The following is a 57,195-nucleotide window of genomic DNA, read 5'->3' on the forward strand; positions in this document are numbered from 1 at the left end:
GGTGGGTCCGAATACCGCCGTGCTGCCGTTGCTGAATGGCATGGCGCATATCGACAAGCTCAATGCGGAGTTTGGTGCGGAGCGCGTACTCGGCGGGCTGGCGAAAATCATCGTCGCGCTCGACAAGGAAGGCACGATTCAGCATTTGAACGACTGGTGCTATATCAAGTTCGGCGAACAGTCGGGCGTGATGAGCGACCGCGTGCTGGCCCTGCAGCGAGCATTTCCGCAAGACAGCGTCAAGGCCAGTGCCGTGCCGGACATCATGCATAACCTGTGGGAGAAGTTCGTTCATCTCTCCACGGTTGCTACGGTGACTACGCTGCTACGCGCCAGCGTCGGTGAAATTGCCACGGTGCCCGGCGGTACTGAATTCTTCTATCAGGTGCTGGCGGTTCACGCCGAGGTCGCCGCCCGTGAGGGATATCCGATGACCGACGCATTCCTGGCGGAATACCGGGCGCTGTTCGCCAACAAGGAATCGGCGTATGTCCCGTCGATCTTGCGCGACCTGGAACGCAAGTCGGCCATCGAGGGCGAGCACATTGTCGGCTACATGCTCTCGCGCATCCGGGCGCATGGCCTGGATGAAACCGTCCATCGGATTTGCTGGCTGAACCTGCAAGCCTACGATCTACGGCGGGCGACAGGAAGGCTGATTCCTCAATAAATCATGCCTTGAAAGGCACTTTTGCTCCACTCGGCCGCCTGGGATTAACTGCCCACAATTAACAATCGCCTCCGCCGGGCGGTATGATGCCAGTCATCCGCCCTTGTCTGGCAGCCCAGGCTAGCGCCTCGCACCCGCTCCACGATTGGTTCGGGTGCGTTTCCGTTTCCGGTCAAGCATCTATGAGTACTCGCATTGAAATCGACAAACGCAGCCTGGATCGGCAAGCCGCCGACTGGATTCGCGACGCCATTTTTTCTGGCGACCTCGCGCCCGGTTCCCGGCTGACCGAAATAGCGCTGGCCAAACAGATTGGCCTGTCGCGCTCCACGGTTCGCGCCGGCATGCAGCGCCTGGCCAGTGAAGGTCTTCTGATCCAGCACGCCTATACCGGATGGGAAGTCGTGTCGCTGTCGGCGGAAGACGCCTGGGAGCTTTACACGCTGCGCAGCAACCTGGAAGGCATGGCCTCAAAGCTTGCCGCCGCAAGTATCGACGACGCCGGCCGCAAGAAACTGCGCGAGGCACTGGCGGAGCTGAAATCCGCTATCGCCGATTCAGATCGCAGGCGCATCGCCGAGGCCGACCTGACTTTTCACAAGACGGTTGTCGCGCTGTCGGGCCATCGCCGGCTGATCGTCCAGTACGGATTGATCAGCGACCCGGTGATGCTCTACATCCTCATGACGACAAAACTGATGGAGTATTCCGAGGCGATATATGCCGAGCACGAGCATATGGCGTCGGCAATCCTGCAGGGGGACACGGCGGAAGCCGAAAAACTGGCCCATGACTATGCGCAGATGCATGGCGAACGCCTGGTGAACGTATTGCAGGCGCAAGGCGAGTTTCAGGAAATATGAAGCGGAACGGCGCCGATGCTTCCAGAGCATCGGCGCCGTCATTCATCAGGCGCTAGTTACCTCAGTCGCCTCAGTCGTAATACGCGGGAAGCACCTTGAGCTGTTCGGTCTGATGCTTGTCATGGTTGATGAACAGCTTCGCCTTGTAGGTGGCCATCAGTTTCCTGACTTTTTCCATCGACGCGAGCGAATCCGCTTTGCTGGTATTCAGCGACGGCACGATGCTGTGCTCGAAGTTACCTTCCAGATGCACCACGTCGCCGGACAGAATCACAAAGCCTGTGTTCTTCAGGTGAACCATCAGCGACTGGCTACCCGGCGTGTGGCCCGGCGTGGCCACCAGCGTCACGCTGCCGTCGCCGAAAACGTCGGTATCGCCCTCCACCAGCTTCAGGTCCTTCGGCTTTCCCATCAGCTTGCGCGCCAGCGCCATCAACTGGTTGACGTTTTCATTCGTCCCGTTGGGCGAATGGATCCAGTCATATTCGGCCTTCTGCATGAGAATCGTCGAGTTCGGGAACAGGCTCACATTGCCGATATGGTCGCCATGCGTGTGCGAAATGGCCACGCGGCCAACATCATCCGGCTTGAGTCCGAGTTCCGCGAGCTGGGCCGTCAGCGTCTTGTCCAGGTGATAGACGATCAGTTTCGGCAGCGTCGACCAGCCCTTGGGATCGTTGTACGCCGATTCGGGCACGCCGGTATCCCAGAGCAGCCAATCCTTGCCATGCTTGACCAGCCAGCAGGTCGACGAGAATTCGACGCTTTTGCCAACGTTCCGGCCCGGCGTCCAGACCGACTCGTCATTGGCCAGGGATCGGCCGCAGTCCACGCGGTACAGCCTGTCGGCCACGCCGGCCCGGGTTGCGTCCGGTAGTGCGGACGCCGCGTGCGCAACCGGGGCGCCTTCCAGCATGAACAGCAACGACATCACCGCGGATGCCACCGCCACTTTTGTTTGCCTCAGCATTACCAATTCTCCTGGTGAAGATAATCGAGTGGGTGATCAGGGCGCACGCAGCACCAGCGGCTTGTTCTTCTCGACAATATAGTGAGCAATTGCCTTGAACCGCGTGGTGCCGGTATTGCAGACGTTATGCATTTCTTCCTGCCCGAACTGCAGTGGATGTCCCGCCACAAGAATCTGGTCAGGCTTGTGGTCGAACTTCGCCACCGCCGCGCCTTCGAGCACATAGGCACTTTCAATCCCTGGATGCGCATGCCGGGTCGTGCACTGACCGGGTTCGAGTTCAGCAATCACGCTGACCGTCTCGTACCCTGGCGGAAAATCGATGGTCTGCAGCGCCGTTCGTTTCTGGGCAAACGCGTTGCTACCTGCGCCCAGCAGAACGGCCGCGGCCGCGACAACGGCCAGGGATCGGCTTGGATATTTCATGGTGTCTTCTCCAGATAAATAGTTGTTATTGCGGTACTTCAGGGGGATTAACTGCCCCGTGCGCGTTGAACGCGAAAATTCACGAGCGCACAGGCCAGCAGGAAAACGGCGGTAATGACAAAGACCGGGCGCAGCCCGATGTAGGTGGCCACGGAACTGCCCAGAAACGGGCCGACGACCTGGCCCGAGAATTGCGCCGATTGCAGGTAGCCGAGCGTCTTGCCGGAACGGTTTTCCGGCACCGACTGCCGCACCAGCTTGGCGATGGACGGTAGGAGCCCCGCGATGGTCATGCCCATCACGCCACGCAGCACCGCCAGTTGCCACCATTCGGTGACAAACGCCTGCGGCACCATCACCAGCGCGGTAGCCACCAGGCATCCGACAATGACGTTCCAGCTACCAATCCGGTCCGCCAGCGCGCCCAGGCGCGGCGCCGTCAGCATGCTGCCGAAGGCCGAGGCCGCCATCACCACGCCGGCCATGCGGGCCTGGCTGGCGGTCGGCACACCGAGTTGGCCGATGTAGACCGTGATGATCGGCTCGATGGACATGTTGGCCACCAGCACCATCATTGCGGTGAACAGCAGTGCGACGATGACCGGCCACGGCGCCCCGCCCGCGCCTTCGGCGCTTGCGTGTACAGGCACCTTCGTATCGACGTCGCGCTGGAAATCCTCGCGAATCAACGTAACGGTGGCGATCGCGGCGGCTGCAATCAGCGCACCGCCGACGAAAAACGTGCCCCGGATGCCGAACAGGTCGGGCAGAAATCCACCCACCAGCGGGCCAACCAGGTTCCCGGAGAGCGCCCCGGTGGACAACAGACCCAGCGCCCAACCGGCTTTCTCGCGCGGCGCCTGCGTGCCGACCAGCACGATGGACGCCGACGCATAGCCGCCGATCAAGCCGGCAACCAGCCGCAATGCCACCAACTGGTTCACATCCTGCGCGAGGCCGATCAACGACATCACCACCGCCATGCCGATGGCGGCGCGGATCAGCATGGGCCTGCGGCCATAGCGGTCGGCAAGGCGCCCCCACAGCGGCGCGGTAACCGCCGTGCCGAAGAACGTCGCGCCAAAGGCGGCGGCAGACCACTGGACAATCGCCTGCTGCGACGTCACCCCAAGCTGCTCGACGTAGAGCGGCAGGAACGGCAGCAGCATGCTCAGGCTCACGGCCGTCGTGAAGGAGCCCACCACACACACCATCAGGTTCTTGCGCCAATAGCTGACGTTGCGCTGCGCATATCCCGGGATCACAGCGGTTCCGGCGTCCGCCGCCGTAAGCGGCGCACCGCCTGCAGATACCGGGTTGTTCATCGTTCTCATGGCCATGCGCCCATCGCTATTGCAGATGACTGAAGGCTATGTGCAATAGCGAATCCCGAGAACTGAAATATCGAGATATGACCTATCTTGGATTTAGATAGGTAAGCGCGTTCTTCGCCGAGGGGCTACAGTTGCGCATGAGCATTGCATGGCAGATGGAGGCTCGGTTCACATGGAACTGGCAGATTTGAAGACTTTCGAGGCGGTGGCGCGGCTGGGCAGCATGAACCGCGCCGCCACCGAACTGCACACGGTGCAGTCGAACATCACCGCGCGCATCCGGGGGCTGGAAGAGGAATTGGGGACGCAGCTATTCGAGCGTCATGCGCGAGGCGTGCGTCCTACCCCTGCGGGCCAGCGCATCCTGCCCTTCGTGGCCCGCATCGGCAAGCTGATGGCCGAGGCGCGCGCGGCGGCCCAGGACGATGGGGTGCCCAGCGGCGCACTGACGTTAGGTGCACTGGAGACGGCCACGGCATTGCGGCTGTCTCCGCTGCTGACGGGGTTCGCGCGTGCCTATCCCGATGTGCGGATGGCCGTGACGGCCGGCAGCACGGCCAGCCTGGTGCGTGATGTGGTGGCGTCGCGCTTCGACGGCGCTTTCGTGGCCGGCCCGGTCTCGCATCCCGACCTGAATCAGGAGCGGATATTCACGGAGCAACTGGTGCTGGCCACCAGCCCCGGGATTCGCTCGCTCAACGAGCTGGCCCACGTCTCCGATCTGCGCATCGTGGTGTTCCAGTCCGGCTGCTCGTACCGCCAGCGGCTGGAATCGTTTCTCGCCACGAAGGGCATCGTGGTGGCCAAGCCGCTCGAATTCGGCTCGCTCGATGCCATCGTCAGTTGCGTATCGGCCGGCGTCGGCATCACGCTGCTTCCGCGCGGCGTGCTGGCACCGTTTGCCGAAGCCGGGCGTATCGCCATCCATGCGATGCCGCGCAGCCAGGCCCAGGTCGACACCCTGTTCATCCACCGCAAGGACGCCTACCTGTCCAGCGCGATGCGGGCGTTTCTGGCCATGGCCCGCGCCAGCGGCAAGAACACCGGCCCACGCGCGGACCCCGGCATCTAACAACGCACCGGGGCCGCCGGCGCCCTACTTGCCCGTGAACTTCGCGGGCCGGCGTTCGAGGAAATGCGCAACGCCTTCGGTGAAATCCTCGCTCTGGATGCTCTCGAACATTTCGGCGTTGGCTTGCTGGGTGGCTTCGGCCAACGACTGGAACGGCTGCTCCCAGAGCTGACGCTTGATCACGCCAATGGAACGCGGCGAGACGTTTTCGGCCAGATCCTCGGCATAGGCCAGCGTCTGGGCCATCAGGTCGTCGGCGGCGTACACGCGATCCACCAGCCCCGTGCGCAGCGCCTCGTCCGCCAGCACCTTGCGCGCCGAGTACAGCAGATCCGCAGCATGGCCCGGCCCCACCACGCGCGGCAGCATCCACGAGATGCCATGCTCGGCAATCAGGCCGCGCCGCGCAAAGGCCGTGCTGAAGGCGGCCCGTTCGCTGGCAAAGCGCATATCGCTGTACAGCGCGAACACCAGCCCCAGGCCCGCCGCCGCGCCGTTGATGGCCGCGATCACCGGCTTGCGCATCGCCGGAAAGTATCCGTAGCGGGTCTGGTAGTCGGCGCGCCGGTTCATGTCGTACGGCCGCATCCACTGGGCCGCGCGGATATCGCCGGGCGGCAGTATTTCCAGCTCGTTGATGTCCATGCCGGCACAGAAGCCTTTGCCGGCGCCGGTCAACACCACCACGCGAACGGTGTCGTCGCGGTCCACCGCGTCCATGGCGTCGCGCAACTCGGCCTCCATGACCTTGGTCAGCGCGTTGAGCTTGTCCGGCCGGTTCATGGTCACGATGGCGACGTGCGCGTTCTGGCCCGAGCGGGTCACTGAAATCTGCTGGTACATATTGGAAATCCTGATATCGAATTGGCCGAAGTCGGACTTAGCGGGGAAGCTGGACGGCGCGCGGTTCCAGAAACTCTTCCAGCCCGTGGATACCGCCCTCGCGGCCAACGCCCGACATGCCGAAGCCACCGAACGGCGCCGCCGCGTTGAACCGGGCGCCATTGACATCGACCTGCCCGGCGCGCAACGCATTGGCCACGGCTTCGCCAGCCGCGTCATCGGCGGCCCACACCGCTGCGGCCAGACCGTAGCGCGTGCCGTTAGCCAGTGCGATGGCCTCTTCGACCGTGTCGTAGCAGAGCGCCGCCAGCACCGGCCCGAAGATTTCCTCTTGCGCCAGCCGGCTGTCCGGCGCCACGTTCCCGTAAATCGTGGGCGCGACAAAATGGCCGCGGGCCGGCACCAGCGCGTCGGGGCCGCCGGCAATCCGGTCAAAGCCCGCCTGCTCGGCATCAGCGATATGCGCCAGTACGCGCTCGCGCTGCAGCGCCGACAGCAACGGCCCGATTCGCGTGGCCGCGTCGGCCGGGTCGCCCATGACCATGCCTGCGGCGGCCTCCGCCAGCAAGGCGCGACAAGCCGGATAGTCTTGGCGCGGCACGATCAGCCGCGTGATGGCGCTGCAAGTCTGCCCCGAGTTGAGAAAGCACGACGCCACCGTGGCCTTGATGGCACGGGCGAGATCGGCACCGGGCAGCACCACCGCCGCAGACTTGCCGCCCAGTTCCATCGACACACGCTTCATGTCGCCCGCCGCCTGCGCCGCCACCTTGCGGCCGACCGCCGTCGATCCGGTAAACGACACCATCTGCACGTCAGGATGCGTGGCCAGCGCCTGGCCCACCTCGGCATCGCCTTGCACGATGTTCAGCACGCCGGGCGGCAAGCCGGCCTGCTCGCAGGCGGCCATCAGGCAGGCCGATGCGGCGGGCGCCAGTTCCGACGGCTTCAGCACCACGGTGCAGCCGGCAAGCAATGCCGGCGCCAGCTTGCCCGTGATCTGATGCAGCGGATAGTTCCACGGTGTGATGGCCGCGACCACGCCCACCGGCACCAGCGTGATGCGCGAATTGCCGGCCTCGCTGACGAACGGGAAGGTCTCGGCCAGCGCCGCCGTGGCGCGCCAGGCGGCCACCGGCGCATCCACCTGAATGCGTTGCGACAGCTTCAGCGGCATGCCGACTTCACGCGAGATGTCGCGCGCCAGGTCTTGCCCCATGCCTTCCAGCGCGTCGGCCATGGCACGCAGCAGCGCCGCCCGGGCGTCCACGCCAATCCGTTGCCAGCCCGGCAGCGCCAGCCGTGCGACCGCAACGGCGTCTTCAACGTCTGCCGCGTTGCCCAGATGGACATCGCCGCGCGGCGCCTCGGTGGCGGCATCAAGAATCCGCACGGTGCGGCCGTCGGACACCCGTCGTCGCGTGCCGTTGATAAGGTGCTCGTTCCACTGGATCATTGCGACTCCCTTGCATTCCGTTTGCTGAGAAATTCGGCCATCACGCGTTGTGGCTCGCCGTCGGCATAGCATTCGAGCTGCGCCCGGATGCCGGCCACGCAGGCATCGTCGAACCCGGGCTGGGTCATGGCCCGCAGCCGCTGCTTCGACAGCCTGACCGACGTGGGTGGCAGGACGGCCAGCGACCGGGCACGCGCCAGCGCCGCGTCCATCAGTTCCAGCTCGCCATGCAAGGCGGTCACCAGGCCGATCTCGTAGGCCCGCTGTCCCGACACCAGTTCGCCCGACAGCGACATCTGCACGTTGTGGGTATGCCCGACATGCAGCGTCATCAGGTACGACCCGACGATGCTGGCCAGGCCGGCCTTGACCTCGGGCTGGCCCCAGCGGCTGTCCGCCGTGGTCAGGCGCCAGTCGGCGCACAGCGCGAGCTGGAATCCCGCGCCAGCCGCCACGCCGCGCACGGCGGCCACGCAGGGCTTGTCCAGGTCACGCACGGCCTGGTACATGGCGCGCTGGCGGTTCAGCCACGGCACGATCTGCTGCCACGTCACCGCTGCCGCTTCGTCCAGGTCCTGCCCGGCACAGAAGGCGCGCTCGCCGGCGCCGGCCAGCACCACGGCGCGCACGGCGGGATCGGCGTTGAGCCTGGCCAGCGCGTCGATCAATGCGCCGCGCTGCGCGTCGTTGACGGCGTTCATCCGCTCGGGACGATTCAGCGTGACGAGGGCGACGCCGCCATCGCGTTCCACGAGTACGGGTTCCATGTCAGGCTCCTTGCAGTTCCACTACGGCGTCCACGGCCAGCACGCCGTCGCCGGCCGCCATCACCATCAGCGGGTTGATATCAACCGATGTCACCGCATCGCGATGACGTAGCGCCCAGTTGCCGAGCGCCACGGCCGACGCCGCCAGCGCGTCCAGATCAAGCGCCGGGATGTCGCGATAGCCGTCGAACAGCGGCGCCAGCCGCAGCCGCGCGCAGGCCGCTTTCACGTCGGCCACGTCGAACGGCGCCAGCAGCGTCACCACGTCCTTGCGCAACTCCAGCAGCGTGCCGCCCTCGCCGATCATCACCAGCGGGCCAAACACTGGGTCGACCGACACGCCCAGCGCGAACTCATGGCGCCCCTTGACCATCGCCGCCACGATCACGCGCGGATTGGCGACACCCAGGCTGCGTAGCGTGTCCAGGCAAGCCTCCGCTGCCTGAGCCACGCTGGCAGCGTCGGTCAGCCGCAGATGCACCAACCCGTGCTCGCTCTTGTGCGGCACCTCCGCCGCGCAGCCCTTGACCACCACGGCGCCCCCGCCCAGCGCGGCAAACGCGGCCACGGCTTCTTCGGCATTGGCGCAGAAGCGGTACGGCACCACGGGCACGCCGGCCTCGGCCAGCAGCGACAGGCTGCGGGCCTCGTCCTGCAGGCCGGTGCCGTTCAGAGATTCGGGCGATAGCGGATGAGGTTCCGGAAAGCCCGCCGACGCGAGCAGCCGTGCATGGCCCGCGTACTGAGCCAAAGCCGCCACTGCATCGGCCTCGGTCACGAACGTCGGCACGCCATGGCGCACGAACACGTCGCGCACGCTCTGCTGGGGCGCGCTGGCCACCAGCGGCTTGCCGAGCCGGCTGCTGAACGCGGCGGCATCACTGGCCAGCGCTTCGACGTCGTAGCCGGGGCCGGCCACCGGAATGCCGACCATGATCATGTCGGCCTGCGGATCGGCGCCCAGCGTGTCCAGCACGCGCGGGAACATGTCGCCCTTGCCCAGCAGCGCGGCGGTCATGTCGAGCGGATTGTTGGCGGTGCCGAACTCGGGAAGGATCGTGCCCAGACGGTCCAGCGTGGACGGCTGCAACACCGTCAGCGGCAACGCATGGCGTTCGGCCAGATCGGCGGCCATGACCCCGACGGCGCCGCTGTGGCTCATCACCACGGTGCGGCCCTGCCCCGGCGCGCGGCCCTGCAGGTACAGCGGCACGGCGCGTACCAGTTCGCCGATATCGCCGGCACGCCAGATGCCGTGGCGGGCCAGGAAGGCGTCGATGGCCGCATCGTTGCCGACCAGCGCACCGGTGTGCGACGCCGCCGCGCGGGCGCCATGCTGGCTGCTACCGGCCTTGATGGCGACGATGCTGGCGCCGCGCTCACGGGCCACGGCGGCGGCCCGTGCCAGCGCGGCCGGGTCGGTGATCGATTCCAGGTACACCAGGATGAGCCGGATGTCCGGATCGGCGGCCACGGCGGCCGTCATGGCGCAGGCATCCAGGTCAGCGTCATTGCCGGTGGCCACCAGGTAGCGCACGCCCAGCCCGGCCTGGCGCAGCAGCGCATACGGCATCACGCTGGCCGCGCCGCTCTGGCTGATGATCGCGATCGGGCCATCCTGAGGCGCCACTTCCATGAACATCGTCGAGAAGTTCAGCACCGCGCCGCTGGCAAAGCTGGCCGTGCCCTGCGCGTTCGGACCCACCAGGCGCATGCCGCCGGCATTTGCCGCATCCACCAGTTGCTGCTGGCGCTGCCGGCCGGCCTCGCCGGTTTCGGCAAACCCGGACGCCATGATCACTGCCGCCTTCACGCCGGCCTGGGCGCACTGCCGCACCTGTTCCAGCGTGGCGTCGCCCGATACCGCGATGACCACGGCATCCGGCGTCGTGCCGATGTCCTGCAGCGTCGGATAGGCGCGATAGCCCTGAATCGTCGTGCGCCCGGGGTTCACAGGAAACACCTGGCCCGTGTAGCCGAAGTGGCGCATGTAGTGGATGGGCCGGCCGCCGACCTTGTTGGGGTTGTCCGACGCGCCAATCACGGCCACCGAGGCCGGCGCGAACAGGGCGTTGAAGATCTCAGTCAAGGGTAGCTCCCGAAGCCTTCACCACGGGCGCCCACTTGGTGGCGTCGTGCTGGATGCGTTTGGCGAAATCGGCGGGCGTGCCGGGCATCGAGCTGGCGCCCAGCGCGGCCAGTTGCTTCTTGACGTCGGCCTGGGCGAGCGTCTTCTGCAGCTCGGCGTTGAGCCGCTGCACCACGTCGGGCGGGGTGCCCTTGGGGGCCGACAGGCCGAACCAGATCGTGACATCAAAGCCGGGCAGCCCGGAGTCCGCAATGGTGGGCACCTTCGGCAACGCTTCGGACCGCGTGGGGCCGGTAACGCCCAGCGCCTTCACCTTGCCCGTGCCGATGTACTGCACCTGGCTCGACACCGTGTCGAACATCATCGAGATACGGCCGCCCAGCAGATCGGTGAACGCCGCCGCCGAGCCCTTGTACGGCACGTGCACGATGTCGATCCCGGCCATCGACTTGAACAGTTCGCCCGACAGGTGGTTCGAGCTGCCGTTGCCGGCCGAGCCGAACGTCAGCGTGCCGGGCTTCTGTTTGGCCAGGTCGACCAGTTCCTTGACATTGCCGACCGGCAGGCTGTTCGGCACCACCAGCACGTTGGTGGTCGACGCCACCGCACCCACGGCATCGAACCCCTTGAGCGGATCGACCTTCATCGATCGATAGAGCGACGGATTGATCGCCATGGTGCCCGTGGTGGAGAAGAACAGCGTGTAGCCGTCGGGCGCTGCGGTGGCCGCCGCCTCGGTGGCGATGGTGCCACCCGCCCCGCCGCGGTTGTCCACGATCACGGGTTGCCCAAGCTGCTGCGACAGGTGCTGGCCGATCAGGCGCGCCATGGCGTCGGTGGGGCCGCCAGCCGGAAATGGCACGATCAGGCGGATCGGCTTGGCCGGATAGCCGGCGGTGGCGCTAGCAACACCGCATAGCGCCAGGGGCGCCGCGGCCATCATCAGGATGGACAGGGACTGGCGCAGGCCGCGCCCTATCGTCGAAAAGCTTCGCATGTTGTCTCCATATCGTTTGGCAACCCTTCTCTGCCTGGAAGGATGTTCGAAGTGTATGGAGACTTCAGTTATTGCAAAAGAGTATATTCTTAGATACCTGATATCTAATTTATGGATATCGTCCTTGTCTTCCTGCTCACATCGCCAAAAGTGAACATCAAACAACTCGAGACGGTGGCCCTGGTGGCCGAACTCGGCTCGCTGTCGCGGGCGGCGCGCGCCATGGGCACGGCGCAGTCGCTGGTCAGCCGTGCCATCGCCCAGATCGAGTCGGATTGGGGTGATCGGCTGTTCGAGCGCACGGGGCGCGGCGTGGTGCTGTCGGAATTCGGCAAGCGGATCTTTCCGGAGATTGAATTACTGCTGGCCCAGTCGTCACGTCTGCATGACGAAGTGCGCAATGCGGCCGGTGTGCCGGCGGGCCTGGTCAGGATCGGCGTACTGCCGTCCATGACGCGCCGCCTGATTCCCGCCCTGTTCGCCGATCTGCGCGATACCGCGCCAGGCGTGCGGCTGCGGGTGGTGGAGGGTTTCAGCGGCCAGCTCGACGAACAACTAGATTCCGGCCACCTGGACCTGGCGGTGATCAACCGTTATGGGCCAAGCCCGCGCCAGAATGAGGATGTGCTGGCTACCGTGGCGAACTACCTGGTGAGCACGCCAGACCACCCCCTGACGGCTGAGCCCACCGTCGATTTCGCCCGTCTGGGCGGGATCCCGCTGGTCTTGCCCCCGGCACCCAATGGACTGCGCCAGATCCTGGACCAGCACGCACGGCAACAGGGCGTGGCACTAGATGTGGCACTGGAGGTCGAATCACTGAACGCCATGAAGGAAGTGGCCCTGGCGGGACACGCATTGACGATCCTGCCGCAACTGGCCGTGGACGACGAGGTGGGCGCTGGACGCCTGACGGCCGCCGAAATCGTCAAACCGCAGTTGCCGAGGTCGATCAGCCTCGGGCTCACGCAGCATCACCCGCTCTCGCGCGCGGCAAGGGTGGTACTGTCACGGCTGCACGACCTTGTTCCCCATGTGACGAGCCGTGATTGGACCGGCAAGGCCGGGTAAACATATGCCGCGCCAACCTCAACCCACGCAGGGTCAGACCATATTGCGTCGCACCACTACATCGCGTATCATGCGCGGTCCCCCATTTTGCGCACACCGGATTCTGCGGAAGGTATTCCGGTCTCGAAAGTCCGTGCGCCATTCCACGATTTCGTTCGCACCCCGCAGGCTTGACCAGAAGTCATGGCCGCGACAATCGTTGGCCTACGGGCCAGGAGCATGTATTGACTAATCCGGTTCGCGATGAAGCAACATCCCGCATGACCTCCGTTACTTTGAAGTCCAGCCGCCGCAAGCCAGCAAGCAAATCCTCCACGGCCTCGGCACCGTTGGATAACGCGTCGTCGGCACGCCAGGACGAGGAACGCCAGCGGCAAATGCGCGCGCTGATCGCGCTCGGCCGCGAGCGCGGCTACCTGACGCACGCAGACCTTAACGATCACCTGCCCGACAATGTGACGCAGACGGCGGCGATGGAAACCATCGTCAGCACGTTCAGCGACATGGGCGTGTCCGTGTACGAGCAGGCACCCGATGCCGAGACGCTGCTGCTGAGCGACAACGCTCCCGCCGCCTCGTCAGACGACCAGGCCGACGAGGAAGCGGAAGCTGCCCTGTCGACCGTCGATTCGGAATTCGGACGCACGACCGACCCGGTCCGGCTCTATATGCGCGAAATGGGCGCAAACGAGCTGCTGACCCGCGCCGGCGAAATCGAAATCGCCAAGCGCATCGAAGGCGGCCTGCAGGACATGATCCAGGCCATCGCCGCCTGCCCGTCGGTTGTGTCGGTGATTCTGGCCGACGTGGACCGCATCGTTGCCGGCGACCTGCGTATCGATGAACTGGTCGATGGCATCAGCGACGACTCGGAGGAAGCCGAAATGGCGTCCGATTCCGACGACACGCCGGTGGAAGCCGACGCGTCCGATGACTCGGACGACGAGTCGGACGACGACGAGGACGATGGCGACATCGGCGATTCCGACAAGGCCAACGCTGCCCGCCTGGAACAACTGACCACCGACAGCCTCGCGATCTTCGCGCGCGTGCGTGCGCTGTTCGACCAGCTGCCCGATGGCCCGGTGACCGGCAAGACCCGTTCGGCCGCCATTGCGCAGCTGCGCGTGGAAATCCAGCGAGAACTCGCGCCCATCCGCTTCACGGCCAAGATGATCGACCGCCTGTGCGCCAGCGTGCGCGAACAGGTGGAAGACGTGCGTGTGGTGGAACGTGCCATCCTGGAGATCGCCGTCGAACGCTGCTCCATGCCGCGCGAGGCGTTTATCGAGTCGTTCCCGGGTCATGAAACCGACCTCGAATGGACCGAGCGCACGGCGGCGACGTCGCGCCAGTTTGGTCCGGCGCTGCTGCGTCACCTGCCGGCCATCCAGGCCAGCCAGCAAAAGCTGATCGACATCGAGGCAAAGGTCGCCCTGCCGCTGCAGCAGCTCAAGCAGATCAACCGCCAGATGAGCGCGGCCGAGCTGAAGATGCGCCAGGCCAAGCGCGAAATGATCGAGGCCAACCTGCGCCTGGTCATCTCCATCGCCAAGAAGTACGTCAACCGTGGCATGCAGTTCCTGGACCTCATCCAGGAAGGCAACATCGGCCTGATGAAGGCGGTGGACAAGTTCGAGTACCGTCGCGGCTGGAAATTCTCGACCTATGCCACGTGGTGGGTCCGCCAGGCCGTCACGCGCGCGCTGGCCGACCAGGCCCGCACGATCCGCGTGCCGGTGCACATGATCGAGACGATCAACAAGCTGAACCGCATCTCGCGCGAAATCCTGCAGCAGACGGGTCAGGAAGCCCATCCTGCCGTGCTGGCGGAGCGCATGGAGATGTCCGAGGACAAGGTGCGTGGCATCCTCAAGATCGCGCGTCAGCCGGTCTCGCTGGAAACCCCGGTGGGTGATGATGCCGATGCGACGCTCGGCGACATGATCGAAGATGTGTCCGCAAGCTCGCCGGCCGAGGCCGCGATTCATGCGAATCTGCGTGTCATGCTGGACGAGGCACTCGACGGGCTGGCGCCGCGTGAAGCCAAGGTACTGCGGATGCGTTTCGGGATCGACACGACCTCCGAGCACACCCTGGAAGAAGTCGGCAAGCAGTTCGATGTGACCCGCGAGCGGATTCGTCAGATCGAAAGCAAGGCGATGCGCAAGCTGCGGCACCCCAGCCGGGCTGACAAGCTGAAGCTGTTCCTGGAACGCTAAAGCAATAGCGCGAATGCAAAAGCGGCGCACTCCTCACGGGGTGCGCCGCTTTTTTTGGGTAAAACTTACAGCGGCTTGATCGTGCCGGCTTGCTTACCCTTCGGGCCTTGCTTCACTTCGAAGCTGACCTTCTGGCCTTCTTGCAGCGACTTGAAGCCGTTGCCTTGCACTTCCGAGAAGTGCGCGAACAGGTCCTCGCCGCCGTCATCCGGCGTGATGAACCCAAAGCCCTTTGCATCGTTGAACCACTTGACGGTACCTGTTGCCATGTTCTGAATATTCCAAAAAAGTAGATAAAGCCGCTGGCCTGCGCCGAGCGTGCGAACTGGTTGTATCACAGTTAAAGCGTTGCCGACAATCCGGGTTGCACATAAAGATGCGTGTGAAACCGGAAACTTCACGGATCGTACCGGGCAACATGGGGTTTACATCCCCCTCCTCGATCGCTCTTTCCCCCTTACATCGTCCGTCTGGCCGCCCCATTCAACGACCGGCGGCGCAGGTTTGCCGATATGGCTGGCACCGCCGGCGCGGCCGGCAACGGTGTCCCAACCCCTGCTCCCCGGCGCCTGCGGCCGGCAGCGGCCATCGGTTGCGGCATGGCCATCGCCTGCAGCGCTTCCGTCACCTTGGCGCAATACTCGGGCGCCAGCCGCTCGTAGCCGTCATCGGTGGGATGGATCTCGTTGACCCAATCGCCATCGCGGCCTGTAGCGTCGGCTGCCGCGTCCTGCAGCAGGTTGCGCAGGTCTGCCAGGAAAACGTGCGGATAGCGCCCGCAGAGCTTCTGCAGCAGCCCGAACAGACGGTCGATCAGGTGAACGGCCAGCGCATGCCACGTGCCGTCCGCTTCGGGAATGGCATAGGTTTGCAGCGCGCTGGCCAGCCACGGCCCCGCCAACCAGTGCCCTGGCACGCCACCGGTACCGGCCAGCCGGGGCTGGACGCGGCAATAGCTGTGGATCACCAGCGGCGCAAAGCGCGACTTGCCGTCGTTGGCATCGCGCCACCCGACCAGCACGTCGAACACGCCATCCAGGTAGGTTTCAAACGTCAGCCAGCCCTCATCCGACACAAAGCGCGACACATCCGCCTGGGCACCCCATTCGTCGGGCAGCAGCAACAAACGCTTCTTGGGCTCGACGCGCTGGCCGTCGTCGCCGTTCGGCGGCGTGTTCAGCGCACGAATCAAGTCGTTGCCGCCCAGCGAGAGCAGCACGGCATCCCACCGCTCGCACAGCCTGCCGTGCAACGCGGCCTCGAAGGCGGGGTTGAACACCCATTGCGACGTGGGGGCGACGTTGACGACCTGCGCCAGTTCGGCGCCGGGCTGCGCGAAGTTCACAGCGCACGACGAGAACTCGAACGCCATGTGTCGCGGCATGTTCGTGGTCAGCGCGGCCGGCGGCAAGGCGCCGATCGAGAACCATGAATCGCCCTGAATCAGAAACTTGCGGAAGAAATCGATGCTCGGGTCCGGAAAGGCCCTGGCCCATTCGGTGGGCGTGAAGACGCGAAGTGACGGCATGGCGCTCCCCTTGCTGACGCACAGTCCTGCAGGTCGGCGTGAGCGGGTCTGACGCACCGGGCGATGGTTGCCCCTCAGCCTGAGCGCCAGCATAGGTCGGCATCGGTGAAAGTAAAGCCGCGAAACCGTTGCAAAAGCCCAAATCGCTACGTTTGGATATTTTTTGCGCTACTCATACTTCTGGATGAGACAAGACACTGGCAAACGTTTCCTATGCTGGTGACAATCCCGATCCCTGTACGCATGAATCGTGGTGCGCACCCCCGCGCACCATGAGCGCGATCCACATCAGTGCACGGTCTCGCCGCGAATCAGCAATACCGGCCTGGCCGACTTGGCGATCACCCCCTCCGACACACTGCCCATGATCACGCGACGCACGCCGCGCCGGCCATGGGTGCCCATGATGATCAGATCGGCCGGCCATTGGTCCGCGTGACTGACGATGGTGCCGGAGATGTTGCCGGGAGATATTGGCCGCTCGGCGAGTTCAGTCAGGCACCGCACGCCAGCGTTCTCGAACCCGCGCGCGGCGGTGGCCAGCGCCTTCTGTCCCACGCTGATCATGCCGCTGATGATCTGCTGCGGATCGATATAGGCGGATTCGAAGAACAGCTCGCTGTCGTCAACCACGAACAGCACCTTGACCTCGGCCCCAAGATGCTTGGACAAGCCCACGGCCTGCGCGATTGCCAGCTCTGAAGACGGCCCGCCATCCACCGCCACAAGAATCCGTTCGTACATTGATCTACCTCCCCATGACGTTGCCGTTGTTGAAAGCATAGTGGGCGGCGAGACTGGCCGATTGACATGAATCAATGTCTGCCGCAATCGTAGAAACTTTGTTTTCAGATGTACAAAGGGATGGATGCGTCACGATGTTCGGATACGATAGCCCTCACGGACAAACGCTATCGCACCCACATACCGATGACTGTTGCCTTTGCCGCAAACCTTGCATTTCAGACAAATCCCGATACCCGGGTATCGCCGCTACGCCGCGTGCTCGCTTGCGCGGGCGCGGCCTGGCTGCTCTGCAGTGCCGGTGGCGCGTGGGCGCAGCAGCCCTTGCTGTGGTTTGCGGACGGCAAGCCTTCGCAGGCGGCCCAGGCCGCGATCAAGACGCTGAACGATGCGACCGCCGATGGCCTGGATCCGCATGACTACGACGCCGAGGGTTTGAAGCGAACGTTTGCGCAGTGGGTCGACACCCCTGGCGCCTCTGCGGATGCCACGCAGCGCTTCGACGGCGCGCTCACTGGCGCCATGACGCGTTATCTGGCCGATCTGCACCGGGGGCGTGTCGATCCGCGCAAGGTCCACGCGAATTTCTCGGCCAGCAATCTTCCTCCGTTCGATCCCGAGAGCTACCTGCGCAATGCGATGGCCGCCAACCGGCTGTCCGATGCCCTGCGCGAAGCGGCGCCGTCGTTTCCGCTGTACGGCACGCTGCGCGATGCGCTGGTTAAGTACCGCAAGCTCGCGGCCGAACCGTACTGGAAGCAGCCGTTGCCGGCCCTCCCGGGCGGCAAGCTCACGCCGGGCCAGACCTACGGCGACGTGCCGCAGCTCGCGCAGCGCCTGGAAGCGCTGGGCGACCTGCCGGCGGGCACGGCGGTGCCACAGCGCTACGAGGGCGCGCTCGTCGATGCCGTCAAGGCGTTCCAGAAGCGTCATGCGCTCGACGCAGACGGCGTGATCGGTGCCGGCACGCTCGCGCAGCTCAACGTCACGCCGGCCGCCCGGGTCGACCAGATCGTGCTGACGATGGAACGCCTGCGCTGGACGCCGCTGGCCGAGGGGCCGCGCATGATCGTCGTCAACGTGCCGGAGTTCGTGCTGCGCGCCTATGACTACCAGGAAGGCAAGCTCGACATCCAGCTCGAGATGAAGGTGATCGTGGGCAAGGCGCTGGATACCCGCACGCCGCTGTTCAAGGAGGACATGCGCTACATCGAGTTCAGCCCGTACTGGAACGTGCCGTCGTCGATCGCCCGCAAGGAGGTCATTCCGAAAGCGCAGCGCGATCCGGGCTACTTCACACGGCAGGGCTTCGAGTTCGTCACCGGCACGCAGGCCAACGGCACGCTGAGCCAGGCCAATATCGACGCAGTGCTTAATGGCCAGTCGCGTATCCGCCAGCGTCCCGGCCCGCTCAACGCACTGGGCGACATCAAGTTCATCTTCCCGAACAACCAGGCCATCTACCTGCACCACACGCCGTCGCCGCAACTGTTCAACCGGGGCCGGCGAGATTTCAGCCATGGCTGTATCCGCGTGGAAGCGCCGGTGGCCCTTGCCCAGTTCGCGCTTCAGGGCATGCCCGAATGGACCGAGCCGCGCATTCGTGAGGCAATGTCGTCAGGCAAATCGAAGACGGTCGCGCTGCAGCAGCCGATTCCGGTGGTGCTGGCCTACGGCACCGCCGTCGCGCGCGCCGATGGCCGGGTATACTTCGTGCCTGATATTTACGGACAGGACAAATTACTGGACCAGGCGCTGCGGCAGCGCGCGGGCGCCAGGCCTGCCGTACGGCCATCCTGAACGCCGCGTCGCGTGTAAAAGTTTCCATGCCCGATTCCAGCTCCATCCAGCGTCGCCGTTTCTTTCATCGCGCCGGGGCCGTCGCGCTAGGCGCGGGTCTCTCCACGCTGGCACCGCGCGCCGCGCTGGCCGCATTGGGCCCCGATGCCCGCTCGCTGTCCTTCCAGCACACCCATACCGGCGAAAACCTGTCGCTGGTCTACGCCATGGGCGACCAGATGTTGCCGCAGGCGCAAACGTCGCTCAACCACTTTCTGCGCGATCACTACTCGGGCACGGTCGGCGAGATCGATCCCAAGCTGTTCGGCCTGCTGTTCGCGCTGCGCCGTGAAGTGGGCAGCGACAGCCCGTTCCAGGTGATTTCCGGCTACCGCTGCCCGATGACCAACGACCGGCTGCGCAAGACGCGCGGTGGCGGCGTGGCCAAGCGCAGTCTGCATATGGATGGCATGGCCATCGACATCCGCCTGCCGGGCGTGGCGCTGGGCGACCTGCGCGATGCCGCACAATCGCTGCAGATTGGCGGCGTGGGCTTCTACAAGTCCGACAACTTCATCCACGTCGACACCGGCCGCGTGCGGCATTGGGGCTGAGCGCCCCACCCTCGCCTTGCTATCTCCGGTCGAGCACCGCGCGCAGCGCCGGCTCGAACCGCGCGTCCTGCAGTGCCCCCACGTTGTAGCGCGACCATGGCGACGGCGCGTCAGCGTCCACGCAAAACACACGGCCCGGCGCGATCATGACCTTTTCCCGCAGCAACTGCTCGGCCAGCGCCAGCGAGTCCGGCACGCCGGGCAGCGCGGCCCACAGGTACAGCGACTGCTCGGGCCGCGCGAAGACCTCCGCCCCGATCCGGTCGAACAGCGACAGCGCGCGACTGGTGGCGTCCGCCAGCCGCGCACGCAACCGCGTGATATAGCGCTGGTAGTGGCCTTCGCTCAGGATCACGTCCACGGTCCGCTCGCAGTATTCGGAGCTGCTGACGTGGATCAGCGCCTTCAGATCGGCCAGATCGCTGGCCAGGTCGGCGCCGCAGGCAATGAATCCCACGCGCAACGCAGCCGAGAACGACTTCGAGAAGCTACCGATATAGATCGTGCGTTCAAGCTGGTCCAGCGCCGACAGCCGGGGCAGCGTGGCCGGCTTGAAGTCGGCCAGCGGATCGTTTTCCACCAGCAGCAGGTTGTATTTCTGCGCCAGTTGCAGCACGCGGAAGGCTTTGGCCGCCGACAGGTCCGACCCCGTGGGGTTGTGGGCCACCGATTGCGTGAAGAACAGCCGCGGCCGCTCGCGGATCAGGCATTGCTCCAGCGCTTCCAGATCGGGACCATCGGCCAGCCGTGGCACCCCCACGATGCGCACACCCGCGAGCTTGAGCTTGCCAAACAGCGGGTAGTAGCCCGGGTCATCCACCAGCACCGTGGCGCCGGCCGGCAGGAAATAACGGATGACCAGGTCCAGCGCATCGTTGGCGCCGTGCGTCAGCACGATCTGGCGCGCATCGGCGCCAATACCCAGGTCGGCCAGCTTGCGCACCAGGTGATCGCGCAACGGCGCATAGCCAAACCGGCTTCCGTAGCGGAACAGCGTGCCCAGGCCGGTGCGCACCACCTTGTGGTGATACTTGTCCAGGCGCGCCTCCGACAACCATTCGACGGGCGGGAAGCCGTCGCCCACGGCCAGCGTGTCGGGATGGCTCTTGAGCTGCTCGCGCATCAGCCAGACGATATCCATGGCCCGGTGCAGCGACCCCGCGTCGTCGTCCTGCCGGGGCCGCGCCGGCTGCGCGGTCACGAAATACCCGGCCCCGCGCCGGGGCTCTACCAGCCCGCGTCCCACCAGCATCTCGAAGGCCGCGACGATGGTGTTCTTGCTGTAGCCCTGCATCTGGGCCAGTTCGCGCAGCGACGGCAGCTTGTCGCCGCTGCGGTAGGCGCCGTCCAGGATCTGGCGCTCCAGCGAATCGGCCAACGTGACGGAAATCGAGGTGGATCTTGGGCTCATGGGGCACTCGGTGCGAGAGGGGCGACGGGTGACTGTCCCGGCAAACTGTACCTTTTTAGAGAGGTACAGTGTCCCTAAACTGTCTCCATCTATACACGCATGGAGACACCGATGGCAACCGATTCCGCGCTTCCGAATTTTCGCGCACTCACCCCGGCACAACGGCTGGAACACTTAGCCGCCGTGACGGCGCTGAGCGCGGACGAGGCGCGCCTGATTGCCGAACCGGGCGCGCTGGGCACAGATCGCGCCAATGGCATGATCGAAAACGTCGTGGGCACGTTCGACCTGCCCTTCGGCGTGGCTGGCTACTTCCAGGTCAACGGCCGCGACTACGTGGTGCCGATGGTCGTGGAAGAACCGTCGGTGGTGGCAGCCGCCTCGTTCATGGCCAAGCTGGCCCGCGACGACGGCGGCTTCCAGGCGTCGAGCTCGGGGCCGCTGATGCGGGCGCAGGTACAGGTGCTAGGCATCTCTGACCCCTACGGCGCGCGCCAGGCGCTGCTGCGCCAGCGCGACGAGATCCTGGCCGTGGCCAATGGCCGCGACAAGGTGCTGATCGGGCTCGGCGGCGGCTGCAAGGACATCGAGGTGCATGTGTTTCCCGACACCCCGCGCGGCGCCATGATCGTGATGCACCTGATCGTCGACGTACGCGACGCGATGGGGGCCAACACGGTCAACACCATGGCCGAAGCCGTATCGCCGCTGGTGGAGTCGATTACGGGCGGTTCGGTGCGGTTGCGCATCCTGTCCAACCTGGCCGACCTGCGCCTGGCCCGGGCACGCGTACGGCTGACACCGGACACCCTGGCCACGCGCGAGCGCAGCGGTGCCGAGATCATCGAGGGCGTGATCGATGCCTACACGTTCGCGGCCATCGATCCGTACCGGGCCGCCACGCACAACAAGGGCATCATGAACGGCGTGGACCCGGTGATCGTGGCCACCGGCAACGACTGGCGCGCCGTCGAGGCGGGCGCGCATGCCTATGCGTGCCGCGGCGGGCGTTACACGTCCCTGACGCACTGGGAAAAGGACACCTCGGGCGCGTTGGTCGGCACCATCGAGATGCCGATGCCGGTGGGCCTGGTGGGCGGCGCCACGCGTACGCATCCGCTGGCCCAGCTCGCATTGAAGATCCTGGACGTCCGGTCCGCGCAGGAACTGGGCGAAGTGGCGGTGGCCGTGGGCCTGGCCCAGAATCTTGGCGCGTTGCGCGCGCTGGCCACCGAAGGCATCCAGCGCGGCCACATGGCCCTGCATGCGCGAAATATCGCACTGGTGGCCGGCGCCACCGGTGACGAAGTGGACCGCATCGCCCGACGCATGGCCGACGAGCACGACGTGCGCACCGATCGCGCGTTGGCGCTGCTGCAGGAGCTGCGCCAACGCTGACGTACCATGGCTGCCGCCATTCACCGCTGAACACTGCGGAACACCGCTGAAAACAGAGCGCGCCCGGCATGCAAGCCATGCCGAGGCCCGCCGATACCGGAGACAACTCATGCATGCACACGACAATGCCGCGCCCGCTCGCCTGGTCGAGGTCTGGGGCGATACGGCGGACACGCGCCATCTGGCCTGGTCCATCGTCATCGGCGCCGCCATCAGCCTGACCGGCTACCTGATTGCCAGCCGCCTGCTGGCTGCGGTGGTGCAATCCGCCGAACTGGCGCGTGCCTACGCCATGCTGGCCGGCCTGTTCGGCTGCCTGGTGGCGGGTGTGGTGTGCGCGGTGCTGTTCAAGCCCAAGCGCGTCGTTGTCGAGAACGAAACCGGCCACTCGGCCGCGCGCGAGGAAGCGCTGCGCAAACTGGCCGAGGACGCGGGCGGCCTGGGATCGATTGCCGACCTGCCGCCGGCGGTGGTGGCCGAACTCAGGGAACTGCAGTTGCTGGACCTGTTCCAGGCGCACGAGCAGCGCGACGCGGTACGGGCCAGCGAGCCGTCGCCCGTGCTGCCCCAGCGCCAGACCGTCTGAATCCACAGGAGACTCGACATGATCGAATCCGCATTGCTGTCGCATATCCTCGTGGCCGCCGGCATGGGCCTGGCCGGTGCCGTGGTGTTCGCCGCCATCGGGCTGATTTCCGGCACTGACGAAACCACCACGCTGGCGCCGCTGACGCTGCTGGTGGTGCTGCTGGGCGTGCCGCCCGAAGGCGTGTTCACGTTCTTCCTGGCGGGCGCCGTGGCCAAGCACATGACCCACGCCATTCCCACGGCGCTGCTGGGCATTCCCGGCGATACCATGGCCACACCGCTGCTGCAGGACGCCAATCACCTGCGCAATCTGGGCGTGCCGCACATCGCGCTACGCAAGATGATCTCCGGCGCGATCATCGCGGCCTTCGTGGCGGTGCCGCTGGCCGTGCTGTTCGCCGTGCTGCTGGCACCGTTCGGCCCGGCCATCACCAAGGCGGCGCCGTGGATCTTCGTGGTGGCGGCGCTGATCATCGCGTACAGCTCGGCCGGGCGCTGGGCATCGGTGGCCGCGCTGCTGCCGTTCGTGGTGGTCATCGTGGCGCTGCAGACGCTGACGGCCAAGTTCGGCGTCAAGCTCAGCATCAGCTATTTCCTTGGCATCGCCATCGGCCCGCTGATCGCCGACCTGTTCTCGTCGATCTCGCCCGTGGAGCGCGCCCGCATGCGCCGCGACAAGGTGCGTACGTTCTCGCTGGCACCCGACGTCAAGGGGTGGTCGGGCTACTTCCCCAACCCGCTGCGCGTGCTCGACCGCAGCCAGGTGAAGTGGACCATCGGCACGGCGGCGGTGTCGAGCGCGACCTTCGTGTTCAGCCCCGTGGCGATGACCGTGGTACTGGGCGAGATCGTCGGCAGCCGCATCCGCCACGCCTATCACCGGCTGACCACGGTGCTGAGCGCGCGCAATGGCGTGACCGAGGCCACCTACATCGCCGAGGCGCTGATCCCGCTGATCGCCTTCGGCTTGCCCTTGAGCCCGGTAGCCGCCGGCCCCGCCGCGCCGCTGTTCAACGCGCCGCCGGTGTTCACGGTCGACGCCGGCGCCGGCCAGACGCACAACCTGCACAACCTGCTGAACCACTGGGAATTCCTCGGCTACGGCCTGCTGGCCGTGCTGCTGGCGGCGCTGGTGTCCTACCCGTTCGCCATGAACTACGCACGCCGCGCCGCGCTGTTCGTGGCCCGCAAGATCTCGCACGAAGCGATCATCGCCACGTTCGTCGGCCTGATCCTGGTCATCAGCGTGTGGGAAGGCAATGTGCTGGGCCTGCTGGTCATCCTGACCATGGGCCTGCTGGGCGGACTGCTGTCCCGCACGATCGGCTTCAACACCGGTGTGCAGTTCATGGGGTATTACACAGCGGTGCTGACCGTGCCTGCGGTGTTGAAGCTGGTGGGGTGAGTGGGCGCGGGGGCTATGCCCTCGCCTCCCGCCGCACCGCCTGCGGCGGCATGCCGAAGCCCCGGATGAATGCTTCGCGCATGTGCCGGCGATCTCGGAAGCCGGTTTCCTTCGCCACCACGTCCAGCGGGTGGCGGCTTTGTTCGATCATCAGGCGGGCGGCCTCCAGGCGCAGGCTTTCCACGGCCTTGGCCGGGGACTGGCCGGTCTCGGCGGTGAAGACGCGGCTGAACTGACGCGGGCTCAGGTGTACGGCCGCCGCTAGGTCTTCCACGGTCAGCGGCAGGTGCAGGTTCTTGCGGGCGTGGTCGAGCGCACTCTGGATGCGGTCGGACTTGGGCGCCAGGTCCAGCAATTCCGAATGCTGCGACTGTCCGCCAGAGCGTCGCTGGTACATCACGAGCTTGTGGGCCACCGACCGGGCCGCGTCGGCGCCGAGGTCCTTTTCCACCATCGCCAGTGCCAGATCCAGCCCGGCGGTCATGCCGGCCGACGTCCAGATCGGGCCGTCGACGATATGGATGCGGTCGTCTTCCACGCGGATGGCGGGATGCGCGCGTTGCATGTCGCGCGCATAGAACCAGTGCGTGGTCGCGCGGCGCCCGTCCAGCAGCCCGGCTTCGGCCAGCACGAAGGCCCCAGTACAGATCGACGCCACGCGGCGCGACCGGGGCGCCACCTTGCGCACGAAGTCGAGTAGAGGCTGCGGCGAAGGTGTCGCCAGCGGGTCGCCCACGCCTGCCAGCACCCAGGTGTCCACCGTGGCACGCGTGCTGGCCTGGCGGGTGTCCACGGCCATGCCAAGTGACGAACGCACCGCCCCGCCGTCGATGGAAAACGCGTCGATCCGGTAAAACGGCTCGCCCGCCGCCATGTTGGCGTACTCGAAGACGCTTTGTGCCGCCAGCGTCATGACCTGGAAACCATCGGTCAGCAGAAATCCCACCCTGTGCATTGCCATCCCCACGTCGCTCTTGCCGAATCAGTCGATATCAGTCGATATCAGTCGATGTCCTGAAACATGACTATATACGTCATTTCCGCCAGACGTGAGCCGGCCTACCATGCTTCACATGGATGCCGCGCATCGGCACCACCCCAACGACCTGGACACCATACGGAGAAGCATCATGACGCAGCAACAACACCTTGGCACGGCACTGATCACTGGCGCATCGTCGGGCATCGGCGCGATCTACGCAGACCGGCTGGCACGACGCGGCTATGACCTGGTGCTGGTGGCCCGCAGCCGCGACAAGCTGGACGCACTGGCCAGCCGCATCAGCGACGAGACCGGCCGCGCGGTGGAAGTGTTCCCCGCCGACCTGAACGACCGCACATCGCTGGCCGCCGTGGAAGCCAAGCTGCGCGACGATGCCAGCATCACGCTACTGGTGAACAACGCCGGCATCGGCACCCACACCCCGCTGCTCGACAGCAACGTGGAGACCATGACGAAGATGATCGACCTGAACGTCACCGCGCTCACGCGGCTGACCTACGCGGCCGTGCCGGGCTTCGTGGCGCGCGGCAAGGGCGCCATCATCAATATCTCGTCGATCGTCAGCATCGCGCCGGAAGTGCTCAACGGCGTCTACGGCGGCAGCAAGGCGTTCGTGACGGCGTTCAGCCAGTCTCTGCACCACGAACTCGGTGGCCGTGGCGTGCGTGTGCAGGCTGTACTGCCTGGCGCCACGGCGACTGATTTCTGGGAAACGGGCGGCCTGCCTGTCGAGCACCTGGACCCGGCCATCGTCATGAAGGCCACCGAGATGGTGGATGCCGCGCTGGTCGGCTTCGACCAGGGCGAACTGATCACGATCCCGTCGCTGCACGCCGTGGAGCACTGGAACGACTACGAAGCGGCGCGCGGCGCGATGGCCGGCGTACTGTCGCGCAATACGCCGGCACCGCGTTACGTGAAGGCGGCCTGACGTATCACGCGGCCGGCTGGCTCAGGAATGGCAAACCAGGCCATCCTGAAGCTGGCTGGCCTCGTATGCGACGTCTCCGGCGCGCTGCGTCCGGGCGCGCTCCAGCGCGCCGTCGTGGCGCCAGTCGCGCACGGCGTGGTCGAACCACGCGGCGGACTGTGGATCGGCCGCTTGCAGGCCGATGCGGGCCGCTTCACCGTCGGCCTGCACGGCACCATCCACCGTCCGGTAGAAGCGCCACTCCGGCAGCGTCTGCAGCCGGGCGATGACCGGCGCGTCGTCGGCCAGCGCCTGGCATTCACCAGCCAGAAAGCCGCTGGCGGCGCGGATCGACGACGCATAGACCTTCGGCACCCCATCGAAATCCTGCGCGATGCGCGTGGCATAGGCACTGCCCTGCCCCACGCAGACCGGCTGGCCACGCAAGTCCTGGCTGCGCTGGTAGCGACTGCCACGCAGCACCAGCAGCGAACCGTCGCCGACCGCATAGGCCGATGTCACCGGCTGCAGCTTGCTGCCGGCATTGGTGGCACCGGCGATCACGATATCGACCTCGCGCTGTGCCGCCTGCCATGCCGGGGAACCCGGCTCGCCAGGCAGCCCGCGCACCTGCAGTTGCACGCCAAGGCGGTCGGCCACAAAGCGCGCCATGGCCACGTCGAAGTGATCGGGCTCGGGCGGTGTCGGTGCTTTTGGCGGCGCCGGCCGCGCATACTGGCGTACGCCCACCACCAGCGTGCCTCGCTGTTGCACCGCTTCGAGCCATGGGCCAGGTGCCACCGTCCGGCCGACACCCCACGCGGCCGAGATCGCCGCGCCGGCCAGCGCCAGCGCGACAGCCATCCACGTATAACGCGATGACCTAGCCATTGAGCGTCAGCCCCTTGCGCCAGCGCGTGAGGCGCCGTTCCACGATTGCCAGCGCGTAGTTCAGCGCCAGCCCCAGCAGGGCCAGCAGCAGGATGCCTGCGTACATCGTGGGAATCTGGAATACCTCCTGCGAATTCAGCGTCAGGAAGCCCAGCCCGGAATGCGCGCCGATCATCTCGGCCGCCACCAGCGCCGTGATGCAGTACGTGCCGGCCAGCCGCACCCCCGTGAAGATCGACGGCGACGCCGCCGGCAGCACCACCTTGCGGAACACGAACAGCCGGTTGGCACCCATCGAGCGCGCGGAATCGATCAGCAGGCGGTCCACCTGCTTGACGCCGCTGATCGTGCTCAACAGCACTGGCCAGAACGACGCCCAGAAGATGATGGCCACCTTCGACGTCTCACCAATGCCCAGGAACAGGATGAACACCGGGAATAGCGCGAACGCCGACGTCTGCCTGAATAGCTGCAGGATCGGATCGACCACGGCTTCGAAGCGGTTGAACCAGCCCATCAGCAGCCCCAGCGTCACGCCCAGGCCAATGGCCGACAGCAGCCCGTAGAGCGATCGCTGCAGGCTGGCGAACAGGTGCCGGAACAACGTGCCGCTGCTGACCAGGTCCCAGATCGTGACGATGATCTGCGACGGCGGGCTCAGGTAGGCATCGCTGACGATATGCAGCCGGGGCACCAGTTCCCAGACCAGCAGGAAAGCGACGATACCGAACAGTCCCAGCGCGCGGTCGCCCACGCGCGATAGCGAAGCGGCGCGGCTCATGACACTGCCCTCGCCGCCACGCGCTCGCCGTGCAGCCGTTCGCCGGGGCTGGCCGTGGCGCCCAGCGGACGCGGCACCGCCGCCGGATTGGCGAACTGCACTTCGTCCTTGAGGATGTCCCAGGCCTGCTGGCGCAGTGCGATGAATGCCTGCGAATTGCGCACCTCGGGGGCGCGCGGGCGTGCCAGCGGAACGTCGATGATCTGCTTGACCGTGCCGGGGCGCCGCGTCATCACGGCGATGCGGTCGGACAGGAAGATCGCCTCGTCCAGGCTATGGGTGATGAACACAATGGTCTTGCGCCGCTGCTCCCAGATGCGCAGCAGTTCACCCTGCAGGATCTCGCGGGTCTGGGCGTCGAGCGCGGCAAACGGCTCGTCCATCAGCAGCACCTCGGGCTGGTAGGCCAGAGACCGAGCGATTGCCACGCGTTGCTTCATGCCCCCGGAAATCTCGTGCGGATAGCGGTGACCAAAGCCGTGCAGGCCCACCAGTTCCAGATATTCCTCCGCCACCGCGCGGCGCCTGGCCTTGGCCACGCCGCGAATCTCCAGGCCGACTTCGATGTTCTGCAGCACGGTACGCCACGGGAACAGCGCATAGCCCTGGAACACCACGCCCTGCGCGGGGTTGATGCCACGCAGCGGCAGCCCGTCGATGGCAATCTCGCCACCAGTGCGCTCGGTCAAGCCGGCCAGGATGCTCAGGAACGTGGACTTGCCACAGCCCGACGGCCCCAGGATCGAAAGGAACTCGCCCTCGCGGATATCGAGATCGAATTCGCGCAGCACGGCCACGTTGTCGGCCTGGCCCGCCTCATTGCGCACGGCATAGTCCATGGTGACGCCACGCGCCACGATCTTGTGGCTCATGGTGCTAGGCCTTGGCAAAGGGATTGAACGCGTTGGTATAGATGTCGCGCGCGGCCACCTTGCCCTTGGTCAGCTTGCCTTCGGCCTCCAGCACGTCGATGTAGTACTGGATCGGCGGCTCGGTGACCACGAGGTTTTCCACGTAGGCGTAGCGGTCCACGTACTCGAGCTGCAGGTTGATCCGCTTGGACACCAGCTTGCGCGCGTCCTCGGGATTGGCGTTGACCCAGTTGGCGGCCTTGGCCAGCGCTGTCACCACATCCCGCACGTTTTCCGGATGCTCGCGCAGGAACTTGCCGTGCACGCTGTACGGCTGCATGCCGCCCAGTCCGCCGTCCAGGTCGAAATCGCTCCACAGTCGCGTGAGCTTGTCCGCATGGTCGGCCCGGCCCGAGAATGGCGCGTGGATGATGGCCAGGTCCGTGTTGCCGGTAGCCAGCGTCTGTTCGGCCTGGTCGTCGGGAATCACGACGAAGTTGATCTTGTTGACGTCCACGCCCTTCTGGCGCAGGAAGGTCTTGGTCACGAACTCGGCGCAGGCGCCAAAGCTGTTGATGCCGATGGTCTTGCCTTCCAGGTCCTTCGGCGCGCTGATGCCCGAATCCTTGCGCACGAAGTACTTCATGTGCGGCGCGTCCTGCAGCGTGCGGTTGCCCGCCGCCACCACCTTCAGATCGGCCCCGGCCGCCACGGCCGAGATCACCAGCGGCACCATGCGCGACCCGAAATCGATCTCGCCCGTGCCAGTCAGCGGGATGATCTGCGGCGCGGCCACCTTGCCAATGTAGTTGGGCCGGGTATTGGTGCCTTCGAAATAGCCGAGCTGGTCGGCCAGGTAGACCAGATCGAATGTCGGGTTGTCGGGATACTTGAAGCTGACCTTGTCGCCGGCCTTGCCGACCACGGCTGGCGCCTGGGCGCCAGTGGCCGGTTTCGAGGCGTCGTCGCCCCGGGAGCAGGCCGCGAGCAGCGGACCCATGCTGCCGGCCACGGCCAGCGATGCCAGTTGCTTGAGCGCGCCACGGCGGCCGGGCGCGGGATTCGAGTTTTCGAGGGCCATATCGTTGTGTGATGAGTGCAGTTTCCGCACGCAGTATTGCGAACGGCTGCCCCCGCACACAACGAAGACTTTTGACTATCGATATTGGCTAGTCGATGCTGGCCCCGGAATCGCGCACGAGTTTCGACCATTTCACCGTGTCATGCTGGATCAGGCCCGAGAACTGCGCCGGCGTGGCGGTCAGCGGCGACGCGCCGGCCTGCAGCAGCTTGTCGCGCATGGCCTTGTCCTGGGCGATGCGGGTGATTTCGCCCGACAGCCTGGCCACCACATCGGCCGGCAGGCCCTTGGGTCCGACCACGCCAAACCACACATCGGCCTCGTAGCCAGTGATGCCGGCTTCGGCCATGGTTGGCACGTCGGGCAGCGCGGGCGAACGCGTGGCGCTGGTCACGGCCAGTGCGCGCAGCCGGCCAGCCTTCACATGCGGCAGCGATCCGGGCAGGTTGTCAAACATGAGCTGCACCTGGTTGGCCAGCAGGTCGGCCATGGCCGGGCCGCTGCCCTTGTATGGCACATGGACGATCTGCACGGCGGCCATCGACTTGAACAGCTCGCCAGACAGGTGATTGGTCGTGCCATTGCCGGCCGAGCCCATGTTCAGCGCATTGGGGTGCGCGCGGGCATAGTCCACCAGTTCCTTGACGTTCTTGGCCGGCACCTTGGGATTGACCACCAGGATATTCGGCACGCCCGCGAACAGCGCCACCGGCGTGAAATCCTTCTGCGCGTCGAACGGCAACCGCTTGTAGAGCGAGCTGTTGATCGATTGCGTGCCCACGGTACCGAACATCAGCGTGTAGCCATCGGCCGGCGCCTTGGCGACAACGTCCGAACCAATCGTGCCGCCGGCGCCGGGCCGGTTATCGACGATCACCTGCTGGCCCAGCGTTTCGGACAGGCGGTTGGCCAGCACACGGCCCAGCAGGTCGGTGGTGCCGCCGGGCGGGAACGGCACCACCAGCCGGATCGGCTTGTCAGGGAACGGGCCCGCTGCGGCCAGCGGTGCAGCCAGGGCGGTAGCCAGTGCCAGCGAAGCGGCGGCGAGTGCATGCGCAATCGGTTTCATGAGGGCAAGTCTCCGGGTCGGACAAAGGGGAAACAGTTGGCAGGCTGCTTGCCCGCTTATGCGTGCAGGCTGGCGAGTTGTTCGACCGCGCGCTTCATCGTGGCACGATTCGTCCCCACGGTGTTGCGCAGCGCGTCGATGTCGGTGCGGTCACGTGCCAGCGCGGCAAGCTGGGCCGCGACCTGATCACGTACCAGGTCAGGCGCCGGGCCGCCCACGGCCATGCGGGCCGCAACGCCGTGCACCGGGTCCAGGCACTGCGCGACGGTTTCGGCATCCAGGTGCAGCGCGCGGCCCGTGTGATGCAGTGCGGCGTCGTTGACCATGGCGCTGTCGATCTCGCAGGCGGGAATGCGCCGGTCCAGCGCCTCGCGCACCACGGCGCCCACCACGTGGTGCGCTTCGCGGAACGACATGCCGGCGTCGCGCACCAGCATGTCGGCCAGATCGGTGGCCGACGAGAAATCGCGGCGCGCCCGCGACAGCATGTTGGCGCGCTGCGGCGTGGCGTGCTCCAGCACCAGCTTCAGCAGGCTTACGCAGCGCAGCGCCTCGTCGGTGGCTTCCCAGAAGCCGCGCATGCTCTCGCGGTTGCCATCGCCGGTGTGCGTGAAATTGGTGCCCTTCAGCGCCGCCAGCGACGCCGTGAGCAGGCCGATCATGTGGCCGCCCTTGCCCTTCAGGTATTCCAGCACGACCGGGTTCTTCTTCTGCGGCATGATGCTCGATGTGCCGGCCACGCTATCCGAAAAGTCGATCAGGCCGAACTCGGGCGTCGCCCAGATGAACAGGTCCTGCGCCACACGGCCCCACGTGACGGTGGCAATCGTGATGGCCGACAGGATTTCCCAGGCGAAGTCGCGTGACGCCACCGCGTCGAGCGAATTGGGTGCGTACGTGGAGAAGCCCAGCCAGCGTGCCGTGGCGGCGCGGTCGATCGGAAAGGCCGTGCCGGCCAGTGCGCCCGCGCCCAGCGGGCAGGCATCCAGCCCATCCAGCGCATGGCGCAGGCGAGCAATATCGCGCCCCATGGCCTGGGCCACGCCGGACAGGTAGTAGCCGTAGGTAATCGGCTGCGCGGCCTGCAAGTGCGTATAGCCCGGCATCACGGCGTCGGCGTGGGTTTCGGCCTTGTGCAGCACCACGTCGCGGGTATCGGTCAGCGCGGCGAGAAGCGCCAGCACGGTGTCGCGGGCGCGCAGCCGGTCGTGCGTGGCGAGGATGTCATTGCGGCTGCGCGCCACATGCAGGCGCCCGCCAGCATCGGCGCCGGCCACCTCCATCAAGCGAGCTTCGTAATTGAAATACGCGTCTTCGCGCTCCGGGTCCAGGGGCACGGCGGCCGGGCCTTGCTGCTCGATGTCGATCAGCGCCTGCGCCAGCCGGGCGGCCACGTCGGCGGGCACCAGGCCGGCGCCATGCAGCATCAGCAGGTGCGCCTGGTTGATGTCGGTGAGATAGCGAAAGCCGGGGACGAACTCACGATTCAGTCGCGGCAGATAGATGTGCTCGCAGACCTCGGGGGCGGTGGCTTGCGTCAGGCGACGGCTGACTTTCGATTCCATGCAACTTTCTCCTCGTTGATGGAACCCAGTATGGGAATCGCGCTGTCATATCGTCAAATCAGTATTTTCGGTGACCAAATACGGATTTGATATACCATCGCCGCATCCCAGGCTGCCGTCCAGCACCATGAATTTCAAGCAGATCGAAGCGTTTCGCGCGGTGATGTTGTCGGGCTCGATGACCGTTGCCGCCACGCAATTGCACACCTCGCAGCCGAACATCAGCCGCGTGATCGCCCAGTTGGAAAAGGAAAGCGGGTTCCCGCTGTTCACGCGTATCGCCGGACGCCTGACCCCGACCGTGGAGGCCGAGGCGCTGTTCCGCGACGTGGAGCGAGCCTTCGTGGGCCTGGACAGCCTGCAGGCGTCGGCGCGGTCGATCCGCGAGGTAGGCGTGGGGACGCTGCGGGTCGGCGCCGTGCCATCGATTGCGATGACCGTGATGTCGGCGGCCATCGCCCGCTTCCGCGAGCGGCACCCCGATGTGCCCATCGCCGTGCATACCAGCGACTCGCCCACCGTGGCCAAGTGGACGGCGTCACGCTTCTGCGACTTCGGGCTGGTGTCGTACCTGGTGGAAATGGCCGGCGTGCGCAGCGACGCGCTGCGGCGCGAATCGGGCGTCTGCATCGTACCGGCCCAGCACCCGTTGGCCAGGAAGCGCCGCATCCGTGCCGAGGATCTCGACGGCGAGCCGTTTATCTCGCTCACGCGCGGCGATGGCACGCGGGCGCTGATCGACGCCGCGTTCGCGCCAGACGGGCGCGTGCTGACGCTGGAAACGCCCTATGCCGCCACGATCTGCGCGATGGTGGAGATGGGCCTGGGCGTCAGCGTGGTGAATCCGCTCGTGGTGCGCAACCTGAAGTTTCCCGGCGTGAAAGTCCTGCCGTTCGAGCCCGCCATCCACTTCGAAAGCTACGTGCTGCACAGCCAGCAGCATCCCGTGCCCGCCCTGGCCCAGGAATTCCTGGACTGCGTGCGGCACGTCATGCGCGGCTGAGGCAAACCCGGCCGCTTCAGCCGCGTTCCTTGGCGTCGGCGCTGTCCAGCATGGCCTGCCCGATCTGCGTGCTGCCCTGGGCCATCAGCGCTTCGCCCGGGCCCCGGATGTCGCGAACATCCTTGTGCTGGCCCAGCTTGACCTTGCCCTGCAGCCGGGTGATCTCGATCTCGATGCCGACGATGGACTGCAGCATTGTGTCGATGAAATCGGCGGGCGCGTCGGACATCTTCCACGGCTTCGGCTGGCTGGCTTCGTGCCGGCGTGTGAGCCGGGCCACCACGCCGCGCACGTACCGCTCGTCGTCATGCACCGTGACGCGGCCGTGCGCGTGCACAACCTGGTAGTTCCACGTCGGCACCTGCTTGTGGGCCTCGTGCTTGCTGGGATACCAGTTCGGCGAGATGTAGGCATCGCCCGCGCGGAACACCACCAGTACCTCGTCGCCATTGGCCACGTCCTGCCAGACCGGGTTGGCGCGCGCCACGTGGGCCTTGAGCAGGCCGTGCTCGCCGTGATCGGGTTCGAGTTCGAACGGGATGTGATTGGCGTCCATGCCGCTGCGGCCATGCGTGAACAGCGTGCCAAACGGGTGAGCGGCGATCAGCGCATGCATGGCGTGCTGGCTGGCGAGTTCGAAATGGGCGGGGACGTACATGACTGCTCCGGCATTGTTCTGGGAATGTGGGCGTATTTTCCGATCAAACTGGCGTAGAGTGTAGGGCCAGTTTGTGCCGATTTCATCAGACCACTTTCTCCGCTATCTCCCTATGTCCAGAACCGCCAAGGTGCCCGAAATCCCGTTCATTGGCGCGCTGGACCGCGACGCCGGGCCGCTGAGCCGGCAACTGGTACAGGCCCTGCGCGATGCCGTGGCGTGCGGCGACCTGAAGCCGGGCGAATCGTTGCCGTCCACGCGTGCGCTGGCCGAGGCGCTTGGCGTATCGCGTGGCACCGTGGTGGAGGCGTTCGAGCAACTGGTGGCCGAAGGCGTATGCACCGCGCAGCACGGCGCCGGCACGCGCGTGGCCGCGCTGACGCCCGCACCGGTCACGCCCCGCCGTGCGCGCGGCGACATCCGGCTGCCGGCGGCGGCCCAGGCGTTTGCATCGATTGCCAAGGAATTCACGGCGCTGCCCCAGGTACCGTTCGCCGTGTCGGTGCCAGCAGGCGCCGCCGCACCCAACGAAGCATGGCGCCGGCTGGGCAACCGCCTGCGCGCGGGCGGCGGTGCGCAGCCGGCCGGCTACGGCGAGCCCCAGGGTACGCGGCCGCTGCGCGAGGCCATCGCCGACTACCTGCGCCGCTCGCGCTCGGTGCATTGCGACGCCGGACAGGTGGTGATCACCACGGGCACGCAGCAGGGGCTGTTTCTCTCGTGCCAGGTGCTGCTGGAGCCCGCCGACCCGGTGTGGGTGGAAAACCCCGCCTATCGCGGTATCACGGCCATTCTGGAAAGCACCGGTCCCCGCGACCGCATCGTGCGCGTGCCCGTGGACGACGAAGGCATCGACGTCGAGGCCGGCATCGCCCTGGCACGCGACGCGCGGGCCGCGTTCGTCACGCCATCGCACCAGTATCCGCTGGGCATGCCGCTCAGCATGGCGCGGCGCAAGGCGCTGCTGGCCTGGGCCGATGCGCAGCAGGCGTGGGTCGTGGAAGACGACTACGACAGCGAATTGCGCTATGCGGGACATCCGTTTCCGTCGCTGCAGGGCCTGGCGCCGGAACGCGTGGTCTACCTGGGCACGTTCAGCAAGATCCTCTATCCGTCCCTGCGCCTAGGCTACGCGGTGGTACCCGATGCCCTGGTCGACGCGTTCATCGGCGCCCGCGTACTGATGGATCGCCACCCGCCCACTGCTGAGCAGCACGTGTTGGCCGCCTTTATCGCCGAAGGACACCTCGACCGCCATATCCGCCGCGTGCGCGGCGTGCATGCGGAGCGCCGCGCGTTCGTGATGGAGGCCATCCAACGCGCCATCCCGCCGGAACTGGCCTGGCTGCAGCCATCCGACCAGGGCATGCACCTGGTGCTATGGCTGGCACCGGGCATCGACGACCGCGAAGTGGTAAAGCACGCCGCCGATTCCGGCGTAGCCGTGCGCGCCGTGTCACCGATGTATGCGGGCAACAAGCGGCCGGGCGGGCTGGTGCTGGGATTTGGCGGATTCGGAGACAGGCAGATCGAGGACGCGGCGCAGCGGCTGGCGGGGGTGATTCGGGCGGTGGCTTCCGGGGTTACACGGGCTTGATCCGCGTCATTTGGTATCACCGAAAAGCGATTCGATTTCTCGTTGACCCATGCGGTCGAAGTCATCGGACCCCCTGATGCGACCGGCTAAGAACCCCAGACGTTGCACGGGTTCGGGCGCGGTCGATGGCTCCCCTCCAACGCGCTGCACGCTGCCAGCAGCAACCTGTGCGACCAACCTAGACAAAAGTGTTCTTGCCAAACGGATGTTGAACGTCCGCATCACGGCACCTCGTTGCAATGGCTAATGCAGCAGTCTAGACCTGGTTCCCACCAAATCGGGCGATGGCTTCCTGAATGCACTATCGTAAAACCCACCCGCCCTGCTCCGCCCCACCATGCCAACCCGCCGCCATTTCCTCGTTGCCGCGTCCGGCTGGTTCGCCACGTCGCTGCACGCCCACGCCGAATCGGCGCTCCCGTCCGGCACGTTGAATCGGCCGAATACCGTCGTGGTATTGCGGCACGCGCGGGCGCCCGGGGTGGGAGATCCGCCGCAGTTTCGGCTCGACGACTGCGGCACGCAGCGCAATCTCGACGCTGGCGGGCGAGCACAGGCCACGGCGTTGGGGCAACGCTGGAAGGCGTCCGGTTTCCGTCCGACACAGGTGCTCAGCAGCGCGTGGTGCCGGTGCCAGGAAACGGCCAGGCTGATCGACCTGGGACCGGTACGGGTGCAACCACTGCTGAATTCGTTCTTTGGGGCTGACGAAGCGGCGCGTGACACGCAGGTTCGCGAGTTGTCGCGCTTCATCGATCAACTTGATCCGCGCGGCGGGCCCTACTTGTTGGTCACGCACCAAGTGGTGATTTCCGCGCTGACCGGCCACGGCGCCGATAGTGGCGGCGGCGTGGCGATAGAGTTGCCGGTAGCGGGACAGAAGCGACGCGTTCACGAGATCCCGGCCGTCGGACTGACCGACTGACCGACTGAAAGACCGCCCCCCTCAGGTCGATCCCCGCTCCACGATCCTGAACCCCACATCCACCACCGGCTGCTTCACCGTCTCGCCCCGGCAGCGTTCCAGCAGCAGGTTGGCCGCCAGGACGCCGATGCCCGCGCCATCGACCTGCACCGTGGTCAGGGCCGGTGCCATGTGCGCGGCGAAGTCGGCGTCGCCGAAGCCGCAGATTGCGATGTCCTCGGGCACGCGCAGCCCGCGCGCCCTGGCCTCTTCCATCACGCCCTGGGCCAGTTGGTCCGAGCTGCAGAAAATGGCTTCGATGCGCGGATCCTGCGCCAGCAGGTCGCTCAGCGCCTGGCGTCCGAGCCCCAGGCTGCTCGGTGCCGGCACGCGCGCGGTGGGCACGTCATAGCCCAGCGTCGAGATAAAGCCTTCACGCCGCACGGCCGCGCGCTGGTCGTCGCCGGTGGCAATGCCGAAGCGGCGCCAGCCCTTGGCCAGAAAATAGCCGGCCACCGCGCTGCCCACCTTGAGGTGCGAGAACCCCACGGCCATGTCGACCGGACGATCACTGAGGTCCCACGTTTCCACGACTGGAATGCCCGATCGGCGCAGGCGGTCGCGCGATGCCTGCGCATGCACCAGCCCGGTCACCACGATACCGTCGGGCCGGCGGCTGATCATCGTGCCCAGCAGCGCTTCCTCGCGGGCATGGTCATAGCCGGTCTGCCCCAGGATCAACTGGTAGCCGGCCACGTCCAGCGCATCGGTCAGCGCCTTGACGGTGGGCAGGAACTGCGCCACGGCGATATTGGGCACCAGCGCGGCCACGGTCAGGCTGCGGCGCGACTTCAGCCCGCCCGCCAGCAGGTTCGGGATATAGCCGGTCACCTCCACGGCTTGCCGCACGCGGGCAATGGTCTTGTCCGAGACCAGGCCCGGGTTGCTGAGCGCGCGCGAGGCCGTGATCAGGGACACCCCTGCCTCGCGGGCTACGTCGTGCAGCGTCACGGACTTGCTTGGGGATGGATCGGACATTGCCTTGTTCGAAGATAAGTTGCGATGTGACGGCTGCGGGTAAACGACTACGCCAAGTGCCGCCTTAGCGGTTGACCGACCAGAATGACAACGTTAGCATTCTTCACACCTGCCGGGTCGGTCAAACGACGGCCCGCATTATAGCAACGCCTATACCGTTCAGTAGCACCGCAGCAGCAATGCAGATCGGCCGTATTCCGGCCGTTTTTTGACAACGATGTCATACGATGTCCGAAGTCTTCGACACCGGTTTGACGTTTCATCAGGATGCGCCCGTTCATGACTTCCTCGCCCGCCTCTGACGCCATTGTTTCCATCCGCCTGTCGTCCTGCTACCTGCCGCTGGCCACGCCGATCAGCGACGCCAAGGTGCTGACCGGCCGGCAGAAGCCGATGACGGAAGTGGCCATCCTCTTTGCGGAGATCCGCACGGCCAACGGCCACGAGGGTCTGGGCTTCAGCTACTCCAAGCGCGCCGGCGGCCCCGGCCAGTTCGCACATGCCCGCGAGATCGCCCCCACCCTGCTGGGCGAGGACCCGAGCGATATCGCCAAGCTGTGGGACAAGCTGTGCTGGGCCGGCGCATCGGTGGGCCGCAGCGGCCTGTCCACGCAGGCGATTGGCGCCTTCGACGTGGCGCTGTGGGACCTCAAGGCCAAGCGCGCCGGCCTGTCGCTGGCGAAGCTGCTGGGCTCGCATCGTGATTCGGTGCGCTGCTACAACACGTCGGGCGGCTTCCTGCATACGCCGCTCGATCAACTGATGGTCAACGCCGCCGCCTCGGTGGAACGCGGCATTGGCGGCATCAAGCTCAAGGTAGGCCAGCCCGACGGCAAGATCGATATCCAGCGCGTTTCGGCCGTGCGTGAGAAGCTTGGCGATGCGGTGCCGATCATGGTCGACGCCAACCAGCAATGGGACCGCCCCACCGCGCAGCGCATGTGCCGCACGTTCGAATCGTTCAACCTGGTATGGATCGAGGAACCGCTCGACGCCTATGACCACGAAGGCCACGCCGCGCTGGCGCAGCAGTTCGACACGCCCATCGCCACGGGCGAGATGCTGACCAGCGCCGCCGAGCACTGGGACCTGATTCGCCACCGCGCTGCCGACTACCTGATGCCCGACGCGCCGCGCGTGGGCGGTATCACGCCGTTCCTGAAGGTCTGCGCGCTGGCCGAGCACGCCGGGCTGATGATCGCGCCCCACTTCGCCATGGAACTGCACGTGCATCTGGCGGCCGCTTATTCGCGCGAACCATGGGTCGAGCATTTCGACTGGCTCGAACCGCTGTTCAACGAGCGGCTCGACATCGCCAACGGCCGCATCATCGTCCCGACCCGCCCGGGCCTGGGACTGACCGTCAGCGAACAGGCTCGCGCCTGGACCCGCGAGCAGGCGGAGTTCGGCGCAAGCTGATCCTGCGTCCGCAGTTGTCAGACAACATCAAGACATCACACCAGAAAAAACCAGCACAAAAGGAGACGACGATGATGAAGAAAGCCTTGGTATCGCTGCTGCTCGGGGTCACGATGGCCGCTGCCCACGCGGCCTGGCCTGAAAAGCCCGTAACGATGATCGTGCCGTTCCCGCCGGGCGGCTCGACCGACAACATCGCCCGCATCCTGGGCGCCAAGTTCCAGCAGACGTTTGGCGGCAGCTTCGTGGTGGACAACCGCCCGGGCGCGGCCGGCATGATCGGAGCGGCTGCCGCCAAGCGCGCGCCGGCCGATGGCTACACGCTGTTCGTGTCGTCGCTGGGCCCGTTCGTGATTGGTCCGCACCTGACCAAGACCGCCGGCTATGACCCGACCAAGGACTTCGACTACATCAGCGTGGCCGTGCAGGCGCCCAACATCCTGGCCGTGCCGGTGGCCTCGCCGCACAAGTCGCTGCAGGACATCATCAACTACGAGAAGGCCAATCCGAACAAGATGACGTTCGCATCGGCCGGCAACGGCACCAGCGACCACCTGACCGCCGAACTGTTCTGGCAGCAGACCAACACCACCGGCGTACACGTGCCGTACAAGGGCGGCGCCCCGGCGCTGAACGACCTGCTCGGCGGCCAGGTGGATGCCACGTTCATGAACATCAATACCGCCGTGCCGCACCTGAAGGCCGGCAAGCTGCGCGCGCTGGCCATCACCAGCAGCAAGCGTTCGCCGATCCTGCCCGATGTGCCGACCATGGAAGAACTCGGCTACAAGGGCGTGACCGTGTATTCGTGGCAGGCCATCGCCGCCCCCAAGGGGCTGCCGGCCGATATCAAGGCCAAGCTGCATAACGCCGTGGTCGCCGCGATGAACGATCCGGCCAACAAGCCCAAGCTGCTCGAACTCGGTTTCGAGGTGGTTGCCAATACGCCGGAACAGTTCACCGCGTTCCAGGCATCGGAATTTGCCCGCTGGAAGAAGGTCATCCAGACCGGGAACATCACGGCCGACTAAGCCTCTCCGGCGGCCGCAGCACCTCCAGCCATCACCTGTTTCACCCGCCAACGTGCCCCGCCCGGGGCGCGCTGGCCCCGTCTTGCCCGCGTTTTCTCATTTTTCGGAAGCCCAGCATGAAGCCTCATATCCTCCAGCTCAATCCCATCCTGATCCCGGCCATCAACGACAAGCTCGCGCAGCGCTATACCGTGCACCGCCTGTTCGAGCAGTCGGACAAGGACGCGTACCTGCGCGAGCACGGTGCGTCGATCCGTGGCGTGATCACGGGCGGCCATACCGGCATCCAGCGCGACATGATGGAAAAGCTGCCCGCGCTGGAAGTGGTGGCCGTCAATGGCGTGGGCACCGACGCGGTGGATCTGGAATATGCGCGCTCCCGCAAGCTGCCCGTCACGGGCACGTTCGGCGCGCTGACCGAGGACGTGGCCGACCTGGCCGTGGGCCTGCTGCTGGCCACGTGCCGTGGCATCTGCTCCGGTGACCGTTTCATCCGCGCCGGCAACTGGGTGCGCTACCCGCAGCCCAGCGCGATTCCGCTGGCGCGCCGCGTGAGCGGCATGCGCGTGGGCATCGTCGGCATGGGCCGCGTGGGCCGCGCCATCGCCGCACGGCTGGCTGCGTTCGGCTGCCCGATCTCGTACACCGACCTGCGTGCCATGGACGATGTGCCGCACACGTTCGTGGGCAACCTCGTTGACCTGGCGCGCCAGAGCGACGCGCTGATCCTGGCCGCCGCCGCCGACAAGGCCGAAGGCATCGTCAATGCCGAAGTGCTCAAGGCGCTGGGCCCCCAGGGCTACCTGATCAACATCGCGCGCGGCCGTCTGGTCAAGGAAGACGACCTCGTGGCGGCGCTCAAGGCCGGAACCATCGGCGGGGCCGGGCTCGATGTCTTCGTCGATGAACCGAACGTGCCCGAGGTGCTGTTCGGCATGGACAACGTCACGCTGCAGGCCCACCGCGCCAGCGCCACGCACGAAACGCGCGAGGCCATGGGCGAGTTGGTGCTGGCCAGCCTGGAGCAGGCGCTGGCGGGCAAGCGCCCCGAGTTCAGCCTGACGACCTGAGCCGTCACACCACATCGCTAGTTACGTAAGCCGCCGGACGGGCAACGCGCACAAGACGCGAACGCCCGCCCCGCTCGAAAGCTTCAGGAAAGACACACCCAAGCAGGAGACAACCCCAATGCGTATCCGTTACCTTGCCCTGGCCGCCATTTCGGCCGCCGTCGTGGCCACCGGCGTATCTGCCCAGACCTATCCCACCAAGCCGATCACCATCGTCATCGGGTCAAGCCCGGGCAGCACCACCGATGGCCTGGCCCGCGCCGTGGGCGCGCAGATTACCAAGGACACCGGCCAGGCCGTGGTGGTGGACAGCCGGCCCGGCGCCTTCGGCGGCATCGCCGCGCAGAACGTGGCGCGCGCCGCGCCCGACGGCTATACGCTGTTCATGACCACCAACACCACGCAGGCTGCCAACCCGCACCTGGTCAAGAACCTGCCCTACAACCCCATCAAGGACTTCACGCCGATCGGGCAACTGGTGCAGGGCTACATGGTGATGGTGGTGAATCCCAACGTGGCGGCCAAGACCGTGCCCGAGTTCGTGGCGCTGGCCAAGAAGGACCCGGGCAAGCTCACGTTCGGATCGGGGTCGTCGTCCGCGCGCGTGGCCACCGAGCAGTTCGAGCACATGACGTCGACCAAGCTGACGTACGTGCCCTACAAGGCCAACCCGCCGGCGGTGATCGACCTCGTGGCCGGCCAGACCGACGTGATGATCGTAGACCTGACCACCAGCCTGCCCCAGGTGAAGGCCGGCAAGCTGCGCGCGCTGGGCGTGAGCAGCCCGCACCGGTCGGCGTTGCTGCCGAACGTGCCGACCATCGCCGAACAGGGCGTGCAGGGCTACGAGTTCGGCTACTGGAATGCGCTCTACGCACCGGCCAACACGCCTGCGCCGATCGTCGCCAAGCTCAACGAGCTGGTGCGCAAGGCCATGGCCACCGAGCAGGTGAAACACTTCGTGGCCGAGAACGGCATGGAGGTCAAGGTGTCATCGCCCGAGGAACTCGGCAAGTTCCAGGCAGCGGAGCTGGACCGCTGGGGCAAGATCATCAAGACGGCGGGGATTCAGCCGGAGTAATCGGGGACCAAGCCGGGACAAGCCGGCGTCAGTCAATCATCAAACGTGCACCGGGCAACGCGCCCGGCATCGCATCTATAACACCGTCAAAGGGCGCCAATATGGCGCCCTTTTTTCATTTCCGTGACGCGTCGCTGTTTTACATCCTGTTTCCAGGATGTGTCCATTACGTCACTGTCTTGTCACGTTCCGTCCTTAGTCTTGCCGGGCCTCCGGAAGCACATTTCTCGAACTACCCTCTGCCGAGGATTCCCCATGCAACCAATGCGCCTGACCAGGGTGCTGCTGGCCGTCTGCCTGACGGCCGCGGCACTGTCCGCCTGTGGCGGCAACGACGACGACTCAAAGCCGACGACGGTCAAACCGACCGACCCCGCCACCCCTTCGCAGCCGGTGGAGAAGCGCTGCGCGCCGTGATCGCATCCGGCCTGCACGCATCACCTTCAGTGGCCGAACGCAGAACCCAAGCACAACCAAGCAGAACATGAACTCACGCCGCAATTTCCTGCGGACGAGCGCAGGCGCCGCCTTCTCGGCCGCCACGCTCGCCGCGTTCCCGCCCAGCATCCGCCGTGCGCTGGCCATTCCAGCCAGCAATGTCACGGGCACGATCATGGACGTGCAGCACGTGGTGATCCTGATGCAGGAAAACCGCTCCTTCGACCACTACTTCGGCACGCTCAACGGCGTACGCGGCTTTGGTGACCGCATGACGATCCCGATGCCCAACGGCCGCAAGGTCTGGCAGCAGGAACGCACCAACGGCACGCTGATCACGCCGTATCACCTGGACGGCACCGCCAACAACGCCCAGCGCGTGTCCGGCACCCCGCACGCCTGGGCCGACAGCCAGCAGGCGTGGGACAACGGCCGCATGTCGCGCTGGCCGGTGGCCAAGACGGATACGTCGATGGGCTACTTCAAGCAGAAGGAAATCCCGTTCCAGTTCGCGCTGGCCAACGCCTTCACGATCTGCGACGCCTACCACTGCGCGATGCACACCGGCACCGACGCCAACCGTTCGTTCCACATGACCGGCACCAACGGCGCCGTGCCGCAGGGCGTGGCCTTCGTGAACAACGAGTGGGACGCGATCAACGGCGTGGCCGCCGACGCCAACATCGGCTACACGTGGAAGACCTACGCCGAACGGCTGGAAGAAGCCGGCGTGAGCTGGATCAGCTATCAGAACATGCCCGACGAATGGGGCGACAACATGCTGGGCGCGTTCCAGTCGTTCCGCCGCGCCAACCTGGCCTCGGGCTTCCCGGTGTCCAGCGGCGGCTCGCCGGGCGTGCCCTACACCAACACCGGGCAGGCCGTGCCCTACCACGCGTACGACGCCGCCACCGACAACGCGGCCAATCCGCTGTACAAGGGCGTGGCCAACACGCTGCCGGGCACGCGCCCCGAGGATTACCTCAACGCATTCCGCCGCGACGTGATGAACGGCACGCTGCCGCAGGTGTCGTGGATGAACGCGCCGTCGATCTACTGCGAGCATCCCGGCCCGTCCAGCCCGGTACAGGGCTCGTGGTTCCTGCAGGAAGTGCTGGACGCGCTGACGGCCAACCCCGAGGTCTGGAGCAAGACCGTCCTGCTGATCAACTTCGACGAGAACGACGGCTACTTCGACCACGTGCCGTCGCCGTCGGCACCGTCGCTGAATCCGGACAAGACCTTCGCGGGCAAGACCACGCTGAGCGCGGACGACATGAAGCCCGAGTACTTCACGCACGGCGCGCCGGCCGGCAGCACCGGCCAGCCTGCCGTCGACAGCCGGGTCTACGGGCCGGGCCCGCGCGTACCGCTCTACGCGATTTCGCCGTGGAGCCGTGGCGGGTGGGTCAATTCGCAGGTGTTCGACCACACGTCGGTGCTGCGCTTCCTGGAAGCCCGCTTTGGCGTGAAGGAGCCGAACATCAGCCCGTTCCGCCGCACGGTGTGTGGCGACCTGACCAGCGCGTTCAACTTCAAGACGCCGAATACCGAAGCGCTGCCCACGCTGACCGGCCGCTACACGCGTACCGAGGCCGACCAGCTGCGCGCTGCCCAGCAGGCGCTGCCCGCCGTGCCGGTGCCGCGCGACATGTCGCTGCCGCTGCAGGCGCCGGGCACGCGCCCGTCGCGCGCACTGCCGTATGAGCTGCACACCAGCGCGCGCTGCTACACGGGCGGCCAGGTCGAACTGATCTTCGCGAACAGCGGCGCGCAGGCGGCCGTGTTCCACGTCTACGACGTGAACAAGCTCGACCGCGTACCGCGCCGCTACATGGTGGAAGCGGGCAAGACGCTGCTCGACACCTGGGACGCCGCGCTCGACAATTTCGGCAAGTACGACCTCTGGGTACTGGGCCCGAACGGCTACCATCGCCATTTCAAGGGCGACCTGAACCGCCTGAGCACCGCAGCGGCATCGCCCGAGATCCGCGTCTGCTACGACATCGCCAACGGCAATGTCTTCGTGGACCTTATCAACAGCGGCGCCCAACCGTGCACGTTCACGGTCACGCCGATGGCCTACCGCACCGACGGCCCCTGGCAAGCCACGGTCGCTGCGAATGGCACGAAGACGCTCGACTGGAAGCTGCAGGACAGCGGCCAGTGGTACGACTTCGCGGTCACGTGCAGCAGTGATCCGTCGTTCTATCGTCGCTTTGCGGGGCGCGTGGAGACGGGCAAGCACACGGTCAGTGATCCGGCGATGGGTGAGGGTTAAGCGGCGGAATTGACCCTTGTTGATTTGCTCCCCTCTCCCTCCGGGCCCTCCGGGAGAGGGGTCGGGGGAGAGGGCCGGCGGTTCAAATTGCCACATATCGGCAAGCAGAGCCTCGTTGCCCTCTCCCCCAGCCCCTCTCCCGCTTTGCGGGAGAGGGGAGCAAACACAACGCAGGGCATGAGCGCTACCGGGCGCTTGATCCTTGCCTCCCTGTTTTCTCCCCTCTCCCTCTGGGCCCTCTGGGAGAGGGGTTGGGGGTGAGGGCCGGCGGATCAAATTGCCACTTATCGGCAAGCAGACCCTCGTTGCCCTCACCCCCTGCCCCTCTCCCGCTTCGCGGGAGAGGGGCAAAAAACAAGCGGGTGGACCATCGGCATCACCGTCTTTCCCCCATCTGCCCCAACAGCCTGCGCAACTGCCCTGCCGTATCTTCCGCCGCCGACAGCGGCAGCAGCGGCACGCCAATCCCCTTGTGCCAGTCCATCAACGCCGCCCCCTGGGCGTCGGCGAAGCTGCGCACGTTGCGGCGCAGCGCCTCCTGTCCAAATCCAAGTTCCACCTGCAGTTCGCCGTCGCTGACCACCAGTTGACCCGATGCGGGCAGTTCCAGCAGGAACGGGTCGTACACCAGCACCGACAGCACGTCGTTGCGCCCGCGCAAGCCCAGCATCAGGTGGCGGGTCTCGGTATCGGCGCCGTCGAAATCGCTGATCACGATGACCAGGTAGTTGTGGTGCGCCAGCCGCAGGGCCTGCCGCAGCGCGTTGTTCAACTGCGTGGCGCCACGTTGGCCCGGCAGGTCGGCGCGTAGACGCTGATTGTGTTGCGCGAGGTCACCCAGTAGATGCAGCACGCCGTGCCGGCTGCGCTGCGGCGCGGCGCTGGTCTGGTCCGCGTCGCCGAAGATCACACCGCCCACGCGGTCGCCGTCGGCCAGTACGCGCCATGCGGCCAATGCCGCTGCCTCTGCTGCGATGACGGACTTCATGGCACGGCGGCTGCCGAAGAACATGTTCATGCGCTGGTCCACCACCAGCAGCACCGGCCGCTCCTTTTCCTCGCTGTAGAGCCGCACGTGAGGCGTGCCGGTGCGCGCCGTCACGCGCCAGTCGATGGTGCGGATATCGTCGCCGGGCAGATACTGGCGCAATTCCTCGAACGCCAGGCCCCGGCCATGCACGCGTGAGCCGTGCCGGCCCGACAACAGGCTGTGCACGGGCTGCCGGCTGCGGAAGTGGAAGTCGCGCACGCTGGCTTCCAGCGCGGCCAGTGCCGCCAGGTCGACGTTGACGCCGACGGTGGCCTGCGATGCCCCGGGCGCGGCGCCAGCGCGTGAGCGGGCCCGTGCCGCGTTGTCCCTGGCCACGTCAGGACACCGCCACCCGCTGCAGCAGGCGGTCGATCACCGCGTCGGCGGCCACCGCGGACGCGTGGGCTTCATAGGACAGGATCAGCCGATGGCGGAAGACGTCGTGCACCACGGCCTGCACGTCCTCGGGCGTCACGTGGTCGCGGCCGCGCAGCCAGGCGATGGCGCGCGACACCTTGTCGAGCCCGATCGACCCGCGCGGGCTCACGCCCACCTGGATCCAGCGCGCAAGGTCGTCATCGAAGCGGCCAGCGTCGCGCGTGGCCTGCACCAGCGTGACGATATAGCGCTCTACAGGTTCGCTGACCGCAATGCCATGGATCGCCTCACGCGCCGTGAAAATGACCTCGGCCGACAGCCGTCCCGCATCGTCGCCCGTGCCCGCATTCCGGTTCGCCGCTTCCTCGGCACGGGCGAGCTGGATGATGCGCGCCTCGGCATCGGCCTGCGGGTATCCCACGTTCACATGCATCAGAAAGCGGTCCATCTGCGCCTCGGGCAGCGGATAGGTGCCCTCCTGCTCGATCGGGTTCTGCGTGGCCATGACCAGGAACAGCGGTTCCAGCGGGTGCGTATGGCCGCCCACCGTCACCTGCCGCTCCTCCATGGCTTCCAGCAACGCGGCCTGAACCTTGGCCGGCGAGCGGTTCACCTCGTCGGCCAGCACCAGGTTGGCGAACAGCGGGCCGGGCTGAAAGCGGAACTCGCCCTTGCCGGCATCGGTGACGTAGATATCGGATCCGGTGATGTCGGCCGGCAGCAGGTCCGGTGTGAACTGCACGCGCGACAGCCGGGCATCCAGATGTTTCGCCAGACTCTTGATGGCGCGTGTCTTGGCCAGCCCCGGCAGCCCTTCCACCAGCAGGTGGCCATCGGCCAGCAGCCCCAGCAGCAGCCGTTCGACCATCCGCTCCTGGCCGACAATCGACTCCCCCATGCGCGCCTGAAGCGCCAGGATGTCGTCGCGCGCGCTCATCGTGTGTCTCCTTGTCAGCCGTTTGTCAGTCGTGTCAGCGGCCAGACCGGCCGCCGGTGAACCAGTTGTAGTAGGGATTCTCGGGATCGGCACGCATCACCGTGCCGATATCGCGCAGCCATTGCTCGCGGTCGCCGCGATAGGCGTCCAGTCCCGCGGCATAGAACGTGTGCAGCGTCTGGCGTTCGCGGCGGATGTCCTGGTACAGCGCGTCGCTGGCGCCGGCCAGCGGCGGATCGCCGGTCAGGTCCAGCAGCTCGCGCAGCACCGGCGGAAAGTCCTGCCGCCGCACCCAGCTCGTGTACTCGATGCGCGGCCGGTCATCGGTTACGGCCGGGGCATCGCCCGCAAACCAGTCCAGGCCGGCGCGGTCGGTCACGTAGGTGGCCAGCAATGCCGCCGGCGATGCCACGCCAACCGCCCGCAGCGCGTCCGCCACCTGCGGCTGGGCGAAGCGCGACGTGATGCGGCCCGCATCGAGCACCATCGGCTGCAGCGATCCCACCAGCAGCATTTCATGGAGTTCGGTGGTCCACAGCGTCGCGTGGGGGAATACATCGAGGAAGCTGCGCACCAGCGACCGCGTGTCGTCGCGATTCTGCGTCGGCAGCGGCAGCCACTGCGCCACGATGCCACCGGGCTGCAGCCGCGCGGCCGCCAGCCGGTAGAACTCACGCGAATACAGGTTGACCACGCCACTGGCCGACGGCGGCGGTGGTTCCAGCGTGATCAGGTCGTAGCGCTGCGGGCACTGCAGCAGTTCGCGGCGGCCATCGCGCAGGCGGATGTCGATCCGCGCATCGCGTGCGACACCGAAATTGCCACGGAATTCAGGCACCGCACGCACCACCGCCGGCAGCAACTCGGCCACCACGCGTTGCTCCAGCCCCGGGTATTGCAGCGTGGCGCCGGCCGTGATGCCGGTGCCCAGGCCGATCACCAGCGACGCACGCGGCGTGCCGTCATGCACGATCAGTGGCAGCAACGCCTGCAGGCGCATATAGCGCAGCGACGTCATCGTATCGCCCGAATTCGAGACGCCCTGGATGTACAGCCGGTGAAAGCGCTGGCCAGCCTTGCCCTGCTCCACCACGGCCACGGTGGCGCCACGGCTTTCCTCGTAGAACACCAGCGATCCGCCGCGCGTACTGGCCAGCAACGCGGCCAGCCGGTCGGCCGGCGTAGCCACCGCGACGATCAGCGTGATGACGGCCAGCAACGGGATGGCAAACCGCGCACGGCGCGTGACGCCATCGCCGAAGGCCACCGCCAGCACGGCCACGAGTCCGCTGCCCGTAGCTAGCACGCCAAGCGTATGGATCACGCCCAGCGTCGGCACCAGCCACACCCCGGCCAGCACCGAACCCACGATGCCGCCGAGCGTGTTCAGCGCCAGCACCGCGCCCACGCCGGAACCGGCGCGGGATGGGTCCACCGACAGACGCACCACATACGGAAACGCCGCGCCAAGCAGCAGCGTCGGCACGAACACCACGCACAGCGCTGCTACGGCAAAGCTGGCGCAGGTAGCCGCCAGCAGGTTGCCGGTGGCACCCAGCACGCGCTGCGAGACCACGTGCTGCGCAGCGGGCAGCCATTCGCCCAGCCACGCGAACTCGACCAGCGCCACCAGTCCGGCGGCGACGATCAGCAGCGCAAAGACGCCCCATGGGTCCGAGCTGCGGTCGACGCGCTTCGCCACGAACAGGCTGCCGATCATCAGGCCAGCCAGGTAGGCCGCCAGCATGACCGCGAAGGCGAAGGCGCGCGTGCTCAGGAACTGGACCATGGCCTGTGACCAGACCACCTCGTAGCCCAGCGCGATGGCGCCGGCCAGCGCGTACAGCGTCAGGGCCAGCACACGTTGGCCGGATGCCCGCGCACCGGCTTCGGGCACGGTGGGCACCTCCGCTGTCGCCGTGGCATCCCGGCCGAACCACCACGCGCCCAGCGCCGCCAGGCCGTTCAGCACGGCGGCCGCTACCGCACTGCCCGTAACGCCCAGCAGCGGAATCGCGACAAACGCCGCCAGCAAGGTACCAACAATGGCGCCGGCGGTATTGGCGGCGTACAGCCGGCCGCCATTGCCGCCCAACGCCACGCCGTCGCTGCGGATGGCACGCATCAGCGCCGGCAACGTACCGCCCATGGCAATGGCCGGCAAGGCGACCAGCGCCAGCGGCAAGGCCCAGGCAACGGCCCCGGCGCGCACTTCGAGCCAGGCGAACGGCGCGGCCGCGTGCGCCAGGGCCAGCGTCACGGCCACACCCAGCACGGCAATCGCGCATTCCAGCCAGACATAGAGCCGCCAGGCCGACGCGACGCGGTCCGCCATGCGGCCGACTGCCCAGCCACCCAGCGCCAGGCCGCCGAAGAACGCGCTGACGCCGATGGTCACGGCGTGTACGTCCACGCCGACCACCAGCGACAACTGCTTGATCCACAGCACCTGATAGACAAGTCCGGCCACGCCGGACAGGCCCAGCAGCGTCGCGGCCTGCCAGAGGCCACGGCGCACCTGCGCGTCAGCGCCCGCCCGCGCTGGCTTTACTGCGGCCGGCGGGCGCTTCATGCCGTGCTCCAGCTTGCGGCGGGCCGCCGTCACTTCTTCTGCTGCTGTTGCTGCTTGGCCAACTGGTCCGCCACCTGCCGCTTGATCTTCTCGCTGGCCTGGTCGATCGTGAAGCTGGCCGGGATCTGGCTCGGCGGGAAGTCGACAAAGGTCTGCAGGAAGTTGATGGCCCGGCGGTTACCCTCGATGAACAGGTACGGGTTCTCGGTCTCCAACTGGTGGTACTGGTTGGTTGGTCCGGTGTCGGCCCGCTCGTACGGATCCATGCGCAGGTTGAAGTATTTCGGCGCGCGCAGGCACGTGAACGGTTCCTTCCAGACCTCGAAGCCGCCCCTCGCCCGTTGCTCGCAGAACACCACCTTCCACGCAGTCGGCACCGTCGCACCGGCGGTCAGCACGTCGTAGCGCATGGCTACCAGTTCCGCATCGTCGTTGAAGTAGTAGAACTCGCTGCGCGCGCTCTTGTCGGTCTGGCCCGTGAGCATCGGCAACTGGTTGTAGCCGTCCAGATGCACCTTGGCGCTCTTGCCGCTCAGCGTCGTGCCCTTGAGCAGGCGGTCCTTGACGTCACCGTCGCCAGCGGCCGCGAGCAGCGTCGGGAACCAGTCCAGCCCGGACATCAGCCCGTTGGTAACCGAACCCGGCTGGATCTTGCCGGGCCAGCGAATCATCGCAGGCACGCGGAACGCCCCTTCCCAGTTCGAGTCTTTCTCGCTGCGGAACGGCGTGTTCGCGGCGTCGGGCCAGGTGAAGAAGTTCGGACCGTTGTCGGTGGTGTAGATGACGATGGTGTTGTTGGTGATGCCGGCGTCGTCCAGCGACTTCAGCAGCTTGCCCACGTTCTGGTCCATTTCCCACATGCCGTCCGCGTATTCGTGGCCGGCGCCCAGCCCTGCCTTGCCGCGATACTCGGGCCGCACGTGCGTGAACAGGTGCATGCGCGTGAAGTTCATCCACAGGAAGAACGGCTGCTTGGCCTGCGCCTGCTTCTGGATGTAGTTCATCGCGGCGCCGGTGGTTTCGTCGTCGATGGTCTCCATACGCTTGCGGTTCAGCGGGCCGGTGTCCTCGATCTTGCCGTCGGCCGTGCTGTGCAGCACGCCGCGCGGGTTGTAGAACTTCAGGAAGTCGGGGTTGTCCTTCGGCCAGTACGGACGTTCCGGCTCTTCTTCGGCGTTGAGGTGATACAGGTTGCCGAAGAACTCGTCGAAGCCGTGCTTGGTGGGCAGGAAGCGGTCCTGGTCGCCCAGGTGGTTCTTGCCGAACTGGGCAGTGGCATAGCCCAGCGGCTTCAGCGCCTGGGCAATCGTGATGTCGCGGTCCTGCAGGCCCACAGGCGCGCCGGGCAGGCCCACCTTCGACAGCCCGGTGCGGAACACGGTCTGGCCGGTGATGAACGTGGAACGCCCCGCCGTGCAGCTATTTTCGGCGTAGTAGTCGGTCATCATCATGCCCTCGCGGGCGATGCGGTCGATGTTGGGCGTCTTGTAGCCCACCACGCCATGGCTGAACGCGCTGACGTTGCCCAGCCCCACATCGTCGCCAAAGATCACGAGGATGTTGGGCTTGCCGCCCTGCGTGCCCTGCGCGCCGGCCGGCGCTGCAGCCACGGGCGAGGCGCCGGCGGCATCGGGTGCCGAGGCCATTGGCGCGGGCGTCGTTGGCGTGACCGGCGTGGTGGCCACGGGCGGCGGTGCCGCCGGCACCTGTGCGGCCGGCGCAGACGCGCCAGGAGCGGCCTTGTTCTCGTCGGCCTTCTTGCAGCCGGCCACGGCCAGGATCGCGACGATTGCCGCGCTCATGGCCAGCCTGTTCATTCGCTTACCCGATGCTGGTTTCATCGTAGGGCCTCCCTAAGAGGGTGATTCAGGGGCGATAAGTCGGTGGGAACGTTCCCGGGGTCACGGCTGCGCGGACGGATAGATCCGCACCCAGTCCTGCTCCATGCTGATGACGGTCCAGCCGCGCGCCGTCGCTTCGTCCAATGCCTTGTCGAGCTTGCCGATGCCGGACTTGCGGTCGTAGGCGAACTCGCGCTCGGCGTCGTCGTGATGCACCAGCACCGCCAGGCGCTGGCCCGGGCCCGCCACCGTGTACTGCAGCATCTGCAGGTCGCCATCCGAATTGCCCACCGCCAGGATCGGGCGCCGGCCAATCTGCCGGTAGATGCCCACCGGCTTGCCGGGGCCATCGTTGATGAATTCGAACTTCGGGCCACGCACCAGCGCGCCCTGCCCGTTGCGCATCTCGTATGTCACCGCCTGCGTGGAACCCACCACCTGCTCGGGCGGAATGCCGTAGACGCGCTCGGACCAAGGCCGCATGAACTCGAGCGTGCCGCCGGACACGATGAACGTCTTGAAGCCATTGGCGCGCAGGTAGCTCAGCAGTTCGAGCTGCGGCTGGAAGACCAGGTCTGTGTAGCGGCGGTTGAATTTGGGATGCCGCGCGCTGTCCAGCCAGGCGCGGATCGTGCGGTCGTACTCTTCCACCGTCATGCCGCTGTTGGCCTGGGAAATCAGCGGCAGCAGGCGCTTTTCCTCGCGCATCAGGCCGGCCATGTCGTTGGCCATCAGCGCCTTGAACGCGGGATTGGTCTTCCACTCGGGATGCTGGGGCGCGGCGGCGCGCACCTGGTCGAGCAGGAAGAAGAACTGGAAGTACAGCGGCTGTTCGCTCCACAGCGTGCCGTCGTTGTCGAACACGGCGATGCGCTCGGCGGGCGGCACGAAGTCTGGCGAGCCCTGGCGCGTGACCGCCTCCACGAACTGGACGATGCGCTGCCGCACGGCACCGTCGCGCCACGATGGCAGTGCCGTCGCCGCACTGGCCGATGCACTGGCCGCTGGCTGTCCGGCGGCCGCCGCATCAGTCCCGCCTGGAGAAGACGCGCACCCGCCCAGCGTTCCCAGCAACGCGGCCAGGACCACCGCGCCGGAAAGCCCATCACGAAAACGCCGCCGAAAGCCTGCTGCCGTGGCGAAAGCCATCACAGAATCCTCCAAATGGTGCGGCGGGGTCCGGCCTATTGCCGGGCCGCCAGTTCGGGGCGCTTGCTTTGCTCGGCCCAGGCGCGGTCATCCATGACCAGGCGAAAGCCCAGGTGCGACATGCTGGTATAGGGATCGGTGCCGCGCCGCGCGCTGGGGCGATAGCTGAGACAAAAATCCTCGTTGCACAGGAACGACCCGCCGCGCGTGACGCGCTTGGGTGCCGACACCGGTACGCCCGGTTCGGTCGGGTCCCAGGAATCGGACGGGCCAGCCGGGTTGCGCAATACCGCCGGGGTAGCCTGGGCCTCGCGCCGGAACTGGTCCGCGCGGTACCAGTCGGCCACCCACTGCCAGGCATTGCCGGTCATGTCGTACAGGCCGTAGCCGTTGGCCGGAAACGTGCCGACGGGGCTGGTGCCCGCCGCGCCGCCGGCCTTGGCGCTGACCACGGGGAATGGCTGCACCTGCTGGCCTTGCCAGACGTTGGCCATCTGGCGGCCATCGGGCGCGAATTTGTCGCCCCAGGTGTAGGTGGCCTGGTCAAGCCCGCCGCGCGCGGCGAACTCCCATTCGGCCTCGGTGGGCAGCCGCTTGCCAACCCAGCGCGCATACGCCTGGGCGTCTTCGTAAGAGATCTGCACCACCGGGTGGTTGTCCTTGCCCTCGATGCTGCTGCCGGGGCCGGTCGGATGCTTCCAGTCGGCACCGGGCACGAACCGCCACCAGCGCCAGTACTCTCGTAGCGGCACCGGGTTGTTGGTGCCGACAAACACCATGGCCCCCGCCACCATAGCGCTATCGGGCGGACGCGGCGTGCCGGGCGGCAGTTGTACCTTCATCGTGTCCCAGTCGGGCGCGCGCTCGGCCGTGGTCAGGTAGCCGGTGGCCTTGACGAACTTGCGGAACTCCGCGTTGGTCACGTGGTGCTGATCCATCCAGAAGCCGCCGACTTGCACCTTGTGCGCTGGCCGCTCGTTGGGCTGCGACATCTTGTGGTCGCTGCCCATCAGGAAGTCGCCGCCCGGCACGTGCACCATGCCGCGCGGACCGCTGACGCCATCGCCGGCACGGACGTCCGTCGCCAGGGCGCCGCCCGTGCGCGACGCGTACCAGTACGTGGCACCGGCGCCCGCCACGGCCATGCTTAACGCAAGCGCCACCAGCCCTATATGCCGGCGCCATACCGGCGTGGTGGTGGCAATCGTCCTGGTTTGCTGCGTACGACGCATCGACGCTCCTCGAACAGTACGGTTCGATCACCTGATTCAGCCTGTCCAGTATGGGACGACTGCCGAACGGAACGGAATGCAAATCTTTGGTGGAACGATCTGCATGATTTTGTCGAGATCTACGGATTCAGAGGCGGCAACGTGCGGCCACGGCGGCGTTGCGCGGCGATGGCGCGCCAGTGCGGCCGCTTTGGCGATGCCCGGCGGCGCCAGCGCACCAGCAGGTAACCGATGACCGCCAGCACGGCAATCCCCACCAGCACACGCCAGTCGAGCCAGTCCGGCCAGGTCAGCGTCATGCCGCCAGTGGGCGCGAGCCCCATGCCCGGCCCGGCGCGATGTACGTCGACCGTCACGGCGGGGGCCGACGACTGCGCCCGCTTGCCCGTGGCCGGGTCGTACCACGCCACCGACACCGCCGGCAGCGTGTACTGCCCGCTGCCTTCGAACACATAAGTGATGATTTCGACGCGGCGGCCGCCGGTTGTCGCCGGGGCATCGGGCGCGTCCACGCCGTCCTGCAATTGCGGATCGCCCCGGAACTGGCGCACGCCGCGCGGGGCTGCCAGCGTGGGCGGCTCGATCATCATGGCCGGAGTGCCGGGCGCAAAAATCGTGATGGTGCGCACCAGGGCGTCGCCCGCGCGCAGGTTGGCGTCCTTACCACTAGTGGGCCGGTCGAACGACTGGGCGACCTGCAACCGCGCGGCGGGCAGCAGCGCCTCGCCCGGTGCCTCCGCCGCGCCTGAGGCGGCTTGCGCCGGCGCCCCCTGCTGTCCGCTGACCCGGATCGTGGTGGCGGGCAGCGTGACGCTGGCATCGCGCGGCTTGCCGTCCTCGCCGGAATATCTGAAATGGATCTCGGGCGTGGGCAGCGCGAAGTCACCGCCGGTCTGCGCCGTGAACACATAGGTCTTGCGGATGCCGGCGTAGCTGGTGCCGTCGATGGTCTCGGTGGAATTGGCGGCACGCTCGTCGGGCATCGTCACTACGGCACCCGGCACCTGCAGCCCCGGAAACGCCGGCGCCGACAGGAAGAAGTTAGGCGCCAGGATCGTGACCTCCACCTGCACCGACTGCCCCGCCACCATCGGCTGCTGCCCCAGCACCCGCATCCGCACGATGGGCTCGGCGGCGTGTACCCACCCCGCCAGGAGTATCAGGATGCCAACCAGCCAGCGCATCGTCATGGCTTGGCCTGCAGCGCGAACTTGCGCGCCAGCAGCTCGGTGGGCGACGTCTGGATTGCGCGCATCCACATCTCGGCGTTCTGCTGCACCAGGCCCTGCTGCGGCTTGTCGCTGTCTGGCGGTGGCGGCGGCTTGTTGCTATCGAATTCGATCTTGTCGGGCTTCAGGTCCGGCGGCTCCGACTCATCCTTCTGCTTGTTTTTTTCCTGCTGCTTCTGCCGCTCGATGGCCTCCCGCATGCGCGCCAGGTTCTGTTGAGCGGGCGCCCAGCCGGGCCGCTGCTGCAGCACGAGCTGGTAACGGGCCGCCGCTTCCTGGTACTTGTTCTGCCGGGCCAGCGCGTTGCCCAGGTCGAACTGGGCATCGGTGGAACTGATGCGCTCGAATTCCCGCGTGGCCTCCTCGAACTTGCCCGCCCGGTAGTAGGCCACGCCGCGCCACATCGGATCGTCGAACAGCGCGGCGGCGCCAGCGTAGTCGCCGCGCTCGAACGCGCGCCGGCCCTGCTGGTCGTGCGTCAGCCAGAGATCAACGAAATGCCACGGGCGCGCGGCGGGGCTTTCCTGCGCCCGCAGGCCCGTCTGCGGCGCCGTCACCAGCACGGCCAGCGCCAGCGATGCCAGCCAGCGGATCGACCAGCCCTTGCGGAACCACAGCAGCGCCAGCACGGCGATGGGGATTGTCAGCGGCCAGCCGGCGTCGTGCCAGCGCACGGTGTCCGGCGCGCTGGCCTGTTCCACGTGCGACTGGATATGGCGCTGCACCCAGGCCACGTCGTCGTCGCTGTCGGTGGTCAGCGTGGCCACCGGGATGCCGGTATCGCGCACGCGGTGCAAGGCAGCGGAGTCCAGCCCCGGCGCCGCGCCATCGCCGGTCTTGAGCGGACCGCCCTGCGCCGTGCCGATGGCCAGCACCACGAGCTGCGTGCGTTTGTCGCGCTGTTGCAGCGTGGCCGTCGCGGCGGGCTCGACGCCGTCGGTCAGCAGCAGGATGGTGCCGGGCACGGGCTCCTTTGCCAGCGCCGTGGCGATGGTCCGGATGGCAAGCGCGGTGTCTTTGCCCGGCACCGGCATGATGGCGGTCTGCAGCGCATCGACAAACGTCTGCAGCAGCGCCGCGTCGTCGGTCAGCGGCAGCACCAGGTGCGTGGAGCCCGCGTAGGCGTAGAGCGCGGTGCGTCCGCCGTCGCGATGCGCCAGCAGCGCCTTGATCTTGAGCTTGGCGCGCTCCAGCCGGGTGGGCGTGATGTCGATGGCGTTCATGTCGGGCGACAGGTCCACCGCGATGGCCAGCGGCGCCTTGTCGGACAGGAACGGCGGCCGCTCGCGCTGCCACGTGGGGCCGGCCAGCGCGATGGCGCCCAACGCCAGGGCCAGCGCGGTCAGGTGGACCGGGCGCACCGCGCGCTTGCGGCGCTCGTTCACGACCAGCGCATCGAGCAGGTGCGGCGCAATGGTGCTGCGCCACCGGCGCCGGACATCGCCCTGCCGCTGCACCGCCCACGGCAGCCAGACGGCGGCAATCAGCACCAGCAGCCACCAGGGACGCAGGAAGTGGAACTGGGCCAGCGCCGAGAACCATTCGCTCATGTGGCAGGCTCACTGTTGCGCTCACCGGAGGGCGTGGCAGCGCGCGTGAGCATGCGGGCGTAGGCGGCCATGCCGATCTGGTAGGCCAGCACCAGCAATACGGCGGCGCCCAGCGGCCACATGAACAGCTCGCGGCGCGGGCGCCAGCTCAGCGTTTTCTCCTTGTGCGGCGTGACGCGGTCGAGCGTGGCGTAGATCGATGCCAGCGCGGTCTGGTCGGCGCCGAAGAAGTATCGACCGCCCGTGGTGGCGGCGATCTGCTTCAGCGTGTCGAGATCCACCTTCTGTTCGCCCGTGGCGGCCGGATCGCCGATGCCCACCGTATGCACCACCACGCCACGCGTCTTCGCAATGTCGGC

50 protein-coding genes (2 of these 50 running past the window's edge) are annotated in these 57,195 nt (G+C 66.6%); 20 read left to right on the forward strand and 30 right to left on the reverse strand.

Annotation, left to right across the window (positions count from 1 at the left end):
* A protein-coding gene (locus tag MFF62_RS20725; protein WP_238265009.1) for a 2-dehydropantoate 2-reductase crosses the window boundary here: on the forward strand, window positions 1–670 show its 3' portion. 254 nt of this gene lie to the left of the window's left edge; only the last 670 of its 924 coding nucleotides appear in the window; its start codon lies beyond the left edge, outside the window; the stop codon is at window positions 668–670.
* Between the two features lie 182 nt (window positions 671–852).
* Complete coding sequence (locus MFF62_RS20730; protein WP_238265010.1) at window positions 853–1,533, forward strand: GntR family transcriptional regulator; 681 nt, start codon at window positions 853–855, stop codon at window positions 1,531–1,533.
* Between the two features lie 70 nt (window positions 1,534–1,603).
* On the opposite strand, the gene MFF62_RS20735 is transcribed toward MFF62_RS20730, so the two are convergent.
* The 3 genes from MFF62_RS20735 to MFF62_RS20745 are packed head-to-tail and all read right to left on the reverse strand — an operon-like array spanning window position 1,604 to window position 4,254.
* Window positions 1,604–2,503, reverse strand: a complete 900-nt coding sequence (locus MFF62_RS20735; protein WP_238265011.1) for an N-acyl homoserine lactonase family protein — start codon at window positions 2,501–2,503, stop codon at window positions 1,604–1,606.
* Window positions 2,504–2,539: 36 nt separating this feature from the next.
* Window positions 2,540–2,929, reverse strand: a complete 390-nt coding sequence (locus MFF62_RS20740; RefSeq protein ID WP_238265012.1) for a cupin domain-containing protein — start codon at window positions 2,927–2,929, stop codon at window positions 2,540–2,542.
* 47 nt (window positions 2,930–2,976) lie between these two features.
* On the reverse strand, window positions 2,977–4,254 hold the full coding sequence (locus MFF62_RS20745; protein ID WP_238265130.1) for an MFS transporter: 1,278 nt from the start codon (window positions 4,252–4,254) through the stop codon (window positions 2,977–2,979).
* A 181-nt stretch (window positions 4,255–4,435) separates the two neighbouring features.
* On the opposite strand from MFF62_RS20745, the gene MFF62_RS20750 reads away from it, so the two are divergent.
* Complete coding sequence (locus MFF62_RS20750; protein WP_238265013.1) at window positions 4,436–5,335, forward strand: LysR family transcriptional regulator; 900 nt, start codon at window positions 4,436–4,438, stop codon at window positions 5,333–5,335.
* A 24-nt stretch (window positions 5,336–5,359) separates the two neighbouring features.
* Here the strand turns inward: MFF62_RS20750 and MFF62_RS20755 are convergent, their stop codons facing one another.
* The 5 genes from MFF62_RS20755 to MFF62_RS20775 are packed head-to-tail and all read right to left on the reverse strand — an operon-like array spanning window position 5,360 to window position 11,487.
* Window positions 5,360–6,178: an enoyl-CoA hydratase gene (locus MFF62_RS20755; protein WP_238265014.1), complete on the reverse strand. Its 819-nt coding sequence runs from the start codon at window positions 6,176–6,178 to the stop codon at window positions 5,360–5,362.
* Between the two features lie 37 nt (window positions 6,179–6,215).
* Window positions 6,216–7,634, reverse strand: a complete 1,419-nt coding sequence (locus tag MFF62_RS20760; RefSeq protein ID WP_238265015.1) for an aldehyde dehydrogenase family protein — start codon at window positions 7,632–7,634, stop codon at window positions 6,216–6,218.
* Entirely contained in the window at window positions 7,631–8,401 is a 771-nt protein-coding gene (locus MFF62_RS20765) for an enoyl-CoA hydratase/isomerase family protein (protein WP_238265016.1), read from the reverse strand. The genes MFF62_RS20760 and MFF62_RS20765 overlap by 4 nt, the downstream gene beginning before the upstream one ends.
* Window position 8,402: 1 nt before the next feature.
* A complete protein-coding gene (locus tag MFF62_RS20770) occupies window positions 8,403–10,490 on the reverse strand; it encodes an acetate--CoA ligase family protein (protein WP_238265017.1) in 2,088 nt (695 codons plus the stop codon).
* Complete coding sequence (locus MFF62_RS20775) at window positions 10,483–11,487, reverse strand: Bug family tripartite tricarboxylate transporter substrate binding protein (protein WP_238265018.1); 1,005 nt, start codon at window positions 11,485–11,487, stop codon at window positions 10,483–10,485. Before MFF62_RS20775 ends, MFF62_RS20770 begins: the two co-directional genes overlap by 8 nt.
* Window positions 11,488–11,598: 111 nt before the next feature.
* On the opposite strand from MFF62_RS20775, the gene MFF62_RS20780 reads away from it, so the two are divergent.
* Entirely contained in the window at window positions 11,599–12,558 is a 960-nt protein-coding gene (locus MFF62_RS20780) for a LysR family transcriptional regulator (protein WP_238265019.1), read from the forward strand.
* A 260-nt stretch (window positions 12,559–12,818) separates the two neighbouring features.
* Window positions 12,819–14,780: an RNA polymerase sigma factor RpoD gene (gene rpoD, locus MFF62_RS20785; protein WP_404990803.1), complete on the forward strand. Its 1,962-nt coding sequence runs from the start codon at window positions 12,819–12,821 to the stop codon at window positions 14,778–14,780.
* Between the two features lie 65 nt (window positions 14,781–14,845).
* On the opposite strand, the gene MFF62_RS20790 is transcribed toward rpoD, so the two are convergent.
* The 3 genes from MFF62_RS20790 to MFF62_RS20800 all read right to left on the reverse strand — a co-directional run bounded on the left by MFF62_RS20790 (window position 14,846) and on the right by MFF62_RS20800 (window position 17,052).
* Complete coding sequence (locus MFF62_RS20790) at window positions 14,846–15,049, reverse strand: cold-shock protein (RefSeq protein WP_238265020.1); 204 nt, start codon at window positions 15,047–15,049, stop codon at window positions 14,846–14,848.
* Window positions 15,050–15,237: 188 nt separating this feature from the next.
* Window positions 15,238–16,308 carry a hypothetical protein gene (locus MFF62_RS20795; RefSeq protein ID WP_238265021.1) on the reverse strand — a complete coding sequence of 357 codons (1,071 nt, stop codon included), beginning with the start codon at window positions 16,306–16,308 and terminating at the stop codon, window positions 15,238–15,240.
* Window positions 16,309–16,596: 288 nt separating this feature from the next.
* The gene (locus MFF62_RS20800) at window positions 16,597–17,052 is read right to left on the reverse strand and encodes a universal stress protein (RefSeq protein WP_238265022.1); all 456 of its coding nucleotides are present in this window, start codon (window positions 17,050–17,052) and stop codon (window positions 16,597–16,599) included.
* Between the two features lie 186 nt (window positions 17,053–17,238).
* Here MFF62_RS20800 and MFF62_RS20805 point away from each other — a divergent pair, with 186 nt between their 5' ends.
* Both MFF62_RS20805 and MFF62_RS20810 read left to right on the forward strand, forming a co-directional pair.
* Window positions 17,239–18,852, forward strand: a complete 1,614-nt coding sequence (locus tag MFF62_RS20805) for a L,D-transpeptidase family protein (protein WP_238265023.1) — start codon at window positions 17,239–17,241, stop codon at window positions 18,850–18,852.
* A 26-nt stretch (window positions 18,853–18,878) separates the two neighbouring features.
* The gene (locus tag MFF62_RS20810) at window positions 18,879–19,445 is read left to right on the forward strand and encodes a YcbK family protein (RefSeq protein ID WP_238265024.1); all 567 of its coding nucleotides are present in this window, start codon (window positions 18,879–18,881) and stop codon (window positions 19,443–19,445) included.
* A gap of 19 nt (window positions 19,446–19,464) precedes the next feature.
* Here the strand turns inward: MFF62_RS20810 and MFF62_RS20815 are convergent, their stop codons facing one another.
* Complete coding sequence (locus MFF62_RS20815; RefSeq protein ID WP_238265025.1) at window positions 19,465–20,856, reverse strand: aminotransferase-like domain-containing protein; 1,392 nt, start codon at window positions 20,854–20,856, stop codon at window positions 19,465–19,467.
* Window positions 20,857–20,967: 111 nt separating this feature from the next.
* Between MFF62_RS20815 and MFF62_RS20820 the strand changes: the two genes are divergently transcribed.
* The 3 genes from MFF62_RS20820 (at window position 20,968) to MFF62_RS20830 (ending at window position 24,247) form a co-directional block, all read left to right on the forward strand.
* Window positions 20,968–22,254 carry a hydroxymethylglutaryl-CoA reductase, degradative gene (locus MFF62_RS20820; protein ID WP_238265026.1) on the forward strand — a complete coding sequence of 429 codons (1,287 nt, stop codon included), beginning with the start codon at window positions 20,968–20,970 and terminating at the stop codon, window positions 22,252–22,254.
* Window positions 22,255–22,363: 109 nt separating this feature from the next.
* Entirely contained in the window at window positions 22,364–22,840 is a 477-nt protein-coding gene (locus tag MFF62_RS20825) for a hypothetical protein (protein ID WP_238265027.1), read from the forward strand.
* Between the two features lie 18 nt (window positions 22,841–22,858).
* Window positions 22,859–24,247 (forward strand): tripartite tricarboxylate transporter permease, encoded by a 1,389-nt coding sequence (locus tag MFF62_RS20830; RefSeq protein ID WP_238265028.1) that lies wholly within the window; start codon window positions 22,859–22,861, stop codon window positions 24,245–24,247.
* A gap of 13 nt (window positions 24,248–24,260) precedes the next feature.
* On the opposite strand, the gene MFF62_RS20835 is transcribed toward MFF62_RS20830, so the two are convergent.
* Window positions 24,261–25,202, reverse strand: coding sequence for a GlxA family transcriptional regulator (locus tag MFF62_RS20835; protein WP_238265132.1), 942 nt, complete (start codon window positions 25,200–25,202; stop codon window positions 24,261–24,263).
* A 175-nt stretch (window positions 25,203–25,377) separates the two neighbouring features.
* Here MFF62_RS20835 and MFF62_RS20840 point away from each other — a divergent pair, with 175 nt between their 5' ends.
* Window positions 25,378–26,181, forward strand: a complete 804-nt coding sequence (locus MFF62_RS20840) for an SDR family NAD(P)-dependent oxidoreductase (RefSeq protein WP_238265029.1) — start codon at window positions 25,378–25,380, stop codon at window positions 26,179–26,181.
* 21 nt (window positions 26,182–26,202) lie between these two features.
* On the opposite strand, the gene MFF62_RS20845 is transcribed toward MFF62_RS20840, so the two are convergent.
* The 6 genes from MFF62_RS20845 to argH all read right to left on the reverse strand — a co-directional run bounded on the left by MFF62_RS20845 (window position 26,203) and on the right by argH (window position 32,398).
* The gene (locus tag MFF62_RS20845) at window positions 26,203–27,051 is read right to left on the reverse strand and encodes a type 2 periplasmic-binding domain-containing protein (protein WP_238265030.1); all 849 of its coding nucleotides are present in this window, start codon (window positions 27,049–27,051) and stop codon (window positions 26,203–26,205) included.
* The gene (locus tag MFF62_RS20850) at window positions 27,044–27,832 is read right to left on the reverse strand and encodes an ABC transporter permease (RefSeq protein ID WP_238265031.1); all 789 of its coding nucleotides are present in this window, start codon (window positions 27,830–27,832) and stop codon (window positions 27,044–27,046) included. The genes MFF62_RS20845 and MFF62_RS20850 overlap by 8 nt, the downstream gene beginning before the upstream one ends.
* The gene (locus MFF62_RS20855) at window positions 27,829–28,704 is read right to left on the reverse strand and encodes an ABC transporter ATP-binding protein (protein ID WP_238265032.1); all 876 of its coding nucleotides are present in this window, start codon (window positions 28,702–28,704) and stop codon (window positions 27,829–27,831) included. Before MFF62_RS20855 ends, MFF62_RS20850 begins: the two co-directional genes overlap by 4 nt.
* Window positions 28,705–28,708: 4 nt before the next feature.
* A complete protein-coding gene (locus tag MFF62_RS20860; protein WP_238265033.1) occupies window positions 28,709–29,764 on the reverse strand; it encodes an ABC transporter substrate-binding protein in 1,056 nt (351 codons plus the stop codon).
* Between the two features lie 88 nt (window positions 29,765–29,852).
* A complete protein-coding gene (locus MFF62_RS20865) occupies window positions 29,853–30,833 on the reverse strand; it encodes a Bug family tripartite tricarboxylate transporter substrate binding protein (protein WP_238265034.1) in 981 nt (326 codons plus the stop codon).
* Window positions 30,834–30,889: 56 nt separating this feature from the next.
* Entirely contained in the window at window positions 30,890–32,398 is a 1,509-nt protein-coding gene (gene argH / locus MFF62_RS20870; RefSeq protein ID WP_238265035.1) for an argininosuccinate lyase, read from the reverse strand.
* Between the two features lie 127 nt (window positions 32,399–32,525).
* On the opposite strand from argH, the gene MFF62_RS20875 reads away from it, so the two are divergent.
* The gene (locus MFF62_RS20875; protein ID WP_238265036.1) at window positions 32,526–33,401 is read left to right on the forward strand and encodes a LysR family transcriptional regulator; all 876 of its coding nucleotides are present in this window, start codon (window positions 32,526–32,528) and stop codon (window positions 33,399–33,401) included.
* A 16-nt stretch (window positions 33,402–33,417) separates the two neighbouring features.
* Here the strand turns inward: MFF62_RS20875 and MFF62_RS20880 are convergent, their stop codons facing one another.
* On the reverse strand, window positions 33,418–34,059 hold the full coding sequence (locus MFF62_RS20880; RefSeq protein WP_238265037.1) for an FMN-binding negative transcriptional regulator: 642 nt from the start codon (window positions 34,057–34,059) through the stop codon (window positions 33,418–33,420).
* Window positions 34,060–34,171: 112 nt separating this feature from the next.
* Here MFF62_RS20880 and pdxR point away from each other — a divergent pair, with 112 nt between their 5' ends.
* Both pdxR and MFF62_RS20890 read left to right on the forward strand, forming a co-directional pair.
* Window positions 34,172–35,656 carry a MocR-like pyridoxine biosynthesis transcription factor PdxR gene (pdxR, locus tag MFF62_RS20885; protein WP_238265038.1) on the forward strand — a complete coding sequence of 495 codons (1,485 nt, stop codon included), beginning with the start codon at window positions 34,172–34,174 and terminating at the stop codon, window positions 35,654–35,656.
* Window positions 35,657–35,993: 337 nt separating this feature from the next.
* The gene (locus tag MFF62_RS20890) at window positions 35,994–36,581 is read left to right on the forward strand and encodes a histidine phosphatase family protein (protein ID WP_238265039.1); all 588 of its coding nucleotides are present in this window, start codon (window positions 35,994–35,996) and stop codon (window positions 36,579–36,581) included.
* A gap of 21 nt (window positions 36,582–36,602) precedes the next feature.
* On the opposite strand, the gene MFF62_RS20895 is transcribed toward MFF62_RS20890, so the two are convergent.
* Entirely contained in the window at window positions 36,603–37,598 is a 996-nt protein-coding gene (locus tag MFF62_RS20895) for a LacI family DNA-binding transcriptional regulator (protein ID WP_238265040.1), read from the reverse strand.
* A gap of 279 nt (window positions 37,599–37,877) precedes the next feature.
* Between MFF62_RS20895 and MFF62_RS20900 the strand changes: the two genes are divergently transcribed.
* The 6 genes from MFF62_RS20900 to MFF62_RS20925 all read left to right on the forward strand — a co-directional run bounded on the left by MFF62_RS20900 (window position 37,878) and on the right by MFF62_RS20925 (window position 44,918).
* Window positions 37,878–39,017: an L-talarate/galactarate dehydratase gene (locus tag MFF62_RS20900; RefSeq protein ID WP_238265041.1), complete on the forward strand. Its 1,140-nt coding sequence runs from the start codon at window positions 37,878–37,880 to the stop codon at window positions 39,015–39,017.
* A gap of 74 nt (window positions 39,018–39,091) precedes the next feature.
* Complete coding sequence (locus tag MFF62_RS20905; RefSeq protein WP_238265133.1) at window positions 39,092–40,048, forward strand: Bug family tripartite tricarboxylate transporter substrate binding protein; 957 nt, start codon at window positions 39,092–39,094, stop codon at window positions 40,046–40,048.
* Window positions 40,049–40,164: 116 nt separating this feature from the next.
* Window positions 40,165–41,118: a 2-hydroxyacid dehydrogenase gene (locus MFF62_RS20910; RefSeq protein WP_238265042.1), complete on the forward strand. Its 954-nt coding sequence runs from the start codon at window positions 40,165–40,167 to the stop codon at window positions 41,116–41,118.
* Window positions 41,119–41,236: 118 nt separating this feature from the next.
* Window positions 41,237–42,199, forward strand: a complete 963-nt coding sequence (locus MFF62_RS20915) for a Bug family tripartite tricarboxylate transporter substrate binding protein (RefSeq protein WP_238265043.1) — start codon at window positions 41,237–41,239, stop codon at window positions 42,197–42,199.
* Window positions 42,200–42,454: 255 nt separating this feature from the next.
* Entirely contained in the window at window positions 42,455–42,616 is a 162-nt protein-coding gene (locus MFF62_RS20920) for a hypothetical protein (protein ID WP_238265044.1), read from the forward strand.
* 67 nt (window positions 42,617–42,683) lie between these two features.
* On the forward strand, window positions 42,684–44,918 hold the full coding sequence (locus MFF62_RS20925) for a phosphocholine-specific phospholipase C (protein WP_238265045.1): 2,235 nt from the start codon (window positions 42,684–42,686) through the stop codon (window positions 44,916–44,918).
* Between the two features lie 376 nt (window positions 44,919–45,294).
* Here MFF62_RS20925 and MFF62_RS20930 read toward each other — a convergent pair whose 3' ends face one another.
* From MFF62_RS20930 to MFF62_RS20970, 9 genes are all read right to left on the reverse strand, one after another.
* The gene (locus MFF62_RS20930) at window positions 45,295–46,284 is read right to left on the reverse strand and encodes a DUF58 domain-containing protein (protein ID WP_404990804.1); all 990 of its coding nucleotides are present in this window, start codon (window positions 46,282–46,284) and stop codon (window positions 45,295–45,297) included.
* A gap of 1 nt (window position 46,285) precedes the next feature.
* The gene (locus MFF62_RS20935; protein WP_238265046.1) at window positions 46,286–47,263 is read right to left on the reverse strand and encodes an AAA family ATPase; all 978 of its coding nucleotides are present in this window, start codon (window positions 47,261–47,263) and stop codon (window positions 46,286–46,288) included.
* Between the two features lie 34 nt (window positions 47,264–47,297).
* Window positions 47,298–49,835, reverse strand: coding sequence for a fused MFS/spermidine synthase (locus MFF62_RS20940; protein ID WP_238265047.1), 2,538 nt, complete (start codon window positions 49,833–49,835; stop codon window positions 47,298–47,300).
* A gap of 29 nt (window positions 49,836–49,864) precedes the next feature.
* Window positions 49,865–51,652: an arylsulfatase gene (locus MFF62_RS20945; RefSeq protein WP_238265048.1), complete on the reverse strand. Its 1,788-nt coding sequence runs from the start codon at window positions 51,650–51,652 to the stop codon at window positions 49,865–49,867.
* Between the two features lie 84 nt (window positions 51,653–51,736).
* A complete protein-coding gene (locus tag MFF62_RS20950) occupies window positions 51,737–52,825 on the reverse strand; it encodes an HAD family hydrolase (RefSeq protein ID WP_238265049.1) in 1,089 nt (362 codons plus the stop codon).
* Window positions 52,826–52,860: 35 nt separating this feature from the next.
* Window positions 52,861–54,057, reverse strand: coding sequence for a formylglycine-generating enzyme family protein (locus MFF62_RS20955; protein ID WP_404990805.1), 1,197 nt, complete (start codon window positions 54,055–54,057; stop codon window positions 52,861–52,863).
* A gap of 119 nt (window positions 54,058–54,176) precedes the next feature.
* The gene (locus tag MFF62_RS20960) at window positions 54,177–55,247 is read right to left on the reverse strand and encodes a BatD family protein (protein ID WP_238265050.1); all 1,071 of its coding nucleotides are present in this window, start codon (window positions 55,245–55,247) and stop codon (window positions 54,177–54,179) included.
* Window positions 55,244–56,836 (reverse strand): vWA domain-containing protein, encoded by a 1,593-nt coding sequence (locus MFF62_RS20965; protein WP_238265051.1) that lies wholly within the window; start codon window positions 56,834–56,836, stop codon window positions 55,244–55,246. Before MFF62_RS20965 ends, MFF62_RS20960 begins: the two co-directional genes overlap by 4 nt.
* Window positions 56,833–57,195, reverse strand: partial view of a vWA domain-containing protein gene (locus tag MFF62_RS20970; protein ID WP_238265052.1) — the 3' end only. The gene runs 660 nt beyond the window's last position; only the last 363 of its 1,023 coding nucleotides appear in the window; its start codon lies beyond the right edge, outside the window; the stop codon is at window positions 56,833–56,835. Before MFF62_RS20970 ends, MFF62_RS20965 begins: the two co-directional genes overlap by 4 nt.

The organism is Cupriavidus pauculus (assembly GCF_022179805.1).
GTDB classification, from domain to species: domain Bacteria; phylum Pseudomonadota; class Gammaproteobacteria; order Burkholderiales; family Burkholderiaceae; genus Cupriavidus; species Cupriavidus pauculus_E.

Coding starts and splice junctions, on each gene's coding strand:
- MFF62_RS20730 (WP_238265010.1), top strand. CDS start 853: ATGAGTACTCGCATTGAAATCGACAAACGCAGCCTGGATCGGCAAGCC.
- MFF62_RS20735 (WP_238265011.1), bottom strand. CDS start 2,503: ATGCTGAGGCAAACAAAAGTGGCGGTGGCATCCGCGGTGATGTCGTTG.
- MFF62_RS20740 (WP_238265012.1), bottom strand. CDS start 2,929: ATGAAATATCCAAGCCGATCCCTGGCCGTTGTCGCGGCCGCGGCCGTT.
- MFF62_RS20745 (WP_238265130.1), bottom strand. CDS start 4,254: ATGAACAACCCGGTATCTGCAGGCGGTGCGCCGCTTACGGCGGCGGAC.
- MFF62_RS20750 (WP_238265013.1), top strand. CDS start 4,436: ATGGAACTGGCAGATTTGAAGACTTTCGAGGCGGTGGCGCGGCTGGGC.
- MFF62_RS20755 (WP_238265014.1), bottom strand. CDS start 6,178: ATGTACCAGCAGATTTCAGTGACCCGCTCGGGCCAGAACGCGCACGTC.
- MFF62_RS20760 (WP_238265015.1), bottom strand. CDS start 7,634: ATGATCCAGTGGAACGAGCACCTTATCAACGGCACGCGACGACGGGTG.
- MFF62_RS20765 (WP_238265016.1), bottom strand. CDS start 8,401: ATGGAACCCGTACTCGTGGAACGCGATGGCGGCGTCGCCCTCGTCACG.
- MFF62_RS20775 (WP_238265018.1), bottom strand. CDS start 11,487: ATGCGAAGCTTTTCGACGATAGGGCGCGGCCTGCGCCAGTCCCTGTCC.
- MFF62_RS20780 (WP_238265019.1), top strand. CDS start 11,599: ATGGATATCGTCCTTGTCTTCCTGCTCACATCGCCAAAAGTGAACATC.
- rpoD (WP_404990803.1), top strand. CDS start 12,819: ATGACCTCCGTTACTTTGAAGTCCAGCCGCCGCAAGCCAGCAAGCAAA.
- MFF62_RS20790 (WP_238265020.1), bottom strand. CDS start 15,049: ATGGCAACAGGTACCGTCAAGTGGTTCAACGATGCAAAGGGCTTTGGG.
- MFF62_RS20795 (WP_238265021.1), bottom strand. CDS start 16,308: ATGCCGTCACTTCGCGTCTTCACGCCCACCGAATGGGCCAGGGCCTTT.
- MFF62_RS20800 (WP_238265022.1), bottom strand. CDS start 17,052: ATGTACGAACGGATTCTTGTGGCGGTGGATGGCGGGCCGTCTTCAGAG.
- MFF62_RS20805 (WP_238265023.1), top strand. CDS start 17,239: ATGACTGTTGCCTTTGCCGCAAACCTTGCATTTCAGACAAATCCCGAT.
- MFF62_RS20810 (WP_238265024.1), top strand. CDS start 18,879: ATGCCCGATTCCAGCTCCATCCAGCGTCGCCGTTTCTTTCATCGCGCC.
- MFF62_RS20815 (WP_238265025.1), bottom strand. CDS start 20,856: ATGAGCCCAAGATCCACCTCGATTTCCGTCACGTTGGCCGATTCGCTG.
- MFF62_RS20820 (WP_238265026.1), top strand. CDS start 20,968: ATGGCAACCGATTCCGCGCTTCCGAATTTTCGCGCACTCACCCCGGCA.
- MFF62_RS20825 (WP_238265027.1), top strand. CDS start 22,364: ATGCATGCACACGACAATGCCGCGCCCGCTCGCCTGGTCGAGGTCTGG.
- MFF62_RS20830 (WP_238265028.1), top strand. CDS start 22,859: ATGATCGAATCCGCATTGCTGTCGCATATCCTCGTGGCCGCCGGCATG.
- MFF62_RS20835 (WP_238265132.1), bottom strand. CDS start 25,202: ATGCACAGGGTGGGATTTCTGCTGACCGATGGTTTCCAGGTCATGACG.
- MFF62_RS20840 (WP_238265029.1), top strand. CDS start 25,378: ATGACGCAGCAACAACACCTTGGCACGGCACTGATCACTGGCGCATCG.
- MFF62_RS20845 (WP_238265030.1), bottom strand. CDS start 27,051: ATGGCTAGGTCATCGCGTTATACGTGGATGGCTGTCGCGCTGGCGCTG.
- MFF62_RS20850 (WP_238265031.1), bottom strand. CDS start 27,832: ATGAGCCGCGCCGCTTCGCTATCGCGCGTGGGCGACCGCGCGCTGGGA.
- MFF62_RS20855 (WP_238265032.1), bottom strand. CDS start 28,704: ATGAGCCACAAGATCGTGGCGCGTGGCGTCACCATGGACTATGCCGTG.
- MFF62_RS20860 (WP_238265033.1), bottom strand. CDS start 29,764: ATGGCCCTCGAAAACTCGAATCCCGCGCCCGGCCGCCGTGGCGCGCTC.
- MFF62_RS20865 (WP_238265034.1), bottom strand. CDS start 30,833: ATGAAACCGATTGCGCATGCACTCGCCGCCGCTTCGCTGGCACTGGCT.
- argH (WP_238265035.1), bottom strand. CDS start 32,398: ATGGAATCGAAAGTCAGCCGTCGCCTGACGCAAGCCACCGCCCCCGAG.
- MFF62_RS20875 (WP_238265036.1), top strand. CDS start 32,526: ATGAATTTCAAGCAGATCGAAGCGTTTCGCGCGGTGATGTTGTCGGGC.
- MFF62_RS20880 (WP_238265037.1), bottom strand. CDS start 34,059: ATGTACGTCCCCGCCCATTTCGAACTCGCCAGCCAGCACGCCATGCAT.
- pdxR (WP_238265038.1), top strand. CDS start 34,172: ATGTCCAGAACCGCCAAGGTGCCCGAAATCCCGTTCATTGGCGCGCTG.
- MFF62_RS20890 (WP_238265039.1), top strand. CDS start 35,994: ATGCCAACCCGCCGCCATTTCCTCGTTGCCGCGTCCGGCTGGTTCGCC.
- MFF62_RS20895 (WP_238265040.1), bottom strand. CDS start 37,598: ATGTCCGATCCATCCCCAAGCAAGTCCGTGACGCTGCACGACGTAGCC.
- MFF62_RS20900 (WP_238265041.1), top strand. CDS start 37,878: ATGACTTCCTCGCCCGCCTCTGACGCCATTGTTTCCATCCGCCTGTCG.
- MFF62_RS20905 (WP_238265133.1), top strand. CDS start 39,092: ATGAAGAAAGCCTTGGTATCGCTGCTGCTCGGGGTCACGATGGCCGCT.
- MFF62_RS20910 (WP_238265042.1), top strand. CDS start 40,165: ATGAAGCCTCATATCCTCCAGCTCAATCCCATCCTGATCCCGGCCATC.
- MFF62_RS20915 (WP_238265043.1), top strand. CDS start 41,237: ATGCGTATCCGTTACCTTGCCCTGGCCGCCATTTCGGCCGCCGTCGTG.
- MFF62_RS20920 (WP_238265044.1), top strand. CDS start 42,455: ATGCAACCAATGCGCCTGACCAGGGTGCTGCTGGCCGTCTGCCTGACG.
- MFF62_RS20925 (WP_238265045.1), top strand. CDS start 42,684: ATGAACTCACGCCGCAATTTCCTGCGGACGAGCGCAGGCGCCGCCTTC.
- MFF62_RS20935 (WP_238265046.1), bottom strand. CDS start 47,263: ATGAGCGCGCGCGACGACATCCTGGCGCTTCAGGCGCGCATGGGGGAG.
- MFF62_RS20940 (WP_238265047.1), bottom strand. CDS start 49,835: ATGAAGCGCCCGCCGGCCGCAGTAAAGCCAGCGCGGGCGGGCGCTGAC.
- MFF62_RS20945 (WP_238265048.1), bottom strand. CDS start 51,652: ATGAACAGGCTGGCCATGAGCGCGGCAATCGTCGCGATCCTGGCCGTG.
- MFF62_RS20950 (WP_238265049.1), bottom strand. CDS start 52,825: ATGGCTTTCGCCACGGCAGCAGGCTTTCGGCGGCGTTTTCGTGATGGG.
- MFF62_RS20955 (WP_404990805.1), bottom strand. CDS start 54,057: ATGCGTCGTACGCAGCAAACCAGGACGATTGCCACCACCACGCCGGTA.
- MFF62_RS20960 (WP_238265050.1), bottom strand. CDS start 55,247: ATGACGATGCGCTGGCTGGTTGGCATCCTGATACTCCTGGCGGGGTGG.
- MFF62_RS20965 (WP_238265051.1), bottom strand. CDS start 56,836: ATGAGCGAATGGTTCTCGGCGCTGGCCCAGTTCCACTTCCTGCGTCCC.